The 54,979-nt window shown below is 48.0% G+C and carries 71 protein-coding genes, 1 rRNA gene and 1 other annotated feature (2 of these 73 cut by a window edge); of the genes, 3 read left to right on the forward strand and 69 right to left on the reverse strand.

What is annotated here, in order from left to right:
• From MKX98_RS30610 to MKX98_RS30620, 3 genes are all read right to left on the reverse strand, one after another.
• Positions 1 to 488 (reverse strand): 16S ribosomal RNA (locus MKX98_RS30610); it reaches 1,068 nt to the left of the window's first position.
• A 367-nt stretch (positions 489 to 855) separates the two neighbouring features.
• Positions 856 to 1,086, reverse strand: coding sequence for a hypothetical protein (locus tag MKX98_RS30615; RefSeq protein ID WP_009592811.1), 231 nt, complete (start codon positions 1,084 to 1,086; stop codon positions 856 to 858).
• Between the two features lie 211 nt (positions 1,087 to 1,297).
• On the reverse strand, positions 1,298 to 1,906 hold the full coding sequence (locus tag MKX98_RS30620; protein WP_194544692.1) for a stage II sporulation protein M: 609 nt from the start codon (positions 1,904 to 1,906) through the stop codon (positions 1,298 to 1,300).
• 94 nt (positions 1,907 to 2,000) lie between these two features.
• On the opposite strand from MKX98_RS30620, the gene pdaB reads away from it, so the two are divergent.
• Positions 2,001 to 2,804 carry a polysaccharide deacetylase family sporulation protein PdaB gene (gene pdaB, locus MKX98_RS30625; RefSeq protein WP_071221000.1) on the forward strand — a complete coding sequence of 268 codons (804 nt, stop codon included), beginning with the start codon at positions 2,001 to 2,003 and terminating at the stop codon, positions 2,802 to 2,804.
• Between the two features lie 68 nt (positions 2,805 to 2,872).
• Here the strand turns inward: pdaB and MKX98_RS30630 are convergent, their stop codons facing one another.
• Positions 2,873 to 3,466 carry a KinB-signaling pathway activation protein gene (locus tag MKX98_RS30630; RefSeq protein WP_076326206.1) on the reverse strand — a complete coding sequence of 198 codons (594 nt, stop codon included), beginning with the start codon at positions 3,464 to 3,466 and terminating at the stop codon, positions 2,873 to 2,875.
• 238 nt (positions 3,467 to 3,704) lie between these two features.
• Between MKX98_RS30630 and gerD the strand changes: the two genes are divergently transcribed.
• Positions 3,705 to 4,421, forward strand: coding sequence for a spore germination lipoprotein GerD (gene gerD / locus MKX98_RS30635; RefSeq protein ID WP_339220137.1), 717 nt, complete (start codon positions 3,705 to 3,707; stop codon positions 4,419 to 4,421).
• Positions 4,422 to 4,502: 81 nt separating this feature from the next.
• Here gerD and MKX98_RS30640 read toward each other — a convergent pair whose 3' ends face one another.
• From MKX98_RS30640 to cysE, 61 genes are all read right to left on the reverse strand, one after another.
• Entirely contained in the window at positions 4,503 to 5,597 is a 1,095-nt protein-coding gene (locus tag MKX98_RS30640; protein WP_339220139.1) for an Mrp/NBP35 family ATP-binding protein, read from the reverse strand.
• A gap of 63 nt (positions 5,598 to 5,660) precedes the next feature.
• Positions 5,661 to 6,434 carry an N-acetylmuramoyl-L-alanine amidase CwlD gene (cwlD, locus tag MKX98_RS30645; RefSeq protein ID WP_194544695.1) on the reverse strand — a complete coding sequence of 258 codons (774 nt, stop codon included), beginning with the start codon at positions 6,432 to 6,434 and terminating at the stop codon, positions 5,661 to 5,663.
• Positions 6,435 to 6,504: 70 nt separating this feature from the next.
• On the reverse strand, positions 6,505 to 7,674 hold the full coding sequence (gene sat, locus MKX98_RS30650; protein WP_220683769.1) for a sulfate adenylyltransferase: 1,170 nt from the start codon (positions 7,672 to 7,674) through the stop codon (positions 6,505 to 6,507).
• A 57-nt stretch (positions 7,675 to 7,731) separates the two neighbouring features.
• Positions 7,732 to 8,424, reverse strand: coding sequence for a phosphoadenylyl-sulfate reductase (locus tag MKX98_RS30655; protein WP_194544697.1), 693 nt, complete (start codon positions 8,422 to 8,424; stop codon positions 7,732 to 7,734).
• 189 nt (positions 8,425 to 8,613) lie between these two features.
• Positions 8,614 to 10,263 (reverse strand): MDR family MFS transporter, encoded by a 1,650-nt coding sequence (locus MKX98_RS30660; RefSeq protein WP_339220143.1) that lies wholly within the window; start codon positions 10,261 to 10,263, stop codon positions 8,614 to 8,616.
• A 9-nt stretch (positions 10,264 to 10,272) separates the two neighbouring features.
• The gene (locus MKX98_RS30665; protein ID WP_071221008.1) at positions 10,273 to 10,725 is read right to left on the reverse strand and encodes a MarR family transcriptional regulator; all 453 of its coding nucleotides are present in this window, start codon (positions 10,723 to 10,725) and stop codon (positions 10,273 to 10,275) included.
• 321 nt (positions 10,726 to 11,046) lie between these two features.
• Complete coding sequence (gene rpsI / locus MKX98_RS30670; RefSeq protein WP_006212891.1) at positions 11,047 to 11,439, reverse strand: 30S ribosomal protein S9; 393 nt, start codon at positions 11,437 to 11,439, stop codon at positions 11,047 to 11,049.
• 20 nt (positions 11,440 to 11,459) lie between these two features.
• Positions 11,460 to 11,897: a 50S ribosomal protein L13 gene (gene rplM, locus MKX98_RS30675; protein ID WP_071221009.1), complete on the reverse strand. Its 438-nt coding sequence runs from the start codon at positions 11,895 to 11,897 to the stop codon at positions 11,460 to 11,462.
• Positions 11,898 to 12,205: 308 nt separating this feature from the next.
• On the reverse strand, positions 12,206 to 12,988 hold the full coding sequence (gene truA / locus MKX98_RS30680; protein WP_194544699.1) for a tRNA pseudouridine(38-40) synthase TruA: 783 nt from the start codon (positions 12,986 to 12,988) through the stop codon (positions 12,206 to 12,208).
• A gap of 312 nt (positions 12,989 to 13,300) precedes the next feature.
• Positions 13,301 to 13,666 carry a 50S ribosomal protein L17 gene (gene rplQ, locus MKX98_RS30685; protein WP_071221011.1) on the reverse strand — a complete coding sequence of 122 codons (366 nt, stop codon included), beginning with the start codon at positions 13,664 to 13,666 and terminating at the stop codon, positions 13,301 to 13,303.
• A 39-nt stretch (positions 13,667 to 13,705) separates the two neighbouring features.
• Complete coding sequence (locus tag MKX98_RS30690) at positions 13,706 to 14,650, reverse strand: DNA-directed RNA polymerase subunit alpha (RefSeq protein WP_071221012.1); 945 nt, start codon at positions 14,648 to 14,650, stop codon at positions 13,706 to 13,708.
• 134 nt (positions 14,651 to 14,784) lie between these two features.
• Positions 14,785 to 15,180, reverse strand: a complete 396-nt coding sequence (gene rpsK / locus MKX98_RS30695; protein WP_009589209.1) for a 30S ribosomal protein S11 — start codon at positions 15,178 to 15,180, stop codon at positions 14,785 to 14,787.
• Between the two features lie 19 nt (positions 15,181 to 15,199).
• Entirely contained in the window at positions 15,200 to 15,568 is a 369-nt protein-coding gene (gene rpsM / locus MKX98_RS30700) for a 30S ribosomal protein S13 (RefSeq protein ID WP_006212897.1), read from the reverse strand.
• Between the two features lie 20 nt (positions 15,569 to 15,588).
• Complete coding sequence (gene rpmJ / locus MKX98_RS30705) at positions 15,589 to 15,702, reverse strand: 50S ribosomal protein L36 (RefSeq protein ID WP_003333770.1); 114 nt, start codon at positions 15,700 to 15,702, stop codon at positions 15,589 to 15,591.
• Positions 15,703 to 15,833: 131 nt separating this feature from the next.
• Positions 15,834 to 16,049, reverse strand: coding sequence for a translation initiation factor IF-1 (infA, locus tag MKX98_RS30710; RefSeq protein ID WP_006212898.1), 216 nt, complete (start codon positions 16,047 to 16,049; stop codon positions 15,834 to 15,836).
• Between the two features lie 2 nt (positions 16,050 to 16,051).
• On the reverse strand, positions 16,052 to 16,357 hold the full coding sequence (locus MKX98_RS30715; protein ID WP_194544701.1) for a KOW domain-containing RNA-binding protein: 306 nt from the start codon (positions 16,355 to 16,357) through the stop codon (positions 16,052 to 16,054).
• A gap of 9 nt (positions 16,358 to 16,366) precedes the next feature.
• On the reverse strand, positions 16,367 to 17,119 hold the full coding sequence (gene map, locus MKX98_RS30720) for a type I methionyl aminopeptidase (RefSeq protein WP_006212900.1): 753 nt from the start codon (positions 17,117 to 17,119) through the stop codon (positions 16,367 to 16,369).
• 5 nt (positions 17,120 to 17,124) lie between these two features.
• Entirely contained in the window at positions 17,125 to 17,769 is a 645-nt protein-coding gene (locus MKX98_RS30725) for an adenylate kinase (RefSeq protein ID WP_339220148.1), read from the reverse strand.
• An 89-nt stretch (positions 17,770 to 17,858) separates the two neighbouring features.
• Complete coding sequence (gene secY / locus MKX98_RS30730; RefSeq protein ID WP_194544703.1) at positions 17,859 to 19,157, reverse strand: preprotein translocase subunit SecY; 1,299 nt, start codon at positions 19,155 to 19,157, stop codon at positions 17,859 to 17,861.
• Positions 19,157 to 19,597 (reverse strand): 50S ribosomal protein L15, encoded by a 441-nt coding sequence (gene rplO / locus MKX98_RS30735; RefSeq protein WP_006212903.1) that lies wholly within the window; start codon positions 19,595 to 19,597, stop codon positions 19,157 to 19,159. Before rplO ends, secY begins: the two co-directional genes overlap by 1 nt.
• Positions 19,598 to 19,643: 46 nt before the next feature.
• Complete coding sequence (gene rpmD / locus MKX98_RS30740) at positions 19,644 to 19,829, reverse strand: 50S ribosomal protein L30 (RefSeq protein ID WP_006212904.1); 186 nt, start codon at positions 19,827 to 19,829, stop codon at positions 19,644 to 19,646.
• 12 nt (positions 19,830 to 19,841) lie between these two features.
• Complete coding sequence (gene rpsE / locus MKX98_RS30745; RefSeq protein WP_009589212.1) at positions 19,842 to 20,339, reverse strand: 30S ribosomal protein S5; 498 nt, start codon at positions 20,337 to 20,339, stop codon at positions 19,842 to 19,844.
• 26 nt (positions 20,340 to 20,365) lie between these two features.
• Entirely contained in the window at positions 20,366 to 20,734 is a 369-nt protein-coding gene (rplR, locus tag MKX98_RS30750; RefSeq protein ID WP_071221017.1) for a 50S ribosomal protein L18, read from the reverse strand.
• A gap of 111 nt (positions 20,735 to 20,845) precedes the next feature.
• Positions 20,846 to 21,388 carry a 50S ribosomal protein L6 gene (gene rplF / locus MKX98_RS30755; protein ID WP_071221018.1) on the reverse strand — a complete coding sequence of 181 codons (543 nt, stop codon included), beginning with the start codon at positions 21,386 to 21,388 and terminating at the stop codon, positions 20,846 to 20,848.
• A gap of 29 nt (positions 21,389 to 21,417) precedes the next feature.
• Positions 21,418 to 21,816 carry a 30S ribosomal protein S8 gene (gene rpsH, locus MKX98_RS30760; protein WP_006212908.1) on the reverse strand — a complete coding sequence of 133 codons (399 nt, stop codon included), beginning with the start codon at positions 21,814 to 21,816 and terminating at the stop codon, positions 21,418 to 21,420.
• A gap of 33 nt (positions 21,817 to 21,849) precedes the next feature.
• On the reverse strand, positions 21,850 to 22,035 hold the full coding sequence (locus MKX98_RS30765) for a type Z 30S ribosomal protein S14 (RefSeq protein ID WP_074961883.1): 186 nt from the start codon (positions 22,033 to 22,035) through the stop codon (positions 21,850 to 21,852).
• A 46-nt stretch (positions 22,036 to 22,081) separates the two neighbouring features.
• Positions 22,082 to 22,624, reverse strand: coding sequence for a 50S ribosomal protein L5 (rplE, locus tag MKX98_RS30770; protein WP_007132558.1), 543 nt, complete (start codon positions 22,622 to 22,624; stop codon positions 22,082 to 22,084).
• 28 nt (positions 22,625 to 22,652) lie between these two features.
• Entirely contained in the window at positions 22,653 to 23,009 is a 357-nt protein-coding gene (gene rplX / locus MKX98_RS30775) for a 50S ribosomal protein L24 (RefSeq protein ID WP_006212910.1), read from the reverse strand.
• A 77-nt stretch (positions 23,010 to 23,086) separates the two neighbouring features.
• On the reverse strand, positions 23,087 to 23,455 hold the full coding sequence (gene rplN / locus MKX98_RS30780; protein WP_006212911.1) for a 50S ribosomal protein L14: 369 nt from the start codon (positions 23,453 to 23,455) through the stop codon (positions 23,087 to 23,089).
• Between the two features lie 36 nt (positions 23,456 to 23,491).
• The gene (gene rpsQ / locus MKX98_RS30785) at positions 23,492 to 23,758 is read right to left on the reverse strand and encodes a 30S ribosomal protein S17 (protein ID WP_009589223.1); all 267 of its coding nucleotides are present in this window, start codon (positions 23,756 to 23,758) and stop codon (positions 23,492 to 23,494) included.
• A gap of 45 nt (positions 23,759 to 23,803) precedes the next feature.
• Complete coding sequence (rpmC, locus tag MKX98_RS30790; protein ID WP_007132561.1) at positions 23,804 to 24,001, reverse strand: 50S ribosomal protein L29; 198 nt, start codon at positions 23,999 to 24,001, stop codon at positions 23,804 to 23,806.
• Positions 23,991 to 24,425, reverse strand: a complete 435-nt coding sequence (gene rplP / locus MKX98_RS30795) for a 50S ribosomal protein L16 (protein WP_009589221.1) — start codon at positions 24,423 to 24,425, stop codon at positions 23,991 to 23,993. The genes rpmC and rplP overlap by 11 nt, the downstream gene beginning before the upstream one ends.
• 2 nt (positions 24,426 to 24,427) lie before the next feature.
• A complete protein-coding gene (gene rpsC / locus MKX98_RS30800) occupies positions 24,428 to 25,093 on the reverse strand; it encodes a 30S ribosomal protein S3 (RefSeq protein WP_006212915.1) in 666 nt (221 codons plus the stop codon).
• A gap of 13 nt (positions 25,094 to 25,106) precedes the next feature.
• The gene (gene rplV, locus MKX98_RS30805) at positions 25,107 to 25,439 is read right to left on the reverse strand and encodes a 50S ribosomal protein L22 (protein WP_015737624.1); all 333 of its coding nucleotides are present in this window, start codon (positions 25,437 to 25,439) and stop codon (positions 25,107 to 25,109) included.
• Between the two features lie 36 nt (positions 25,440 to 25,475).
• Entirely contained in the window at positions 25,476 to 25,751 is a 276-nt protein-coding gene (gene rpsS, locus MKX98_RS30810; RefSeq protein ID WP_006212917.1) for a 30S ribosomal protein S19, read from the reverse strand.
• Between the two features lie 71 nt (positions 25,752 to 25,822).
• The gene (rplB, locus tag MKX98_RS30815; protein ID WP_076326223.1) at positions 25,823 to 26,653 is read right to left on the reverse strand and encodes a 50S ribosomal protein L2; all 831 of its coding nucleotides are present in this window, start codon (positions 26,651 to 26,653) and stop codon (positions 25,823 to 25,825) included.
• A 29-nt stretch (positions 26,654 to 26,682) separates the two neighbouring features.
• The gene (gene rplW / locus MKX98_RS30820; protein WP_006212919.1) at positions 26,683 to 26,976 is read right to left on the reverse strand and encodes a 50S ribosomal protein L23; all 294 of its coding nucleotides are present in this window, start codon (positions 26,974 to 26,976) and stop codon (positions 26,683 to 26,685) included.
• Positions 26,976 to 27,599: a 50S ribosomal protein L4 gene (gene rplD, locus MKX98_RS30825; protein ID WP_071221019.1), complete on the reverse strand. Its 624-nt coding sequence runs from the start codon at positions 27,597 to 27,599 to the stop codon at positions 26,976 to 26,978. Before rplD ends, rplW begins: the two co-directional genes overlap by 1 nt.
• A 26-nt stretch (positions 27,600 to 27,625) precedes the next feature.
• Positions 27,626 to 28,249 (reverse strand): 50S ribosomal protein L3, encoded by a 624-nt coding sequence (gene rplC, locus MKX98_RS30830; RefSeq protein ID WP_009589211.1) that lies wholly within the window; start codon positions 28,247 to 28,249, stop codon positions 27,626 to 27,628.
• A 41-nt stretch (positions 28,250 to 28,290) separates the two neighbouring features.
• Complete coding sequence (rpsJ, locus tag MKX98_RS30835; protein WP_009589214.1) at positions 28,291 to 28,599, reverse strand: 30S ribosomal protein S10; 309 nt, start codon at positions 28,597 to 28,599, stop codon at positions 28,291 to 28,293.
• Positions 28,600 to 29,055: 456 nt separating this feature from the next.
• Positions 29,056 to 30,246: an elongation factor Tu gene (tuf, locus tag MKX98_RS30840; RefSeq protein WP_194544704.1), complete on the reverse strand. Its 1,191-nt coding sequence runs from the start codon at positions 30,244 to 30,246 to the stop codon at positions 29,056 to 29,058.
• Positions 30,247 to 30,341: 95 nt separating this feature from the next.
• A complete protein-coding gene (gene fusA / locus MKX98_RS30845; protein WP_090914106.1) occupies positions 30,342 to 32,423 on the reverse strand; it encodes an elongation factor G in 2,082 nt (693 codons plus the stop codon).
• Positions 32,424 to 32,471: 48 nt separating this feature from the next.
• Entirely contained in the window at positions 32,472 to 32,942 is a 471-nt protein-coding gene (gene rpsG, locus MKX98_RS30850; RefSeq protein ID WP_006212929.1) for a 30S ribosomal protein S7, read from the reverse strand.
• Positions 32,943 to 32,995: 53 nt separating this feature from the next.
• A complete protein-coding gene (gene rpsL / locus MKX98_RS30855; RefSeq protein ID WP_006212930.1) occupies positions 32,996 to 33,415 on the reverse strand; it encodes a 30S ribosomal protein S12 in 420 nt (139 codons plus the stop codon).
• A 140-nt stretch (positions 33,416 to 33,555) separates the two neighbouring features.
• On the reverse strand, positions 33,556 to 33,807 hold the full coding sequence (locus MKX98_RS30860; protein WP_015737626.1) for a ribosomal L7Ae/L30e/S12e/Gadd45 family protein: 252 nt from the start codon (positions 33,805 to 33,807) through the stop codon (positions 33,556 to 33,558).
• Positions 33,808 to 33,978: 171 nt separating this feature from the next.
• Complete coding sequence (gene rpoC, locus MKX98_RS30865) at positions 33,979 to 37,593, reverse strand: DNA-directed RNA polymerase subunit beta' (RefSeq protein WP_194544705.1); 3,615 nt, start codon at positions 37,591 to 37,593, stop codon at positions 33,979 to 33,981.
• A 93-nt stretch (positions 37,594 to 37,686) separates the two neighbouring features.
• Complete coding sequence (gene rpoB, locus MKX98_RS30870) at positions 37,687 to 41,232, reverse strand: DNA-directed RNA polymerase subunit beta (protein WP_071221023.1); 3,546 nt, start codon at positions 41,230 to 41,232, stop codon at positions 37,687 to 37,689.
• Positions 41,233 to 41,580: 348 nt separating this feature from the next.
• Entirely contained in the window at positions 41,581 to 42,186 is a 606-nt protein-coding gene (locus tag MKX98_RS30875) for a class I SAM-dependent methyltransferase (RefSeq protein WP_339224615.1), read from the reverse strand.
• 183 nt (positions 42,187 to 42,369) lie between these two features.
• Complete coding sequence (gene rplL, locus MKX98_RS30880) at positions 42,370 to 42,732, reverse strand: 50S ribosomal protein L7/L12 (protein WP_076326231.1); 363 nt, start codon at positions 42,730 to 42,732, stop codon at positions 42,370 to 42,372.
• Positions 42,733 to 42,800: 68 nt separating this feature from the next.
• On the reverse strand, positions 42,801 to 43,304 hold the full coding sequence (gene rplJ, locus MKX98_RS30885) for a 50S ribosomal protein L10 (protein ID WP_009591975.1): 504 nt from the start codon (positions 43,302 to 43,304) through the stop codon (positions 42,801 to 42,803).
• Positions 43,305 to 43,362: 58 nt separating this feature from the next.
• Positions 43,363 to 43,521: a sequence feature (ribosomal protein L10 leader region), on the reverse strand.
• A gap of 69 nt (positions 43,522 to 43,590) precedes the next feature.
• Positions 43,591 to 44,283, reverse strand: coding sequence for a 50S ribosomal protein L1 (gene rplA / locus MKX98_RS30890; RefSeq protein ID WP_009591966.1), 693 nt, complete (start codon positions 44,281 to 44,283; stop codon positions 43,591 to 43,593).
• A gap of 80 nt (positions 44,284 to 44,363) precedes the next feature.
• On the reverse strand, positions 44,364 to 44,789 hold the full coding sequence (gene rplK / locus MKX98_RS30895) for a 50S ribosomal protein L11 (protein ID WP_076326233.1): 426 nt from the start codon (positions 44,787 to 44,789) through the stop codon (positions 44,364 to 44,366).
• A 71-nt stretch (positions 44,790 to 44,860) separates the two neighbouring features.
• A complete protein-coding gene (gene nusG, locus MKX98_RS30900; RefSeq protein WP_006212939.1) occupies positions 44,861 to 45,394 on the reverse strand; it encodes a transcription termination/antitermination protein NusG in 534 nt (177 codons plus the stop codon).
• Positions 45,395 to 45,415: 21 nt separating this feature from the next.
• On the reverse strand, positions 45,416 to 45,607 hold the full coding sequence (gene secE, locus MKX98_RS30905) for a preprotein translocase subunit SecE (protein WP_006212940.1): 192 nt from the start codon (positions 45,605 to 45,607) through the stop codon (positions 45,416 to 45,418).
• A 24-nt stretch (positions 45,608 to 45,631) separates the two neighbouring features.
• Positions 45,632 to 45,781, reverse strand: a complete 150-nt coding sequence (gene rpmG, locus MKX98_RS30910) for a 50S ribosomal protein L33 (RefSeq protein ID WP_006212941.1) — start codon at positions 45,779 to 45,781, stop codon at positions 45,632 to 45,634.
• A gap of 575 nt (positions 45,782 to 46,356) precedes the next feature.
• On the reverse strand, positions 46,357 to 47,001 hold the full coding sequence (sigH, locus tag MKX98_RS30915) for an RNA polymerase sporulation sigma factor SigH (RefSeq protein ID WP_194544959.1): 645 nt from the start codon (positions 46,999 to 47,001) through the stop codon (positions 46,357 to 46,359).
• 205 nt (positions 47,002 to 47,206) lie between these two features.
• On the reverse strand, positions 47,207 to 47,725 hold the full coding sequence (locus MKX98_RS30920; RefSeq protein ID WP_071221026.1) for an NYN domain-containing protein: 519 nt from the start codon (positions 47,723 to 47,725) through the stop codon (positions 47,207 to 47,209).
• Between the two features lie 5 nt (positions 47,726 to 47,730).
• Positions 47,731 to 48,483 carry a 23S rRNA (guanosine(2251)-2'-O)-methyltransferase RlmB gene (gene rlmB / locus MKX98_RS30925; RefSeq protein ID WP_113061177.1) on the reverse strand — a complete coding sequence of 251 codons (753 nt, stop codon included), beginning with the start codon at positions 48,481 to 48,483 and terminating at the stop codon, positions 47,731 to 47,733.
• 87 nt (positions 48,484 to 48,570) lie between these two features.
• Positions 48,571 to 49,014 (reverse strand): Mini-ribonuclease 3, encoded by a 444-nt coding sequence (locus MKX98_RS30930; protein ID WP_339220160.1) that lies wholly within the window; start codon positions 49,012 to 49,014, stop codon positions 48,571 to 48,573.
• Positions 49,011 to 50,417: a cysteine--tRNA ligase gene (gene cysS / locus MKX98_RS30935; protein ID WP_339220162.1), complete on the reverse strand. Its 1,407-nt coding sequence runs from the start codon at positions 50,415 to 50,417 to the stop codon at positions 49,011 to 49,013. Before cysS ends, MKX98_RS30930 begins: the two co-directional genes overlap by 4 nt.
• A 58-nt stretch (positions 50,418 to 50,475) precedes the next feature.
• The gene (cysE, locus tag MKX98_RS30940; RefSeq protein ID WP_194544960.1) at positions 50,476 to 51,165 is read right to left on the reverse strand and encodes a serine O-acetyltransferase; all 690 of its coding nucleotides are present in this window, start codon (positions 51,163 to 51,165) and stop codon (positions 50,476 to 50,478) included.
• A gap of 181 nt (positions 51,166 to 51,346) precedes the next feature.
• On the opposite strand from cysE, the gene MKX98_RS30945 reads away from it, so the two are divergent.
• Positions 51,347 to 51,526, forward strand: a complete 180-nt coding sequence (locus MKX98_RS30945; protein WP_339220164.1) for a hypothetical protein — start codon at positions 51,347 to 51,349, stop codon at positions 51,524 to 51,526.
• Between the two features lie 296 nt (positions 51,527 to 51,822).
• On the opposite strand, the gene gltX is transcribed toward MKX98_RS30945, so the two are convergent.
• From gltX to MKX98_RS30965, 4 genes are all read right to left on the reverse strand, one after another.
• The gene (gene gltX / locus MKX98_RS30950; protein ID WP_339220166.1) at positions 51,823 to 53,286 is read right to left on the reverse strand and encodes a glutamate--tRNA ligase; all 1,464 of its coding nucleotides are present in this window, start codon (positions 53,284 to 53,286) and stop codon (positions 51,823 to 51,825) included.
• Between the two features lie 70 nt (positions 53,287 to 53,356).
• Entirely contained in the window at positions 53,357 to 53,845 is a 489-nt protein-coding gene (gene ispF / locus MKX98_RS30955; RefSeq protein WP_071221032.1) for a 2-C-methyl-D-erythritol 2,4-cyclodiphosphate synthase, read from the reverse strand.
• Positions 53,842 to 54,537: a 2-C-methyl-D-erythritol 4-phosphate cytidylyltransferase gene (gene ispD, locus MKX98_RS30960; RefSeq protein WP_339220168.1), complete on the reverse strand. Its 696-nt coding sequence runs from the start codon at positions 54,535 to 54,537 to the stop codon at positions 53,842 to 53,844. Before ispD ends, ispF begins: the two co-directional genes overlap by 4 nt.
• 77 nt (positions 54,538 to 54,614) lie before the next feature.
• Positions 54,615 to 54,979 carry the final stretch of a PIN/TRAM domain-containing protein gene (locus MKX98_RS30965; RefSeq protein ID WP_071221034.1) on the reverse strand. It continues 724 nt past the right edge of the window, so only the last 365 of its 1,089 coding nucleotides appear in the window; the start codon falls outside the window, past its right edge; it ends in the stop codon at positions 54,615 to 54,617.

Raw genomic sequence — 54,979 nt, forward strand, 5'->3', positions numbered from 1 at the left:
TCTCCTAGCAGTTACTCTAGAAGACGTTCTTCCTTGGCAACAGAGCTTTACGATCCGAAAACCTTCATCACTCACGCGGCGTTGCTCCGTCAGGCTTTCGCCCATTGCGGAAGATTCCCTACTGCTGCCTCCCGTAGGAGTCTGGGCCGTGTCTCAGTCCCAGTGTGGCCGTTCACCCTCTCAGGTCGGCTACGCATCGTCGCCTTGGTGGGCCGTTACCCCACCAACTAGCTAATGCGCCGCAGGCCCATCCCCAAGTGACAGATTGCTCCGTCTTTCATTATTCCACAATGCTGTGAAATAAATTATCCGGTATTAGCTACCGTTTCCGGTAGTTATCCCAGTCTTGAGGGCAGGTTGCCTACGTGTTACTCACCCGTCCGCCGCTAACCATCAGGAGTGCAAGCACTCCATCAAGTCCGCTCGACTTGCATGTATTAGGCACGCCGCCAGCGTTCGTCCTGAGCCAGGATCAAACTCTCCAATAAGGATCGGAAGGAATCTCATACCCGAAGGTGATGAGGTGTTCCATCCTATGTTTGACTTGCTCATTTCTTAACTGACGAGAATTTGTTCAATTCTCTATTTCAACGTCCCACCAAAGTGGTTCGTTTTACTCACTCGTTGTTCAGTTTTCAAAGATCAATCTGTGTTTCTTGTTTGTCATCCGCATCTCAGCGGCGACTTTTATAATATATCATACTTCCTATCAACTTTGCAAGTACTTTTTTTAAAAAGTTTTTTGAAGTTGGTTTTGAAGTTTGATGGCCGCCGGTTGGCGGCATCACCTTCGAAAAGGAAGCGAAAATTAATTTACCATATACTTAGCCGGTTAGTCAACACTTTTTCGTAAAATTAATGTTTGATTTGCGGAAACTTCCCGTTACGTGCATATTTGGAGAGTTCCTTCTGCGGTGCAAACCGGGCATACATGCGGAACACCGTTTTATATCGGTTAGCAATAGCCTGCCTGATGTTTTGGTCCAATCGTTGGTCGCTCAAATCCAGCAGCATCTCATCCAGTTCTTTTCGCAGTACATAATCAAGCTCTTTGCACTCTTTTTCATTGAATAGCATTCCCAGCATGATAGGACCTCCTTGTATAGTTAAGTGAACATGTAACGTCACTTCAATCGGATTAAAGCTGCTCTTGCCTATGTATTGGTGATTAACCGTATTGGCGGAATCTCTAAACCGAATGAATGCTGTCTGCACATTATGATGAACGTCCTGTCCACGCAGCTCTCTCTTTACTCTGCTAAGCTGCTTTATTAGGTATGCACAATTTCAGGGAAAATTATGACATCAGCCACAACGTAATTGTACTTTCGATCACTGCCGCAATGAGCAGCAGCACGACAACCCATAAGGATGCAGTACCCAGCTTGCGCCAAAACCCGCGCCACTCCGCGCCTATCCCGCTTCTGCGCTCCCCTGTTGCCACAATACTTCTCAATACCAGCCCGCCAAAAGCCAGGCCATACCCGCAGGCAATCACAATGACCGGTATCTCAATGATCCCATGTGGCAGCAGCCCTTTCACAATCAGATCAAACAGACTCTCTCCGCTCTCCCCCACAACCTTCAGCAAGAAACCTATCACCATGCCATTAATGACCAGGAAGAAGAACGGTATTACGCCGAGCAGCAAGCCTGAGAACATGACCAGCACGCTCTTAATGCTGTTGTTAAGAAAGATAAAGACAAAGAAATTCCATTCGGGATGATCGGAGGAACCGAGCTGCTGGCTAATCTCCCCTAATCCTTGAAGCTGACCTAGAAGGAATTGCTCGAACCCCTCTGAACTTGCTCCCGCCACGATTCCGGCGATAAATAAGACCGCTGCCAAGAGCAATGCCTTCCGGATCGATCTTAAATCTCTGAGAAAAATGCTAAAACGTAACATTCGCTACCTCCTAAATTGGTATAACTCGCAAGTACGAGCATATGTTGAAAGTAAACAAGCTATTGCACACTGAAGGGAGAGGGGCGCACGTATTATGAATTCTTTTTATGTATTCAACGGCAGAAAGATTAAGCGGTTTTTCTTCGTCCTTGCCGCGGCGATCTTTGCAATCGGCGTTATTTATGTGGAGAGTGACAACATCTCGGTCTTCTCCGAGAACAACCCGTCAGCGATTTACAGCGTGTCTACGGATAAGAAACAGATCGCTTTAACGTTTGACATCAGCTGGGGCGAAAAACGCGCAGAGCCTATTTTACAGGCCTTAAAAGACAATGGAGTTCAAAAAGCAACCTTCTTCCTGTCTGCGCCATGGAGCAAAACACATCCCGATATCGTGAATGCCATTAAGGAAAGCGGATATGAAATCGGGAGCCACGGCTTCAAGCACGATAATTACAGCACGCTCACCGATGAGGAAATACGCAAGCAGATTTCTTCGGCACATACTATTTTAACCGCAATGACCGGACAAGAACCCAAATTAATACGAATGCCTAACGGGGATTTTGACAAAAGAGTGCTCGGCATAGCCCAGAGCCTTAACTACACGGTGATCCAGTGGGATACCGACTCCAGGGACTGGAAGAATATCGGCGTCGACAAAATTGTGGACCGCGTCGTCTCCAAAGCACATCCGGGAGACATCGTGCTGATGCATGCCAGCGACTCCGTGAAGCAAACACATGAAGCTCTCCCTCTCATCATCAAGGAACTGCGTAATAAAGGCTACGAGTTCGTTACGGTAACCGATCTGCTTCAACAGGGCAGCGCCCAAGGCACCGAGGTTCGTGATCACGCTTCATTGCAGAAGAGCATCGAGGATGCAGGCGGACTTTAAACGCTCGAGAGGACCCTGTAATTGAATCCTGTAATTGAATAATGTTTAACAAAAAAAGAGCTAAGGTGTTAGCTCTTTTTTTCGTCTTGTGTAACTTTATGAAGCGTCAGAATTTGGTATGCATTACAGATTAGCAATGGTACCACCATAAAGATCGTGGCGTTGCTGACTCCAATTTGCAGTACACCGATAATCTCCACAATGGAAATCGCCATCATGAAGAAGAGGGTCGGAATCCATGCATTAGCATTTGTGCTCTTCACTTTGAGATAAGCAACAACAACGGCAATAACCAAAATGGAAATACCTAAAATCAAATCCTGCTGCAGGCTAGTGGATCCGCCGACAAAGGTACGGAAGAACATTAGCTCCAGCAATGCTAGAACAGCCAACACAATCTGAATGTACTGCCAAGTCTTTCGGCGGAATATGCCTATCCCCATATAATTTAAAGTCAGGTACGCAAAAAAGCCCATCTGGGAGTATACGCTCACCAGTGCCCCCGAGCCCAACAAAATCAGCGGGTATATCAATAAATCGGCCATTCCCGTAAATTCGATCGCGCCATTAAACAACTGCAGGATCAAACCTACAATTAATGCCGCCACTGCCCCGACGAGCAGCGTTTTCAAAAACAATTTAGACCACTTTCGTAAGCTCAACTAACTTCCACCCCCACAGATCATTATTTTACCAACGTTCACAATAAAAAACCATTCTGAATCCGACATATTTCTGCAAATCCATCACATACTATGCGAAGAACCGTAAGAAAAACATCGATCGAGCGTACTTCACCAGAGGACCTACCTATAATGCTGCGGATGTTTTTCTTGCGATTATCGAATTTGTTCGGCTTCGCTTATAAATTCAATGATCTTAAAAAGGAGGACAACGGTAATGAAGTGGCCGTTATTTCGTTTATGTATTATCGTCTTCGTTGCTGCCGTGGTGCTTACCGCTTGTGGTGCAGAACAAAGCTCGTCCCCGCAGCTCGGATATAAAGAAATCAAGTCCATGGTGGTCGACATTCTGAAAACCGACGAAGGTAAAAAAGCGGTAGAGGAAGCGCTGGGCGGTGGATCTGGCGGTTCCTCCGGAAGCGGCGGATCCATGGGGATGCGGATGATGTCCGCCCAGTCCGGGGATCAAATTCGCATGGCCGTTAAGGATACACTGGTATCGGAGGAATATAAGAAGGAAATTGAGAAGATTATGACCGATCCGCAATTCGCGGGTGATTTTGCCAAAGCCATCAATTCCGAGAGCAAGCAGCTGCATATGCAGCTCATCAAAGACCCAACCTATCAAAAAGCGATTCAAGATATGTTAAAATCTCCGGACGTGATGAAATCGTTTCTTGAACTGACCAATACCCCGGATTATCGCAAACAGTCCATGACCGTGATGCAGGAAGCTATGCAGAACCCGCTGTTCCGCATGGAGGTGCTGGAACTGCTTAAAACGGTTGTAAAAGACGAACTTCAGCCTAAAGTGGAGAAGAAAAAAGAAGGACAAGGACAAGAAGAGCAAGGCGGCGGCGGCGGCGGTGGTGAAGGTGGCGGTGAAGGCGGCGGCGAAGGAGAAGAAGGCGGCGGTGAAGGCGGCGGCAGTTAAGCAGCACTTCCCCATCTCTCCCATAAACATTAACAGGCTCCCTAACTAGGGAGCCTGTTTCATTATATGCTTATTGACCATCTAGATGAATTCCTCAAGCTTGCCTGCAATCCTTGCGGCGATTTCATCGTAGATCCCTGCGCTCTCGGTACCTGCCTTATACACCGACGGGGAGAAGTCCGGCTCTGAAGGGTGGTTATCAGGCGCTCCCAACGGAAGCTGCGCGAGCAGCTCGGTATGAAGCGTTTCGGCAAGCTTCCCTCCGCCTCCACGACCAAATACATAATCCTTCTCCCCGCCATGGGAGCAGACATAATAAGACATGTTCTCGACGACGCCTAAGATTTCATGATCGGTCTGCAGGGCCATGGCACCCGCTCTGGCAGCTACAAACGCCGCCGTAGCATGCGGGGTGGTTACGATGATCTCTTTGCTCTGCGGAATCATCTGATGCACGTCCAGCGCCACGTCCCCTGTCCCTGGCGGCAGGTCCAGCAGCATGTAGTCCAAATCCCCCCAAGCGACATCCGTGAAAAATTGACGCAGCATTTTGCCAAGCATCGGTCCGCGCCAAATCACCGGACTATTCTCGCGGATGAAGAAGCCCATGGACATCACCTTGACACCAAAACGCTCAACCGGATGGATGACACCCTCCTCAGTTACGGACGGCCCCTCTTCAATGCCCATCATATCCGGTACGCTGAAGCCATAAATATCGGCATCAATCAAGCCTACCTTCTTGCCTTGCCGAGCCAAAGCTGCAGCTAAATTCACCGTAACGGTGGATTTACCCACGCCGCCTTTGCCGCTTGCAATCGCAATGAAATGAACGCCGGATTGCTCGCTAAGAAGCATATTCTGCTCCATGCCGGCGGCATGTCCTTTTGTCAGCTTCTCGCGATCGTTATCTTCCTCCCGGGCTGCTCCGCTAACGGCATTGTCCAGAGGGCGCATGCGGATATGTATATCCTCTGCCCCCATAGCTTCAAGAATTTCTCTGATCTGCGCCTCCAAGGAAGCGCGTACATCTTCACTGCTGTAAGTCACGGATAATCGGACCGTGCGTTCCTTCACAACAATATCTCGAATACGCTGGAGCTCCATTAGGCTCTTCCCGGTTTCGGGATCGCGTAAAGGCTGGAGTATCTCCTGTACCGTTTCTCTAGTCAGCATATAAGCACCTCTGCTCTATGTAATGGAATAGACAATGTTTCGATATTCCTGTCCATTATACCATTACTCTGCAGCTTGTGACGACTCGCTGGCGGACTCTCCGGACGTATATCGCAAAATGCCATTATACACAGAGGCTGCGACCTTTCTCTGGTATTTCTCATCACGCAGCAATTCGGATTCCTCCGGATGGGACAAGAAACCGACCTCTACCAAGGCAGAAGGCATGCGCAGAGCTTGAAGCAAAAATATCTTATCATCCGTTTTGGCCAAACGCTGCGTATTCTCCAGGTTATGCCGTATTTCTGCCTGAATCAATTCAGCGAGTTTTTGACTTTCCCCGTTATTTGGAGGGAAAAAGGTCTGCGCCCCTCTCCACCGATTGGACGGAATGCTGTTCAGATGCATGCTGATAAACAGATCCGCCTTACTCTCCTCGATCATCCGAACGCGTTGCTTGAGGTCTTCCGTTTTACGCTTGGAATACCCCTTTGTGCTTTCTGCAGCCAGGTCATAGTCTCCTTCTCTTGTCATAATGACGAGTGCGCCTGCCTGCTGTAAATAATCACGCAAATACAAGGTGATGGCCAGGTTTACATCCTTCTCGATGACGCCTTGTCGGCTTACCGCCCCCCCATCTGGCCCGCCATGTCCTGCATCAAGGGCAATGACTTTGCCGGCAAGCGGCAAACTCCAGGTATTCGACGTTTTGGCAGAGGGGATTTCGTATGTTACAACGACAATGAGCAGTGCCAGCAGCGCAGCTCCAATCAGGGTTTGCTTGACTCTCTTTAGCGATATCCATACCGTAACCTTGTCCGATCTCCGCCTGGACATAACAAAACCACCTCGTCCCATGAGTTGTTCTACTCCATCATATGGGACAAGGTGGCTATTTATGCCTTGGTTAGACCGTAATCTGCTCTTTCATGCCTTCGATTAACACTTGCGCGACTTCAGGGCGCGTAAATTCCGGTGGCGGGCACTGTCCTTCGCGAAGCAAGCCACGAACCTTCGTTCCCGACAAGGTCAGATGAGCCTCCTTAGGATGAGGGCATGTTTTGCTTGAAGCCATGTTTCCGCAGGTGGTGCAGAAGAAGCTGTGCTCAAAGAACAGCGGGGTAATACCCAACTCTTCTGCAGTGAAATTCTTGAAAATTTCCTGAGCCTCATACGTGCCGTAATAGTCACCGACTCCTGCGTGATCCCGGCCAACGATAAAATGGGTACAGCCATAGTTTTTACGGACCATTGCATGGAATATAGCTTCTCTAGGCCCCGCATAACGCATGGCAGCCGGAAATACGCCCAGGAAGGTGCGATCCGCTGGATAGTAGTTCTCCAGCAAGGTCAGATAGCTCTTCATTCGCACATTGGCAGGAACGTCATCCGATTTGGTCTCTCCTACAAGCGGATTGAGGAATAGTGCGTCTACGATTTCCATGGCACTCTTCTGAATGTATTCATGTGCACGGTGAACCGGATTACGTGTCTGAAAGCCTACAACTGTATTCCAGCCCTTCGCTTTGAACTGTTCCCGGGTCTCTGCCGGATCAAAATAAAACTCGCCAAACCGTTCCGGCTGCGGACGATTCAGCACTTGGATCGGCCCGCCTACATAGATTGAAGGACGTTCGAAAAGTTTCTTCACGCCGGGATGCTCCGGATCATCCGTCTTAAATACTTGAACAGCCTCAGCTTGCTGATCCACCTGATAGACGCTCTCTACATCGATAACGCCGTAGACGACCCCATCTTCTTCGCCTACAAGGGCCGCCTTCTCGCCGACGGCAAGTTTAGCCGCTGTATGCTCATCAACAGCCAGGGTAACCGGTATGCTCCAGACCGTACCGTCCGCTAAACGCATAGAGGAAACCACAGACTTGTAATCCTGCTCGTTCAAAAATCCTTGCAGTGGCGAAAATGCCCCGACCCCGATCAAATCCAGATCCGAGATGCTCCAAGCGTTTACGGGGATCTTATGAAGAGTGTCGACCTGTTTCAATAAATCTTCACGCTCTGCTCCTTGGGCTACCCGCTGTACCAGCGTACCGCCATGAGGGAGTATGGCTGTCATGAATAATTCCTCCTTCTTATGCTGTAACTGTACGATCCTAAGTACATCATGAGTCGTTTATTTATGAAGTCCGCATTCCGTCTTCTCATGACCTGACCAGCGTCCAGCACGTGGGTCTTCTCCTGGCATGACCTGTCGTGTGCAATATTCGCAGCCAATGCTCGGATAATTCTGATCATGCAGCGGGTTGTAGATGATCTCATTAGTTCGGATATAGTTCCACACATCCTCGCTAGTCCATGCCGCGATCGGATTGAACTTCACCAAACCGAACTTGGTATCATATTCAATCTTCTTCGAATTCGCCCGGGTAGGGGCTTGATCTCTTCGTATCCCTGTAATCCAAGCCTCATACTGAGACAGAATCCGGGTCAATGGCTCTACCTTTCGGATGTTGCAGCACTCATTCGGGCTGACGCTCCATAATGCTTCACCATACTGTGCCGCTTGCTCTTCCGGCGTAATGAGCGGAGAGACCCGCACGAATTCCAGGCCATAACGTTCGGCCATACGATCCCGCGTTTCGTACGTTTCCTTGAAGTGAAAATCGGTATCCAGATAAAAAATATCCGTCGACGGGCTAATCTTTTGAATCATGTCCACCAATACCACATCTTCTGCTCCAAAGCTGCAAGCAAACGTTATATTGGGAAATGTCTTGATCGCATATGCGATGACTTCCTCAGCCGATGCATGCTCAAGCTCTTCTGCTTGCACTCGAATCAAATCCTCTTTCTCCAGCAAATTCATGATTGGATGCCTCCCCCAATATTAATCCCGATAATCCTACTGAAATAATATGAATTAAGTACAGTATAAAACATTCCTAATAAATGTCAACATCAAATCGTTACCATGATAAACGAAAAAACCCTTCCTGCATAAGCAGAAAGGGTCTCCTTTCTCTTCGATTTCCAAACATTTTGACAAATACCAATCTTAGTCTGTTGTTGCCACCGATACCTCTTTAGCTCTAGTACCTGCGCCGGCACTCTTCCCTTCCGAGTCGTCGGATTTGGGAGCGGATGCCTGATTCGTCGTTCGCAGCGGAATCTCCTTTAAGAAGAACACAAGCAGCAGCGCGACTACGAGGACTAACGTACCTGTGAGGAACACCATGGACAATGTATTTCCAAGTGCATCGCGGATACTGTCGATCATTTGCGCGAACAAAGGCTGTACATCGGCAGGAAGACTTGCCTGCGTTTGTTCGATCAGCGGTTTATTCATCAGTGTCTGCGGATTAGCGAAGGACAACATCTGCTGTGCCAGCTGTGGATCCACCGTGCTAAAATCCGGTGCATTCGTCGACTGAAGTGCTTCCTTCAAATTCTTCGTCAGATTATTCGACATAACCGTTCCCATAACCGCGATCCCGATTGTGCCGCCGAGATTACGGAACAACTGGGATGATGCCGTTGCTACACCGAGTTCATTGTGGGGTACCGCATTCTGCGTAGCCAGCGAGAATACCGGCATACCCAAACCAAGACCGATACCAAAAATAATGGTACTAACTACCGTAAGCCAAATGTTGTCCATGAACACCATAATGCCCATACCGACCATCATAATGGGAACTCCAAGAAGTGCGTACCGTTTGTACTTACCGCTTTTAGCAATGAGTTGACCTGCTATAGCACTCGTACCCATCATGAAAATCGACATCGGGATGGTTACATAACCGGCATAGGTTGGTGAGATGCCAAGCACACCTTGAACATAGAAGGAAATATAAATCATGGCACCCATCAGACCAAAGTTCATAAAAAATCCAATCAGATTAGAAACCGTAACGACACTATTTTTGAACAAACTAAGTGGCAATACCGGCTCCTTCGCCTTCATCTCTACCAAGATAAAGATAAAAGCCGATACGACTGAAGCTGCGATGAGACCAATAATCTGCGGTGATCCCCAAGCATATTCCGTACCAGCCCAAGAAAAGGCCAGCAGTAAAGGAACGATGGACGTTGTAAGGAATAAGGAACCCAAATAGTCAATGGACTGGCCAGGCTTGCGTTCAACCTTCGGAAACAACGTCCAAATCATGATAAAGGCTACTACACCCAGCGGCAGGAAGATCCAGAATAACCAACGCCATTCGATGTTATCGACCAGATATCCGCCAAGCGTAGGGCCAAGTACACTGGAAAAACCGAATACCGCGGTCATCAGACCCATCCATTTGCCACGTTCGCGCGGTGGAAATAAGTCCCCGACCGACATAAATGCGGTTGATTGAATAATACCGGCACCTATACCTTGAATACCGCGATAAATAATGAATTGATACACGTCTGTTGATGTACCCGTCAGGAAAGCCCCTAACATAAAAAATAATATACCTATCAAAATAAACGGCTTACGCCCGAACATGTCGGACAGCTTACCTACCAATATCGTTGCGATCGTTGATGTTAACAAATAAATATTGATGGTCCATGTATAATAATCCATGCCATCAAGAATGGCGATAATCCGCGGCATTGCGGTGCTCGTTATCGTCTGGTTAATGGCTGCGAAGAACATCGCAGCCATGATCGCAATCATAATTGAAACTTTACGTTTAAGCGTTAAATGCTCCATGCTCCACCTCTACCCGTTGTTGTGATTGTCTTTATCTATGTTTGACAGCATCAAGGAGAAGATTCTTCTCAAATGCTGAATGTCTTCCTCAGAGAGAAAATTGAAAAACCCCTGAATCATTTCCTTCTGATCCTTCTTCACTTTCCTAATTACATCTAGACCCGGTTCCAAGAGTGTGATGTTGACAACTCTCCGGTCATCCTCTGCACGCTCTTTTTGCAAGTATCCTTCCGCAACCAATTTATCCGTTAGACCGGTTATAGCCGGCGGTGTTAAAGACAAAGCTTCGGCAAGCTCCGATACCTTCAGTGGCCCTCGCAGCTTTAATACATACAGCACCTGAAATTGTGGAAAGCTTAAGTTGTACTTCCCGGCGCTCGACTTGTTCCATTCCTGATGAATGTTCTTCAGCAGTGCCCGGAACATCGACGACACCTTGAAAATCTCTTCATTGCGATCCAACCATATCCCCCCCTTCTCTGGTCCGAAAATTACTTATTTAATTAATGATTAAATATTAATTATTTAAGTGCTTAATTAATTCGCAATTAATAATATATCTCTATTTACATATCAAGTCAAGTGGTTAACGATGTAAGATCATCCCTATCTACATCCATCTATTCGCAGGTTGTGCACATCATGTGAACAACCGGTTCTAGATTTGGCCAACGAAATCGGAGTGAATTGTCCATCCTGTGAATATCTTTGTGGACAACCGCTTTCTCTAAACATAAAAAAGCCCTTGACCATAATGGCCAAGGGCTTGGTAAGTCGCAAATATTAACGTTTGGAGAACTGAGGCGCGCGACGAGCTGCTTTAAGACCGTATTTCTTACGCTCTTTCATACGAGGGTCGCGAGTCAGGAATCCAGCTCTTTTCAGAGAAGGACGGAATTCTGGATCTGCTTTCAGAAGAGCACGGGAGATACCGTGACGGATTGCTCCAGCTTGACCGGAGATGCCGCCACCGTGAGCGATGACAAGCACGTCATATTTGCCCAGTGTTTCTGTCAGATTCAAAGGTTGTTTAACGATCAGCTTGAGTGTTTCCAAACCGAAGTATTCATTAATATCACGTTTATTGATGACAATGCGTCCTTCACCCGGTACGAGGCGTACACGTGCTACCGAGTGTTTACGACGACCTGTCCCATAGTATTGTACTTGTGCCATGAAACTGTCCTCCTTTATAATTAACCGCGAAGTTCGTAAGCTTCTGGTTTTTGTGCTTCATGTGGATGTGCTGTGCCTGCATATGCTTTCAGTCTCAGCTTCATTTTCTCGCCCATGCGAGTTTTAGGAAGCATGCCGTGAACCGCGCTTTCGATTACACGCTCTGGGTATTTCGCAATCAGGTCTTGAGCTGTAGTTACTTTCAATCCACCTGGATGCAGGGAGTGACGATAGTATTTTTTGTTCTCCATCTTTTTGCCAGTGAGGTGGATTTTCTCGGCGTTGATAACAACCACGAAATCCCCTGTGTCAACATGTGGAGTGAATTGAGGCTTATGTTTGCCGCGGATCAGAGCCGCAACTTCACTTGCCAAACGGCCAAGCGTCTTGCCTTCGGCATCAACGATGTACCATTTGCGCTCAACTTCATTTGGCTTCGCCATATAGGTGGTACGCATGTATAGTTCCTCCTTGTATTCGTCCGAAAATCATCATTAATTTTCATTATTTATCTTCATTCATGTTTAAAGCATTGTCATGGTGTTGCAGTTTTGCATTCGGCATTTTCTTAACCGGGGCTGTGGGAGAGCCGTTAAGAAAACACAACTTATATAATACAGGATTACGCCCACTTCCGCAAGTGTTTTTTGGTTTTCCACCTTACACCATGCGTGTAATTCAAACAAGTCGCCCATCGCATCCAGAAGCGATTTCTTCTTCTTTATGTGATCGCCTTATCCGTGGTCTGATATCAACGGGCATTGGGTTAGTCCTTTCCGGCGATATCATACTCCACTTCCCATAACATCAGGCCCTTGCCCATGGCTGTCGGGCCGGCTGCTGCCCGGTTTTTGGCTTCCAGTATGACCAACATGTCATCCGGATGGCGCTTGCCTTCTCCTACCTCAATCAACGTCCCCATAATGATCCGAACCATATGCTGCAGAAACCCGTTCCCGGATACGTACGTATGAATGACTCCTTGATCTCTCGTGCCGGGACGGCACATAGACGTATCCTTCTCGATCCAGGCATCAAAAATAGTACGAACGTGAGACGGCTTCGTTGACTTCCGTGACGCAAACGTTGTATAGTCATGCGTTCCGATCAGATGAGAAAGTCCCTGCTCCATGGCTGCGATATCCAGTTTCCCATGATGATGGATCTGGTACCGCCGATTGAATAGATCCGGATATTGGTTAGCATTGATGGTAAAACGATAGGTTTTGCGTTTCGCTGCGTGCCGGGAATGGAATTCCATGGGTACCTCCATCGCATCCGAAACCACGATATCTTCCGGCAGCCAGGTGTTTAATGCCATACACCAACGCTCAACGGGAATTGGAGAAGCTGTGTAGAAATTGAATACTTGGGCACGAGCATGCACCCCAGCATCTGTCCGGCCTGAAGCCGTAATCTTGAGCTGTTCACCAGACAAACGGCGGATCGCTTCCTCCAAATAGTCCTGAATCGTGTGGCCACCGGGCTGGGTCTGAAAGCCGTTATAATCGGTACCATCGTAACTGACCTTCATCAGAAGATTACGCATTGCTGACCTCCTGAGTATAGCGGAAGTTTCTTTCGCTTATAGAATGTCATCAGCTTCGCTGATAACTTATACATTCTACATCCATCAAAAAAAGAGCCCCATAGGAGCTCCTTTTCATCATGTTAAGCCGAACCCTTCGAGTCAGCCACATGACTAGAAGGTCCCCGTTATTGTTGCCCATGGAGTAGTCGAGACGAGTCGAACCAGATGATCGACTATATCTCGCACCACTTCCCGTTCATGGCTCCAAGAATAAACATCTACAGAGCCGGGCATACATAACTACAGTCACTTCAATGGAACAAAGCTATATTACGCGCGATCTACCAGTTCCAAGTAAACCATTGGAGCTGCGTCACCACGACGAGGTCCCAGTTTCAGGATACGAGTGTATCCGCCTGGACGCTCGGAGTAACGAGGAGCGATTTCGGAGAACAATTTTTGGATTGCATCTTGTTCACCGTCTACTGTTTCACGACGCACGAATGCAGCTACTTGACGACGAGCGTGAAGATCACCTTTTTTTGCTTTTGTGATCAACTTCTCAGCGATCGAACGAACTTCTTTCGCTTTGGCTTCAGTCGTTTGAATGCGCTCATATAAGAAAAGGTCGGTTACCAGGTCACGGAACAACGCTTTACGCGCACTGGAATCGCGGCCCAACTTTTGGTATGCCATGTGTTTTTCCCTCCTTTGCTAAGCTAAGCCGAATCTATGCTATTCTTCCGTACGAAGTCCCAGGCCCAACTCCTCAAGCTTCTCTTGTACTTCCTCCAAGGATTTGCGTCCGAGGTTCCGGACTTTCATCATATCCTCTTCGGTTTTCGTGGTCAGCTCTTGTACCGTATTAATGCCGGCACGTTTCAAGCAGTTGTAGGAACGAACGGAAAGATCCAGCTCTTCGATCGTCATTTCAAGCACTTTTTCTTTCTTGTCTTCTTCTTTCTCAACCATGATCTCAGCATCCTTCGCTTCGTCGGTCAGACCTACGAAGAGGAACAGATGCTCAGTCAAGATTTTCGCGCCGAGACTAACAGCTTCTTCCGGGCGGATGCTGCCATCCGTCCAAATTTCAAGCGTCAGTTTATCGTAGTTGGTTACTTGACCAACACGCGTATTTTCCACACCGTAGTTAACACGGCTAATCGGAGTATAGATCGAATCGACGGGAATGACGCCGATAGGCTGGTCATCGCGTTTGTTCCGATCCGCCTGGACATAGCCACGACCGCGACTGGCAAAAATACGCATATGAAGTCTTGCACCAGGGCCGAGCGTTGCAATATGAAGATCTGGGTTCAGAATCTCCACATCACTATCCGCACGGATGTCACCAGCAGTAACAACCCCTTCACCCTCCGCATCAATCTCGAACACTTTCTCTTCATCGGAATGAATTTTCAGAGACAAAGCTTTCAGGTTCAGGATGACCTCGGTCACGTCTTCCATGACACCCGGAATCGTGGAAAATTCATGCAGCACGCCATCGATTTGAATCGATGTGACTGCAGCTCCCGGTAGTGAGGATAACAAGATGCGGCGAAGCGAGTTCCCCAGCGTCGTGCCATACCCTCTCTCCAGAGGCTCAACTACGAATTTCCCATAGGTTCCATCTTCATTGACATCAACGGTCTCAATTTTCGGCTTTTCGATTTCAATCACGCAAGTACCCCTCCTTCAAACGTCGCTCCTATATGAAACTGTCATCTTATCCAGTAATCCATGTAGTAGTATGCCTAAACAACCATTATTAGCAGATTGCAACGGATTTATACCACATTAACAGGATGACTTCATTATACGCGACGACGTTTTGGTGGGCGGCATCCGTTATGTGGAATTGGTGTAACGTCTTTGATCAGGTTGACTTCGAGACCTGCTGCTTGCAGAGAACGAATTGCTGCTTCACGACCAGCACCAGGACCTTTAACCATTACTTCCACCGCTTTCATACCGTGTTCCATAGCCGCTTTGGCAGCTGTTTCAGCAGCCATTTGCGCAGCGAACGGGGTCGACTTACGGGAACCTTTAAATCCAAGGCCGCCGGAGCTTGCCCAAGAAATCGCGTTTCCGTGAGGATCCGTAATCGTTACGATTGTATTGTTGAATGTGGAGCGGATATGAGCCACGCCACTTTCAATATTTTTGCGGTCACGACGTTTAGTACGTACGACTTTTTTTGGTTTAGCCATTGTCTATTATCCCCCTTTCTTATTTCTTCTTGTTCGCTACGGTACGACGAGGACCTTTACGTGTACGAGCATTCGTTTTAGTACGTTGACCACGAACAGGCAATCCACGACGGTGACGAATACCGCGGTAGCAGCCGATCTCCGTGAGACGTTTAATATTTAAGGAAATTTCACGACGCAGGTCACCTTCTACCTTAACCATACCATCGATCGTTTCGCGCAATTTGCTGACTTCATCTTCTGTCAAATCACGGACACGAGTGTCTGCATTGATTCCAGTTTCTTTCAGTACTTTCTGGGAAGTCGTTTTACCGATTCCGAAAATGTAAGTCAAGGCGATCTCAACGCGTTTGTCACGTGGCAAATCCACACCAGCTATACGAGCCATTTTACGCTACACCCCCTTCTTTAACCTTGTTTTTGTTTGTGTTTCGGATTTTCACAGATAACCATTACGTTCCCTTTGCGGCGAATGACTTTGCATTTTTCGCAAATAGGCTTTACAGAAGGTCTTACCTTCATGCTAATTACCTCCTCCAAGTTTTACGTTGTAAAACCAGCTTCGAAACTAAAGTAGTTTGTTACCGCTGCTGAGTTTTACGTCAGTAAAACCGCTTCGCAGCTTTCCTTAATTCCCCAGGGGAACCTTGAATCTATTTACGGTACGTGATACGACCTTTGGTTAAATCATACGGCGAGAGTTGAACAACCACTTTGTCTCCTGTAAGGATACGGATAAAGTGCATCCGCAGCTTTCCGGAAACATGAGCGAGAATTTGATGACCATTCTCCAGCTCGACTTTAAAGGTAGCATTCGGCAACGGCTCAATGACCGTTCCTTCGACTTCAATGACATCTTCTTTAGCCACAGTTAGTCTCCTTTCTGATCTGCCTTGGATTTATCGGATACAAACCGGTCCAGTGCGAAACGCAGTTTACCGTTTGTAACCCGACCGCTTTCTTGCAAACTGTTTACCACTTCACTGCTAATGTAGGATTGAGGTTCAAGATGAAGAACATTCTTCTTCTTGGCCCCGTCAAACTTGCGTTTGTCCCCATCCGCGATCCACACGAACCTGCTGTCCTCAATCGAAACGATAACGGCATACTGTCCGGCATCTCTGCCTTTTAGTATCTTAACAATCTGACCGGGCTGAAGCGTGATTTCATTATTCATGTTATCACCCTATTCCGGCAGCTTCGTCAAAATTTCCATGCCATCCGGCGTGACTGCTACCGTATGCTCGAAGTGAGCACATAGTGAGCCGTCTACCGTTACAACCGTCCAGTTGTCTTCCAGCGTCTTGACGTTCCGCTTACCCGCATTGACCATCGGCTCAATCGCGAGCACCATGCCCGGTTTGAGTCTTGGTCCGCGATCAGGGATGCCATAGTTCGGAATTTGCGGATCCTCATGCAGATCGGTACCCACACCATGACCAACGTATTCCCGGACGACAGAGAAACCTGCATCCTCGATATGACGCTGTATAGCATGAGAGATTGTAAACAAGCGGACATCGGGTTTGATTAGCGCAAGTCCAGCATAGAGCGATCCTTCCGTTACGTCCAGCAGACGCTGGGCCTCTTCGGAAATCTCTCCTACAGCGTAGGTCCATGCCGAGTCACCATGGTAACCCTGGTACTGTGCACCGATATCAAACGTAACGATATCGCCCTCGATTAATTTGCGTTTGCCTGGAAATCCATGCACCAATTCTTCGTTGACTGATGCGCAAATGCTGGAAGGAAATCCGTTGTAGCCTTTAAAAGATGGCACAGCGCCTTGGCTTCGAATGAACTTGTCGGCCATAAGGTCAAGTTCCCCGGTCGTAATGCCCGGTTCTACATGAGCGGCAAGGAGTTTGTGGCATTCCGCCACGATCCTTCCTGCTTCTCTCATCAAGCTCAGTTCCGTTTCGGATTTACAAATGATCATTATACTTAACCTCTCAGTATAGACGCAATTTGTGTTGAAACCGCGTCGATTTCCTGATCACCATCGATTTGACGCAAAAGACCTTTGTTCTCATAAAACGTGAGGAGTGGTGCTGTTTTGTTGATATATTCGTCTAAACGAATGCCGACGCTCTCTTCGTTATCATCGGAGCGCTGGTACAATTCGCCGCCGCATTTATCACAAATGCCTTCCTGTTTAGGAGGATTAAAGATCACATGATAAGTCGAACCACAGTTTTTGCAAATCCGGCGGCCGGTAAGGCGAGCCAGAAGCTTTTCCCGATCAACTTTCAGGTTGATGACGTGATCGAGACCAGTATTCAAGCGGGCGAGAATGTCATTCAGCGCTTCCGCTTGCGAAAGGGTTCTTGGAAAACCGTCCAATAAAAAACCTTTTTCGCAATCGGACTGCTGCAGACGCTCTTCCACAATACCAATCGTTACGTCATCCGGTACCAGCAGACCCTGATCCATGAATTCCTTCGCTTTAATCCCGATGGGAGTTCCTTGTTTAATCGCGAGACGAAATGCATCGCCTGTTGAAATATGAGGAATACCGAATTCATTCACGATGTTTTCTGCTTGCGTCCCTTTTCCTGCCCCAGGAGGACCCATGAATAAGATGTTCACCTTACGTCACTCCCTCCCCTTGATTGACTAGCAAGAACAACACAATAGGCGCCGGGAAGCGATACAGACCACTCGCCGGAACCTATCGCCTATTTATTGATAAAACCTTTGTAATGACGTTTGATCAGTTGGCTTTCGATCTGCTTCATCGTATCCAGTGCAACACCGACCACGATCAAGAGGGACGTACCACCAATCTGAACCGTACGCGGAAGACCTGCAAGTGATCCAAAGAACACCGGAAGTACGGAGATCACGGCCAGGAACAGAGCTCCTGTCATGGTCAGACGGGTCATAACCCGGGTCAGATACTTCTCGGTAGCTTTACCAGGACGAATGCCCGGTACATAGCCGCCGTTCTTCTTCATATTATCAGCCATTTGGTTCGGATTCATCTGCACGAAAGTGTAGAAGAACGTGAAACCAATGATCATGAGTACATACAGTACCATTCCAAGCGGGCTGTCATAAGCCAGATTCGCCGTAACCCATTTCGCCCAATTCTGGTGTCCCCAGAAGCTAGCGAGGATAACCGGGAACTGCAGCAGTGACATCGCAAAGATTACCGGAATAACGCCTGCTCCGTTAATCTTGAGTGGAATGTGTGTATTCTGTCCGCCGTACATTTTGTTTCCTACAACACGCTTCGCGTATTGAACCGGAATTTTACGGATACCTTGCTGAATGAATACAACACCGGTAATGATCAGAACCAAAATCAGTAGGATGATGACACCCTTCAGAATGTTCATGAACACTTGACCATCCTGAATGAAGTTCGATTCGATCGTAGTCCGAATGTGCATCGGGATACCAGCAGCGATACCTGCAAAGATAATGATCGAAATACCGTTACCGATTCCGCGTTCCGTAATCTGTTCGCCGAGCCACATCAGGAATGATGTACCTGCGGTAAGCACGATCGCAATAACAACAAAATCGATAAACGTTGCTCCAGGAACCATATCCATGCCATACATACGGTTAAACCCGATGGACATTGCGAATGCCTGGATCAAACCCAATATTACCGTACCATAACGAGTAATTTGAGCCAACTGTTTCTTCCCGTGTTCCCCTTGTTTGTTCCATTCCGCAAACTTTGGAATGACGTCCATCGACAACAACTGTACGATAATGGACGCAGTAATATATGGAAATATCGAAAGGGCGAAGATCGAAAACTGCGATAGTGCGCCCCCCGAGAACGTGTTAAGAAGACCGAACAACTCATTGCCTGCCTGATTCGTCTGGGTAAAAACATCTTTGTTAACACCGGGAACCGGAACAAAGGATCCAATACGGAAGATGATCAGAACGAATAAGGTGAACAAAATACGCTTGCGAAGGTCATCCACACGCCATATATTTTTCAGGGTCTTAAACATTAGATCACCTCGGTTTTACCGCCGGCAGCCTCGATCTTCTCTACCGCAGATTGAGAAAACTTATTAGCTTTTACAGTCAAAGAAACGGTAACTTCACCGTTGCCAAGAATTTTGATTCCGCTCTTTGTATTGTTAACAATACCGCTCTCAACCAAAACTTCTGGAGTCACTTCAGTACCTGCTGCAAAGCTGTTAAGTTCTTCGATGTTCACAATCGCGTACTCTTTCCGAGTTGGGTTTACGAAACCGCGCTTCGGAAGACGACGATACAATGGGTTCTGTCCACCTTCGAAGCCTGGACGTACACCACCGCCGGAACGAGAGTTTTGTCCTTTGTGACCGCGACCCGACGTTTTACCCGTACCGCTACTAGTACCGCGTCCAACGCGCTTGCGCTCTTTGCGGGATCCAGGTGCTGGGCTCAGCTCATGTAACTTCATCGTTCGTTGCACCTCCTTAATATGTCCGGGAATAAACTGCCCGGGATTAACCTTCGATTTCTTTAACAGAAACCAGGTGATTTACTTTCTTAATCATTCCGCGAATTGCAGCATTGTCGCTTTGAACCACGGAATGGTTGATTTTGCGAAGTCCGAGTGTTTTCACGGTTGCACGCTGATCCTCTGGACGACCAATCACGCTGCGTACGAGGGTGATTTCAAGTTTAGCCATGAGATTCCCTCCTTAACCCAACAGCTCTTCGACGGATTTGCCGCGAAGCTTGGCAACATCTTCAACACGCTTCAGGCGGGACAACCCTTCCAAAGTCGCATTGACCATGTTCATGGAGTTCGAAGAACCTAGAGATTTTGTCAAAATGTCGCCTACGCCAGCCAGTTCAAGTACTGCACGAACCGGTCCGCCAGCGATAACCCCAGTACCTTCAGATGCCGGCTTCAACAATACTCGGCCTGCTCCGAAGTGACCTGTTACGAGGTGAGGAATAGTTGTTCCAACAAGTGGAATGTGAATCAGGTTTTTCTTAGCATCTTCAATACCTTTGCGGATTGCATCCGGTACTTCGCCTGCTTTACCGATACCTGCTCCTACCCAACCTTTGCCATCACCGACAACTACCAGTGCACTAAAGCTAAAGCGACGTCCGCCTTTTACAACTTTAGCAACGCGGTTAATGTTTACTACTCTTTCAGTCAGTTCTAAAGTGTTAGGATCTACACGCAAGTCGTTTACCTCCTTTTGAAAATATCTTAGAATTCAAGGCCTGCCTCGCGAGCTGCCTCTGCAAGTGCTTGAATACGTCCATGATACAAGTATCCACCACGATCGAATACGATCACTTTGTAACCTTTGTCTGCAGCACGTTTTGCAACGAGTTCGCCGACTTTACGAGCGGATTCAACGCTTCCGCCGTTCTTGATGTCGTTAGCCAGTTCTTTATCCAGCGTAGAAGCTGATGCCAAAGTCACGCCAGCCACGTCGTCGATCAATTGAGCATAGATGTGTTTCGAAGAACGGAACACGTTCAGACGTGGACGTTCTGCTGTGCCTTGGATTTTCTTACGGACACGCAGGTGTCTTTTCAGACGAGCTTTGTTCTTGTCTTGTTTCGTGATCATGCTTCCATTTCCTCCCTTCAGTTTTGCCTTAAGAGCTTCACTTTTAGACGCATCGGGTAAGTATGGGAGAAGAAGTAAGTTATCCACCAGGTGAATCCCCGGTCAGCTAACTTATTTCTTCTTACCAGCTTTACCTTCCTTACGGATAATGCGTTCACCTTCGTATTTAATACCTTTACCTTTGTATGGCTCAGGCTCACGTACGGAACGAATCTTAGCAGCGTATGCACCTACGCGCTCTTTATCGATACCTCGAACCGTGATTTTTGTGTTTGCCGGTACGTCGAACTCGATACCTGGCTCCGGTGTAATTTCAACTGGGTGGGAGTAACCCACGTTCAGAACGATTTTATCTCCGGATTTGCTTGCACGGTATCCGACACCTACCAACTCAAGGTTTTTCGAGAATCCTTCAGTTACACCGTTGACCATATTCGAGACAACGCTGCGGGTCGTGCCGTGAAGAGAGCGATGTGTTTTGTTGTCGGAAGGACGAACAACATTGATCTCGTTGTTTTCTACTGTAATTTGCATGTCTTTATGCAGTTCACGAGTCAAGGTACCTTTAGGTCCTTTAACAGTGATTACAGTGTTATCCAGTGTGACTTCCACACCGTTTGGAATAGCAATTGGTTTACGACCAATACGGGACATTCATTACACCTCCTATCTTGTGACGTTGATTACCATACGTAGCAGAGAACTTCTCCGCCAGCTTTGGATTGACGAGCTTCTTTGTCGGTCATAACTCCCTTAGACGTGGAGATGATCGCAATACCCAAACCACCAAGTACGCGAGGTACTTCGTTGCTCTTCGTGTAAACGCGAAGACCTGGTTTGCTGATTCTTTTCAGACCTGTGATTACACGTTCGTTGTTGGAACCATATTTCAGGAATACACGAATGATCCCTTGTTTATTGTCTTCCACAAACTCTGCATCACGGATGAAGCCTTCACGCTTCAAAATGTCAGCGATTTGTTTTTTAATCGTCGAAGCAGGCATTTCTACTGTTTCGTGGCGAACCGTGTTCGCGTTACGAATACGAGTTAGCATATCTGCAATTGGATCGGACATAGTCATGTAGGATAAACCTCCTTCCCGTTTATAAACTTCTTACCAGCTTGCTTTTTTCACGCCAGGAATCTGGCCTTTATAAGCTAATTCACGGAAACAAATTCTGCAAATTTTAAACTTCTGCAGTACCGAATGTGGGCGACCACAACGTTCACAACGGGTATATGCCCGTACTTTGTATTTCGGTGTACGTTGTTGTTTAACTTTCATCGAAGTTTTTGCCACTTAGCCTGACACCTCCTAAATAGTTTCGGAGAAAAGGACAACCGTCTTATTTCGCGAAAGGCATGCCCAGTTGAGCAAGCAGTTCACGGGATTCTTCGTCGGTTTTAGCAGTCGTTACGATAACGATGTCCATACCGCGAACTTTATCCACTTTGTCATACTCAATTTCAGGGAAAATGAGTTGCTCTTTCAGACCGAGCGTATAGTTACCGCGTCCGTCAAATGCTTTGGTGGACACGCCTTGAAAGTCACGTACACGTGGAAGTGTAACGTTGAACAGCTTGTCGAGGAAGTAGTACATACGCTCACCGCGCAGTGTTACCTTCACACCGATAGGCATATTCTCACGCAGTTTGAATCCCGCGATGGATTTCTTCGCACGGGTGATAACCGGTTTTTGACCAGCAATCAGCTGCATGTCGTTCACAGCGGAATCAAGCACCTTCGAGTTAGCTACAGCGTCACCTACACCCATGTTGATGACAACCTTCTCGATTTTTGGTACCTGCATTACTGTCTTATAGCTAAACTTCTGCATCAGAGCAGGAGTTACTTCGTTCAAAAAACGTTCTTTCATTCTTGCTGCCATGATTCAAGGACCTCCTTTCTAAACCGTCTTATTTATCGATAACTTCTCCGGATCTTTTAGCTACGCGAACTTTTTTACCGTTGTCCAGTACTTTGTAACCGATACGGGTTACTTTTCCGCTCTTCGGATCAACGTGCATAACGTTCGATACATGGATCGGAGCTTCCTTCTCGATGATACCGCCTTGTGGGTTCATTTGGTTTGGCTTCTGGTGCTTCTTAATCATGTTCACACCTTCAACCAAAACACGATTTTCACGAGGGTACGCTGCGATGACACGGCCTTTTTTGCCTTTGTCTTTACCGCTGATGACGATAACTGTATCATCTTTTTTCACGTGCAGTTTGTTGCTATGGGATTCCAGAACTTTTTTCACTTTAGGCATTCGTTACACCTCCTATGACTAGCCAGTTCAACTATTTATCGGGTTCCCGAAAAGTTACGTCACTTTTTGGGGTGTTATTAGATTACTTCCGGAGCCAAGGAAACGATTTTCATGTAGTCTCTTTCGCGAAGTTCGCGAGCAACTGGTCCGAAAATACGAGTTCCGCGTGGGCTTCTGTCGTCTTTAACAACAACAGCTGCATTCTCGTCAAATGAGATGTAAGATCCGTCTTTACGACGTACAGAACGTTTCGTGCGAACGACTACCGCTCTTACTACATCACCCTTTTTGACAACGCCGCCTGGTGTTGCTTGTTTGACGGAACATACGATCAAATCACCGATTTGAGCTGTACGACGACCAGTACCACCCAATACGCGGATACACATCAGTTCCTTCGCACCGGAGTTGTCAGCAACAGCTAAACGTGTAAATGGTTGAATCATTTAAATTTCCTCCTTCCATCAAAAACTGATCATATCTTAGATGATTACCGCTTTTTCAACCACTTCTACCAATCTCCAGCGCTTGTCTTTGGAGAGAGGGCGAGTTTCCATGATTTTAACGGTATCTCCGATTTGAGCTTGATTGTTCTCATCATGCGCTTTAAATTTTTTCGTGTATTTAATGCGTTTGTGATACAAGTCATGCTTCTTATAAGTTTCAACAGCTACAACAATGGTTTTATCCATTTTATCGCTGACAACTTTACCAATTTGCACTTTACGAGCATTGCGTTCTTCGCTCATTTGTTAGCCTCCTTCCTGAATACAGAACGTCGAGTTTCTGCTTCATTAACTAATCCCAAGTTCTCTTTCACGGATAACGGTTTTAGCACGAGCTATTTCTTTGCGAACGTCACGGATCCGAGTCGGGTTGTCAAGCTGGCCTGTGGCCAATTGAAAACGGAGGTTAAAGAGTTCCTCTTTAAATCCGGCGATTTTTTGCTCGATTTCTGCAGTGGTTAAGTTGCGCAGTTCATTAGCTTTCATTTGCTTCACCACCCACTTCTTCTCGTTTCACAAACTTCGTTTTAACAGGCAGCTTGTGAGCGGCGAGACGCATCGCTTCGCGGGCGATTTCCTCGGACACGCCTCCAAGTTCAAACATGATCTTGCCTGGTTTTACAACGGCAACCCATTTCTCAACGTTACCTTTACCGCTACCCATCCGCACTTCGAGAGGCTTTTGAGTAATCGGCTTATCTGGGAAAATCTTAATCCATACTTTACCGCCACGACGAATGTAACGAGTCATCGCGATACGAGCAGCCTCGATCTGACGGTTCGTGATCCAGCCTGGTTCTGTTGCTTGCAGACCGAATTCGCCGAAGTTCAGTTCAGTACCGCCTTTAGCTTGACCTCTCATATGGCCGCGCTGTTGTTTGCGGTGTTTTACACGTTTTGGTACCAACATGATTAGTTGCCTCCTTCCTGAGCAGCTTGTTTCTTAGCCGTAGGAAGAACCTCTCCACGATAGATCCATACTTTCACGCCGATACGGCCGTAAGTCGTATGCGCTTCTGCTGTACCATAGTCGATGTCTGCACGAAGCGTATGAAGTGGAACAGTTCCTTCACTGTAGCCTTCCGTACGAGCAATCTCGGCTCCGCCAAGACGTCCGCTGACCGATGTTTTAATCCCTTTTGCTCCAGAGCGCATAGTTCTTTGAATCGCTTGTTTCAGTGCACGACGGAAAGATACACGACGTTCCAGCTGTTGTGCAATGCTTTCAGCAACAAGAATAGCGTCCAGTTCAGGGTTTTTGATTTCAGAAATGTTGATGTGAACTTTTTTACCGCCGGCAATTTTAGTCACTTGTCCGCGCAGTACTTCTACTTCGGAACCACCTTTACCGATAACCATACCTGGCTTCGCAGTGTGGATCGTCACGTTCACACGATTAGCCGCTCTCTCGATTTCGATACGGGATACAGCGGAGTCTTTCAATTTATTTTTCAGGTATTCACGGATTTTCACGTCTTCCAGCAAAAGATCACCGAAGTCTTTGCCTGCATACCATTTGGATTCCCAATCACGGATAATACCGATACGGAGTCCTACTGGATTTACCTTTTGGCCCACACGTTTTCCCTCCTTATTTTTCAGCTACCACCAAAGTAATGTGGCTGGTGCGTTTATTGATCCGGCTTGCACGTCCCATCGCACGCGGGCGGAAACGTTTCATAGTCGGTCCCTGGTTGACATAAGCTTGCGTCACAACCAATTTAGTTACATCCAAAGAGTAGTTATGCTCAGCGTTAGCGATAGCCGAGTTCAAAAGCTTCTCAACAACCGGAGATGCAGCTTTCGGAGTGTGACGAAGAATTGCGATCGCTTCGCCGACTTGCTTACCGCGGATCAAGTCAACAACGAGTTGAGCTTTACGAGGAGCAATACGAATCGATCTAGCATGTGCTTTTGCTTCCATATGTTTAACCTCCTCTCAAACAAAGAGCTTCATTAATTATCTTCTTGTTTTCTTATCATCTTCATGACCTTTGTAAGTACGAGTTGGAGCGAACTCACCCAACTTGTGTCCTACCATGTCCTCTGTTACATATACAGGTACATGTTTACGGCCATCGTATACTCCGAACGTGTGACCGATAAATTGCGGGAAAATAGTGGAGCGGCGGGACCAGGTTTTGATCACAGCCTTTTTGCTTGCGGCGTTCATGTCCTCCACTTTTTTGAGCAGATATCCGTCAATAAAAGGTCCTTTTTTCAAACTACGGCTCATATTGAAATCCTCCCTTCACCAAATTGTCTCGTTACCTTCGAGCCTGTCACGAAGTTATGCACAATCGCGCATTACTTCGTGCGGCGGCGAACGATATATTTGTCAGAAGCTTTACCTTTTTTACGTGTTTTGTAACCAAGGGTTGGTTTACCCCATGGAGACATAGGCGATTTACGTCCGATTGGAGCGCGGCCTTCACCACCACCGTGAGGGTGATCGTTAGGGTTCATGACGACACCACGTACTTCAGGACGTTGTCCAAGCCAGCGGCTACGACCAGCTTTACCGATTTTGATCAACTCATGGTCTTGGTTACCCACAGAACCGATAGTTGCACGGCAAACTTTCAGGATGCGACGAACTTCACCGGAAGAAAGACGAACAGTTACGTACTTATCTTCTTTACCGAGAAGTTGAGCTTCTGTACCAGCAGCACGAACCAATTGTCCGCCTTTACCTGGTTTCAACTCGATGTTGTGGATAACGGTACCTACCGGAATGTTTTCCAGTGGAAGTGAGTTACCGATCTTGATGTCAGCACCTACTCCAGATACTACTTGGTCTCCAACTTTCAGACCTTTAGGAGCGATGATATAACGTTTTTCACCATCTACATAGTGAATCAGAGCGATGTTGGAAGTACGGTTCGGGTCGTATTCGATTGTAGCAACGCGACCTGGAATGCCGTCTTTATTCCGTTTGAAGTCGATGATACGGTATTTACGCTTGTGTCCGCCGCCATGGTGACGAACCGTAATTTTACCTTGGTTGTTACGGCCAGCTGTTTTGCTCAGCGGAGCCAACAACGATTTCTCCGGCTGATTCGTGGTGATTTCTTCGAAAGTCGACACGGACATGTTGCGTCGAGCCGGGGATGTCGGTTTATACTTTTTAATAGGCACTGAATTTTCCCTCCTTACTTAAGAAATTCTTATTCAACCGATTCAAAGAACTCGAGCGGTTTGCTGTCTGGAGCCAAAGTCACGATTGCCTTTTTCCATTCGGTTGTGTAACCGGAATAACGGCCATAACGCTTTGGTTTAGCAGGAACACGCATCGTATTCACGTTCGATACTTTAACTTTAAAAATAGATTCGACAGCTTGCTTGATCTCGGTCTTGTTAGCACGGATATCCACTTCAAAAGCATATTTCAGCTCTGCCATGTAGTCAGCCGTACGTTCCGTGATCACCGGGCGCTTGATTATATCGCGTGGGTCTTTCATTACGCGAGCACCTCCTCTACCTTCTGAACTGCTTCCTTCGTAATGATCAGTTGATCGTACGACAGTACGTCAAGAACATTAATGCCGTCAGCCGCTACGAATTTCACACCAGGAATATTACGAGCGGAAAGGGCTACATTATCATCATAGCTTGGAGCAACGATCAGAGCTTTACGGCCTACTTTCAGGTTGCTAAGAATGTTAGCAAACTCTTTCGTTTTCGGCGCATTCAGCGTCAATTGATCCAATACGATAATCGCGTTGTCAATCACTTTGGAAGACAATGCGGATTTGATAGCCAAACGACGAACTTTCTTAGGAAGTTTAAATGTGTAGCTGCGCGGAGTTGGTCCAAATACCACACCGCCGCCTTTCCATTGTGGAGAACGGATCGAACCTTGACGAGCACGGCCAGTACCTTTTTGTTTCCAAGGCTTACGTCCGCCGCCGCGTACTTCAGAACGTCCTTTTACTTTGTGGGTACCACGACGAAGCGAAGCGCGCTGCAACAATACTGCACTGTGCAATACGTGTGCGTTCGGCTCGATGCCGAATACAGCTTCATTCAATTCTACTTCGCCAACTTGGCTACCGCTGACATTATAAAGTGCTACTTTAGGCATTGTTTGTTCCTCCTTTCTTTAGGCGATTATTTCTTCACCGTTTCTTTGATTTGAACGAAACCTTTTTTAGGTCCAGGAATGGAACCTTTTACAAGGATTACGTTACGCTCTGCATCGACTTTAACAACTTCGAGCTTTTGAATCGTAACTGTCTCATTGCCCATGTGACCTGGCAGACGCTTTCCTTTAGGAACACGGTTTGCCTGGATCGAACCCATGGAACCTGGTCTACGGTGATAACGGGAACCGTGAGACATTGGTCCGCGGCTTTGGCCCCAACGCTTGATTACACCTTGGAAACCTTTACCTTTGGAAATACCCGTTACGTCAACAAATTCGCCTTCTGCGAAGACATCAGCCTTCAGCTCTTGTCCAACCTCGACACTCGCGAGGTCAACACCGCGAATTTCGCGAACGTAGCGCTTAGGCGCAGTGTTTGCTTTTTTCGCATGGCCTGCTTCTGGTTTGTTAGATCTGTTCTCTTTCTTATCAGAGAAACCGACTTGAATCGCTTCGTATCCGTCGTTTTCCAGATCTTTCTTTTGAAGAACAACACAAGGACCTGCTTCGATAACCGTTACAGGAATTACAACACCCTCAGGGGTAAACACTTGAGTCATTCCGAGCTTTCTACCTAAGATACCTTTCATGTTGACACCTCTTTTCTCTTCTCTAATTCATTATGCAATGCTTACAGTTTGATTTCGATATCTACACCGGACGGCAGGTCCAAGCGCATCAAGGCATCCACAGTTTGTGGAGTCGGGTTCACGATGTCGATCAAGCGTTTATGTGTACGCATTTCGAACTGTTCCCGAGAATCCTTATACTTGTGCACCGCACGGAGAATGGTAATTACTTGTTTCTCAGTTGGCAGCGGGATCGGACCAGATACACCAGCACCCGAACGTTTTGCTGTCTCAACAATTTTCTCAGCGGATTGATCAAGAACTCTGTGGTCGTATGCTTTCAAGCGAATACGAATTTTTTGCTTTGCCATTTTATTCCCTCCTTCTATCGCCCAATTTGGTATCGGACATACTCCGCGAAAATTTTCCAACCACCCACCTCATGGCAAAGGGGCCGGGTGTGTCGGTAACCTCTCACATCATCGCAACGTCGCAGAACAACATTCACTATTATATATAAAAGATAGGCGTATTGCAAGCACTAATTCATAATTAATATGTATTTGCATCATTAACCGAAAGTTGCAGGACTTGGTTAATAGACTTCATCGCTCACGCATATCATATTGTATGTGATCTCTTCTATATAATAGATAGTTTCGAATCTAAACCGCTAATATCCTTCGGAGCTTGTAATCAGGTTACTCGAACCGATCTCAAATAGGAAAAGAGCCTGATCCAAAGGATCAGACTCTTTTATCAGGACATCACATTGTTACTCGTTACAATACACTGTTGCTATATTCAAGACTGTTCGTAAGCCTTAATTATTTAATGATGCTTGCAACGGAACCAGCACCTACGGTACGGCCGCCTTCACGAATGGAGAACTTAGTTCCTTCTTCAATCGCGATTGGGTTGATCAGGCTAACCGTTACAGTGATGTTATCACCAGGCATAACCATTTCAGAACCCTCTGGCAAGTTGATCACGCCAGTTACGTCCGTAGTACGGAAGTAGAACTGTGGACGGTAGCCAGTGAAGAAAGGCTTATGACGTCCGCCTTCTTCTTTGCTCAGTACGTATACTTGAGCTGTGAACTCTGTGTGTGGTTTAACGGAAGCAGGCTTAGCAAGTACTTGACCGCGCTCGATTTGAGTACGCTCAACACCACGAAGCAATGCACCGATGTTGTCACCAGCTTGTGCGGAATCCAGCAATTTACGGAACATCTCAACGCCCGTAACAACGGATTTCTTAGTTTCTTCAGCGATACCAACGATTTCGATCTCGTCACCAACTTTGATCGTACCACGCTCTACACGACCTGTAGCAACGGTACCACGACCAGTGATGGAGAATACGTCCTCGACAGGCATCAAGAAAGGCTTGTCAGTGTCGCGCTCAGGCAATGGGATGTACTCGTCGATTGTTTTGAACATTTCAACGATTTTTTGTGCCCATTCGCCTTCTGGGTTTTGCAGAGCTTCACGAGCGGAACCACGAGTGATCGGAGTGTCGTCGCCTGGGAAGTCATACTCGCTCAGCAGGTCGCGAACTTCCATCTCAACCAATTCCAAGAGCTCTTCGTCTTCAACCATGTCGCATTTGTTCAAGAATACAACGATGTAAGGAACGCCTACTTGGCGGGACAACAGGATGTGCTCACGAGTTTGCGGCATTGGGCCGTCAGCTGCGGATACAACCAGGATTGCTCCGTCCATTTGAGCAGCACCAGTGATCATGTTTTTAACATAGTCAGCGTGACCTGGGCAGTCAACGTGTGCATAGTGACGAGTATCAGTTTCGTATTCAACGTGGGAAGTTGAAATTGTGATACCGCGCTCGCGCTCTTCTGGAGCCTTGTCGATTTGGTCGAAAGACATTGCAGCACCACCGTAAGTTTTGGACAATACAGATGTGATTGCAGCTGTCAAAGTTGTTTTACCATGGTCAACGTGACCGATAGTACCGATGTTAACATGGGGTTTCGTACGTTCGTATTTAGCCTTTGCCATTTGAACAATTCCTCCTTAAGGGGATATATATGTTAGGCCGGAAGCGGAGTTAACGGGATGTTGGTCCCGCCTCCTATCCAGCAGGTAAAACGTTATTACTCTCCGCCTTTGATCTTGGACACAATTTCATCGGAGATATTCTTAGGAACTTCTTCGTAGTGGGAGAGTTCCATGGAGAACACACCGCGTCCTTGTGTACCGGAGCGAAGGGTAGTGGAGTAACCGAACATTTCGGAAAGAGGTACTTTCGCACGGATAATTTGAGTACCACCACGGGAGTCCATACCTTCGATACGTCCACGGCGGGAGTTCAGCATACCCATTACGTCGCCCATGTATTCCTCAGGCACGGTAACTTCAACTTTCATGATTGGCTCAAGCAGGACAGGCTTACACTTGTCTTTAGCTGCTTTCAGAGCCATGGAACCGGCGATTTTAAACGCCATTTCATTGGAGTCAACATCATGGTAAGAACCGTCAACGATTGTTGCTTTAACGTCAACAAGCGGGAAGCCGGCGAGTACACCGTTCTTCATTTGCTCTTCAATACCTTGTTGTGCTGGACCAATGTATTCTCTTGGTACCGAACCACCGACAACTTTGCTGTCGAATTGGTTACCGCTACCTGGTTCCAGAGGTTCGAACTCAACCCATACGTGACCGTATTGTCCACGACCACCGGACTGACGAACGAATTTACCTTCAACGCGAGCTGGTGCACGGAATGTTTCGCGGTAAGCTACTTGTGGTTTACCCACGTTAGTTTCTACCTTGAACTCACGACGCATACGGTCGATGATGATGTCCAAGTGAAGCTCACCCATACCTGCCAGGATCGTTTGGCCTGTTTCTTCATCAGTATGTGCACGAAGAGTTGGATCCTCTTCCGTCAACTTACCGAGAGCCACACCCATTTTATCTTGGTCAGCTTTTGTCTTAGGTTCTACTGCGATTTCGATAACCGGATCAGGGAAGTTCATGGACTCCAGAATAACCGGGTTTTTCTCATCACATAGTGTATCACCTGTACCCGTATCTTTCAAACCTACGGCAGCTGCGATATCTCCGGCGAATACTTCGGAAATTTCTTGGCGGCTGTTCGCATGCATTTGAAGGATACGACCGATGCGCTCACGCTTACCTTTAGTTGCATTCAGTACGTAAGAGCCGGATTGCAGTACACCGGAGTATACGCGGAAGAATGTCAGCTTACCAACATAAGGGTCCGTAGCGATTTTGAATGCCAAAGCCGAGAACGGCTCTTCATCGGAAGAATGACGGATAGCTTCAGTTCCATCTTCAAGGGTACCCTTGATGTCTGGAACGTCAGTTGGAGCCGGCAAATAATCGATTACGGCATCAAGCATCAGCTGAACGCCTTTGTTACGGTAAGAAGATCCACAGATAACCGGGAAGATCTTAACTTCGACAACACCTTTACGCAGAGCAGCTTTCAACTCAGCGATGGTGATTTCTTCACCTTCAAGATATTTCATTGTCAAGTCTTCGTCAAGTTCTGCTACCTTCTCAACAAGCTCGTTGCGAAGCTCTTCCACTTGATCCTTGAATTCTGCTGGAATTTCGGTTTCTTCGATATTTTGACCGAGGTCATCCTTATACATATAAGCTTTTTCCTCGATAATATCGATGATGCCAATGAAATCATTCTCTGCACCGATCGGAAGCTGAATCGCTACCGCATTCGCTTGCAGACGCTCTCTCATATCTTTAACTACGTTCAAGTAGTCGGCACCGATAATATCCATTTTGTTTACGTATGCGATCCGCGGAACTCCATAACGGTCTGCTTGTCTCCAAACAGTCTCCGACTGAGGTTCAACGCCCTCTTTCGCACTGAATACACCTACTGCCCCATCCAATACACGAAGGGAACGTTCAACTTCTACTGTGAAGTCAACGTGCCCCGGGGTGTCGATAATATTAACGCGATGACCCTTCCAAGAAGCGGTAGTCGCAGCGGATGTAATCGTGATACCGCGCTCCTGCTCCTGCTCCATCCAGTCCATTGTAGCTGCACCCTCGTGAACTTCCCCGATTTTGTGCGTACGGCCTGTATAGAACAAAATCCGCTCTGTAGTGGTCGTTTTACCAGCGTCAATATGCGCCATGATCCCGATATTACGTGTATTTTTCAAGGAGAACTCTCTTGTCGCCATGCGAATAGTCTCCCTTCAAAATTAGAAGTATTAATTAGTTGCTGAATCCTACCAACGGTAGTGAGCAAACGCTTTGTTCGCTTCAGCCATTTTGTGTGTATCTTCGCGTTTCTTAACGGAAGCGCCTGTGTTGTTGGAAGCATCGATGATCTCAGCCGCCAAACGCTCTTCCATGGTTTTCTCGCCGCGGTTGCGGGAGTAGTTTACGAGCCAACGTAATCCAAGGGATGTACGTCTCTCTGGTTTAACTTCGATCGGAACCTGGTAGTTAGCACCGCCGACACGACGAGCTTTAACTTCCAATACTGGCATGATGTTCTTGATAGCTGCTTCAAACACTTCCATCGGATCATTACCAGTACGTTCCTTGATGATGTTGAACGAATTGTAAAGGATGCTTTGAGCAACACCTCTTTTACCATCCAACATGATGCGGTTGATCAGACGAGTTACCAGCTTGCTGTTATACACTGGATCTGGCAGCACGTCTCTTTTAGTTACTGGACCTTTGCGTGGCATGGATATCCCCCTTTCTTCAGTCATGAGTCATGTTACGAAAACATGAGCATCAATTAGCTTTTTGCTTTAGGACGCTTCGTGCCGTATTTGGAACGAGCTTGCATCCGGTTGTTTACACCAGCGGTATCAAGTGCGCCGCGAACGATATGGTAACGTACACCCGGAAGGTCTTTTACCCGTCCACCGCGAACCAATACAACACTGTGCTCTTGCAAGTTATGTCCGATACCCGGAATGTAAGCCGTCACCTCAATGCGGTTCGTCAAGCGAACACGAGCATATTTACGAAGTGCGGAGTTCGGTTTTTTCGGCGTCATTGTGCCTACACGAGTGCATACACCGCGTTTTTGCGGAGCGCTCAAGTCGGTCTCCTCACGTTTCAAAGCGTTAAAACCTTTTTGAAGAGCTGGAGATTTCGATTTGTAAACTTTAGCTTGACGGCCCTTGCGAACCAGTTGGTTAATTGTTGGCATGCTAGCCACCCCCTTCCCGTATTTATCATTCGATTACAAACCCCGTTTAAGTCCACAGACCCAGGCGGTTCATAAAAGAACAAATGAAAAGTTTTTGCCGAGAGAAGTAACGTCTTCTCCAACAAAAACGATTTCTCAAATCATGATTTCAAGACAGCTACCATAGCTGCACCAACTTCAATACCGCATGCTTCTCCAAGCTCTATCATCGTGGGTACATAGTTGATATGCACGCCATTCTTATCACACTCGGATACGACTTTTGAAATCAAACGTTGGTCGCAATCTTCAGCCACATAAACCTCTGTAGCCAAACCGGATTCAACGGCCTTCATCGTTTGTTTGGTGCCAATCTTGATGTGTGCATCCTGTAATCCTTTATCATTAGACATAAGTCATTCCTCCAAAAGAACAGGGAACAAAGAAACTATTCACGCACCTTTGCTATATTAGCATCTGCCCTAATCGATGTCAAGCTATTAAATCAGGAAAAAAGAAACTTTGGGACGAGGAGGTCTTCCGCATCTTAAGATACGGAAATCTCCTCATCACCTGACTGTTTCTTAATCTATAGAAGCTGTTTCGAGTTCCTGACTTTCGTCATTCACATCGTTTTGTCCCTCGAACTTCACGCTGCGATAACGGTTCATACCGGTACCTGCAGGGATCAGTTTACCAATGATAACATTCTCTTTCAGACCAAGCAGCTGATCGACTTTACCTTTAATGGCAGCGTCAGTCAACACGCGAGTCGTCTCCTGGAAGGAGGCTGCTGACAAGAACGAATCCGTTTCGAGAGACGCTTTTGTAATCCCGAGGAGAACTGGTTTAGCAACCGCTGGTTCTTTCCCGGAGAGAATAGCGTCTTTATTAGCTGTCTCGTATTCATGCATATCCACGAAGGAGCCTGGCAGCAGGGTCGTATCTCCCGCATCAACGATACGGAATTTACGCAGCATCTGTCTGATCATAACTTCAACGTGTTTATCATTAATTTCTACGCCTTGGTTACGGTATACGCGTTGAACTTCCTGAAGGATGTAGTTCTGCACGCCACGGATACCTTTGATACGAAGCATTTCCTTCGGATCAATGGAACCATCGGTCAGTTCATCCCCGGCTTCAATTTGCTTGCCTTCGCTTACGCGCAGACGGGAGCCATAGGTAACAGCGTAAACCTTAGTCTCAGCTTCACCTTGTACTTCGATTTCACGACGGTCCTTCGTTTCGCGGATCTCTTTAACCACACCGTCGATCTCACTAATGGTCGCTTGACCTTTAGGATTACGGGCTTCAAAGAGCTCCTGGATACGCGGAAGACCTTGTGTAATATCATCGCCGGCAACGCCGCCTGTGTGGAACGTACGCATCGTGAGCTGTGTTCCCGGTTCGCCGATGGATTGAGCTGCGATAATACCAACCGCTTCACCAATCTCAACATGCTTACCAGTAGCCAGGTTACGACCGTAACATTTTTTGCAGACGCCATAACGCGCACGGCAGCTCAAGATGGAACGAATTTGAAGCTTCTCAACGCCAGCTGCTACGATTTCCTCAGCTTTGTCGGAGTCAATCAATTCGTTACGGTTCACGATGATCTCTTTCGTTTCCGGATGACGGACAGTTTCAAATGCATAACGTCCCTCAATACGGTCGTAGAGATCCTCGATAACTTCTTTACCGTCCTGAATACGGCTAACGGTAAAGCCTTTATCCGTGCTGCACTCATCTTCGCGAACGATAACATCCTGGGCTACGTCAACAAGTCGACGAGTCAAGTAACCGGAGTCAGCGGTACGAAGCGCCGTATCGGCAAGACCTTTACGCGCACCGTGCGTGGACAGGAAGTACTCGAGTACCGTCAGTCCTTCACGGAAGTTCGATTTGATTGGGAGTTCGATGATACGACCCGACGGGTTCGCCATCAGACCCCGCATACCGCCGAGCTGAGTGATCTGCGATTTGTTACCCCGTGCTTTGGAATCTACCATGAGCATGATGGAGTTAAAGCGGTCCATCGATTTCATGAGTACATCCGTGATATCGTCCTTGGTCTTGGACCAGATATCGATAACACGATCATAACGTTCTTCATTCGTAATCAAGCCGCGGCGATATTGGTTCGTTACCACTTTAACCTTCTCATCGGACTCTTTCAAAATTTCATTTTTCTCGTCAGGGACGATAACGTCGGATACCGCAACCGTTACGCCTGCTCGAGTGGAGTAGGTGAAACCGAGCTGCTTGATTTTATCCAAAATCACAGAGGTTTCCGTTGTATGGTACGTTTCGAAGCAGCGTGCAATGATGGAACCCAGATATTCCTTACCAACAGCACCGCTGATTGGCAGTTCCTGAATCACTTTTTGAATATCTGCACCCTTCTCGTATACGAAATACTTCTCAGGCGTGCCTTGCAGAAGGTTCGTACGAGTCGCTTCATTGATGTACGGGAAGCTGGCAGGGAAAATCTCGTTAAAGATAATCCGGCCGATCGTCGTAATCAAAATCGCATCCTGCTGTTTTTCCGTAAAGCTGGTTTTGCCCAAGGCTTTAACCGGAATCGCTACGCGTGCATGCAGACCAGCTGCTTCACGCTGATAAGCGGAAACCGCTTCGTTCACGCTGCCCAGAATCATGCCGGTACCTTTTTCTTCCTTGTTATCCATAGTCAGATAGAAGGAACCCAGTACCATATCCTGAGAAGGCGTGACAACCGGCTTACCGTCTTTCGGGTTCAAAATGTTACCCGATGCCAGCATCAAAAGACGTGCTTCAGCTTGAGCTTCAGCTGACAAAGGAACGTGAACCGCCATTTGGTCACCGTCAAAGTCAGCGTTATACGCTGTACATACGAGCGGGTGAAGACGGATCGCATGGCCCTCAACCAGAATCGGTTCAAATGCTTGAATACCGAGTCTGTGAAGCGTCGGTGCACGGTTCAGAAGAACCGGATGCTCTTTAATAACCTCTTCGAGCACATCCCATACTTCTGGACTTACACGTTCTACTTTGCGCTTCGCACTCTTGATATTATGTGCAAGGCCTTTGTTGACCAGTTCTTTCATAACAAACGGCTTGAAGAGCTCAAGCGCCATTTTCTTAGGCAGACCGCATTGATACATTTTCAGGTAAGGACCTACAACGATAACGGAACGACCGGAATAGTCAACCCGTTTACCGAGCAAGTTCTGACGGAAACGTCCTTGTTTACCTTTCAGCATGTGGCTGAGGGATTTAAGCGGACGGTTACCAGGACCTGTGACCGGACGACCGCGGCGGCCGTTATCGATCAGTGCATCGACAGCTTCCTGCAGCATGCGCTTCTCGTTCTGAACGATAATATCCGGCGCGCCGAGATCCAGCAGTCTTTTCAGACGGTTGTTCCGGTTAATAACACGACGGTACAGATCGTTCAAGTCGGAGGTCGCAAAGCGTCCACCATCAAGTTGAACCATCGGGCGAAGCTCCGGCGGAATGACCGGCAGCACATCCATGATCATCCACTCCGGATTGTTGCCGGAGTTACGGAACGCCTCAATTACTTCCAGGCGTTTGATGGCCCGGTTGCGGCGCTGACCCTGTGCAGTGCGCAATTCTTCCTTAAGGAACTCAAGCTCTTTGTCAATGTCGATGTCTTGAAGAAGTTTCTTAACCGCTTCAGCACCCATGCCTGCTTGGAATCCGTAACCGTACTTCTCACGGTAGCTGCGATATTCCTTCTCGGACAACAGTTGCTTCTTCTCCAGCGGTGTATCTCCCGGATCGGTTACAACATAAGATGCGAAGTAAATGATCTCCTCCAGAGATCGTGGGGACATATCCAGAGCCAGACCCATACGGCTTGGAATGCCTTTGAAATACCAAATATGCGATACAGGAGCCGCAAGTTCGATATGACCCATCCGTTCACGACGGACTTTAGCGCGTGTTACTTCAACGCCACAGCGATCGCAGACTACTCCTTTATAACGGACACGCTTATACTTACCGCAGTGACATTCCCAGTCCTTCTGCGGACCGAAAATCCGCTCACAGAACAAGCCTTCTTTCTCCGGCTTCAATGTACGGTAGTTAATCGTTTCCGGCTTCTTCACCTCTCCGCGAGACCAAGAGCGAATTTTTTCCGGTGAAGCAAGACCGATTTTCATGTACTCAAAATTGTTAACGTCCAACAAGGAGCAACCCTCCTCAACCTAGTCCTATTTATGTGCTATACGACCATAACACCACCGCCGACTTATAAGCCGACGGGGGTGAATGATTGACCGTTATTCCACTCCGACTTCAGTGCCTTCCAAGTTAAGGCTCAGTTTATCACCTTGAGCATCGTCTTCGTCATCGAGTTCTTTCATCTCGATTTCCTCTTCATTCTCGCTCAGGATTTTGACATCCATACCGAGAGACTGAAGCTCTTTAATCAATACCTTGAACGATTCAGGAACACCCGGTTCCGGAACATTCTCGCCTTTGACGATGGATTCGTAGGTTTTCACCCGGCCGACCACGTCATCCGACTTGACGGTAAGAATTTCTTGCAGCGTATAAGCAGCACCGTAAGCTTCAAGTGCCCACACTTCCATCTCACCGAAGCGCTGTCCACCAAACTGAGCTTTACCACCCAGCGGCTGCTGCGTAACGAGAGAGTATGGTCCCGTAGAACGGGCGTGAATTTTATCATCAACCATGTGCGCGAGCTTGATCATGTGCATGACGCCGACGGTAACTTCACGTTCAAAACGTTCACCCGTCCGTCCGTCGTACAATACGGTCTTACCATTGCGCTGCATGCCTGCTTCTTCCATCGTATCAAACACGTCATACTCGCTTGCACCGTCAAATACCGGTGAAGCCACGTGAATGCCGAGCTGGAGCGCAGCCATACCCAAGTGAACCTCGAGCACCTGACCGATGTTCATCCGTGATGGAACCCCTAGAGGATTCAACACAACTTGAACCGGCGTGCCATCTGGCAGGAACGGCATATCTTCTTCAGGCAAAATACGGGCAACGACACCTTTGTTACCGTGACGTCCGGCCATTTTGTCACCTTCGGAGATTTTACGTTTCTGTGCGATGTAAACACGAACCAGTTGGTTAACGCCCGGCGGCAATTCGTCACCGTTCTCACGTGTAAACACCTTCACGTCTACGATGATTCCGTCACTACCGTGAGGAACGCGCAGCGAGGTATCGCGCACTTCGCGAGCCTTCTCACCGAAGATCGCATGCAGGAGACGCTCTTCAGCCGTCAGCTCGGTCACACCCTTAGGCGTTACCTTACCTACGAGAATATCTCCGGCGCTGATTTCGGCACCGATGCGGATAATTCCGCGCTCGTCAAGGTTCTTCAGTGCTTCTTCACCTACGTTAGGAATATCACGCGTAATTTCTTCCGGTCCGAGCTTCGTGTCACGAGCTTCGGATTCGTACTCCTCGATATGAATCGAAGTGTACACATCCTCTTTGACCAGTTTCTCGGAGAGAAGAATCGCATCCTCGTAGTTGTAACCTTCCCAAGTCATGAACGCAACAACGACGTTGCGGCCCAGTGCCAATTCGCCCATCTCCGTGGATGGACCGTCTGCGAGAATGTCACCTTTTTTGATGACATCGCCGCGTTTAACGATTGGACGCTGATTGATGCATGTTCCTTGGTTCGAGCGCATAAATTTGTGTAATTTATGTTTAATAAGATCGCCTTTGACTTCTTGTCCGTCGACATTTTCCACACGGCGGACCCAGATTTCATTAGCGGATGAACGTTCAATAATCCCGTCATGTTTGGATACAATACATACACCGGAGTCTTTCGCAGACTTGTGTTCCATTCCGGTTCCGACGAGCGGAGCTTTAGGAATAAGAAGCGGAACAGCCTGCCGCTGCATGTTGGATCCCATCAGCGCGCGGTTGGAGTCATCGTTCTCAAGGAACGGAATGAGCGCCGTCGCTACCGACACGACCTGCTTAGGCGATACGTCCATGTAGTCTACACGGTCGCTCGGCATAGGAAGGATGTTATCGGACTGCTTGTTATAACGGACGATAACCATTTCGTCAGCGAAGGTACCATCTTCGTTGAGCTCGGCGTTCGCCTGGGCAACGATGTAGTTATCCTCTTCGTCTGCAGTCAGGTAATCGATTTGGTCCGTTACTTTACCGGTCTTCGGATCCACCCAACGATACGGAGCTTCAATGAAGCCATATTCGTTGATGCGCGCAAACGTCGACAAGGAGTTGATCAGACCGATGTTCGGTCCCTCCGGGGTCTCGATCGGACACATACGGCCATAGTGACTGTGGTGAACGTCCCGCACTTCAAAGCCCGCACGCTCACGAGTCAAACCGCCGGGTCCGAGAGCAGACAGACGACGTTTATGCGTCAGTTCCGCAAGCGGGTTGGTCTGATCCATGAACTGCGACAGCTGGGAGCTTCCGAAGAACTCTTTAATCGATGCGATAACCGGACGTATGTTGATAAGCGCCTGCGGCGTAATCACGTTTGCATCCTGAATCGACATTCTTTCACGAACGACACGTTCCATCCGGGACAAACCGATACGGAACTGATTTTGAAGCAATTCGCCTACGGAACGCAGACGACGGTTACCCAGGTGGTCAATATCATCCGTATTGCCAATCCCATGCAGCAGGTTGATGAAATAGCTGATGGAAGAAATGATATCTGCCTGTGTAATATGCTTCACCGATTTATCAATGTTTGCGTTCGCTATGACCTTCACGACTTTGGCATCCTCAATCGGAGAGAATACATCGATCGTTTGCAGCGGGATATCCTCGCTGTCCATCACACCGCCGGTAACATGATAGTTCTTGAAGCCTACGCTCTTCTCAAGGTAAGGCATGATCTCGTCCAAAAGACGGCGGTCTACGGTTTGACCAGCTTCTGCAATGATCTCACCCGTATCGATGTCTATCAAACTCTCTGCCAAACGCTGATTAAAGAGGCGGTTCTTAATATGAAGCTTCTTGTTGATCTTGTAGCGACCAACGTTAGCCAAATCATAACGCTTCGGATCGAAGAAACGGGCAACGAGAAGGCTCTTCGCATTCTCCAGTGTTGGCGGCTCGCCCGGACGAAGACGTTCATAGATTTCGATGAGCGCTTTTTCCGTGGAGTCGGTGTTGTCTTTATCCAGCGTATTTTGAATATATTCATCATTGCCCAGAAGATCCAGAATCTCGGCATCTGTACCAAAACCAAGTGCACGTAAAAGTACCGTTACAGGGATTTTACGGGTACGGTCGATCCGGACATAGATAATGTCCTTCGCGTCCATCTCCAGTTCAAGCCAAGCGCCGCGGTTAGGGATAACTGTTGCAGTGTACGTCGTCTTACCGTTTTTATCCACTTTTGTGCTGAAATAGACGCTGGGAGAGCGAACCAACTGGCTGACAATAACCCGTTCGGCACCATTGATAATGAATGTTCCGGTTTCCGTCATTAACGGGAAGTCTCCCATGAACACTTCCTGCTCCTTGACCTCGCCGGTCTCCTTGTTAATGAGCCGGACTTTCACGCGGAGCGGCGCCGCATAAGTAACGTCGCGTTCTTTCGCGTCATCGACGGTGTATTTCGGTTCTCCAAGGCTGTAGTCAATGAACTCTAGCACCAAATTACCTGTGAAATCCTGAATCGGCGAGATGTCCTGGAACATTTCGCGGAGTCCTTCCTCCAAAAACCATTCATAAGATTTTTGTTGGATTTCAATCAGGTTCGGAACTTCGAGTACCTCGTTAATACGAGCATAACTTCGCCGAGTGCGTCGACCATATTGAACAAGATGTCCTGCCAACTTAAACTCACCCCTCATGTCTACTCACTTTAAAAATTTCATTGCGAACCTCTGTTTGTAACACTATAATGGAACATACAGAGGACACTCCCATAAATAGAGAAAAGCCCTTATCGAATACCTTTTCGAAAAAAGAGCAGCTTATCCATGGTTATGATAATCATCTCATATCCTGTAGATTTGCCCAAAATGTACATATTATACGTCAATATGATCGACTTTATGCATCTTTCCACACATTAAGTCTTGACATTTCAGCCAACTAAAGACAAAGAGACCATCCTAATACTGACATTTTATAATAATACCATACCAGCATACCCAAGTCAACAGCCTAGTCGAACTATTTTAAGAAGATTTCGTCGCTTTGAATATCCGGTATCCTTTATCCTTCGTTACTTCCTCGACCTGATGAAATAGACTCTCCAGCTTCGCTTTCGCTGAAGGCGCGCCTTGCTTCTTCTGAATCACAACCCACAGCTGCCCATCCTCACGCAGATGCTTCCACGCTTCTTCGAATATGGCATGAACCGTCTCTTTCCCGGCACGAATCGGCGGATTGGTGAGAACCACGTCGAATTGCTGACCCTGCACCGCAGCAAACAAATCACTCTCCAAGATGGTCACATTGGATATACCATTACGTTTCGCATTCTCCTTGGCTAATTCGACAGCACGGCTATTAATGTCGATCATCGTCACATGGCCCTGCGCAGCCATTTTTGCCGCTGACAGACCGATCGGACCATATCCGCAGCCTACATCCAATACTTCAGCATGCTGGTTAAAGTTCATAACCTCTATTAAAACCTTGCTGCCATAATCCACGCCGCTCTTAGAGAATACGCCCGCGTCACTGATAAAGTTGAAAGTCTGCCCCCGAAGCTCCGTCTTTAACTCCTTACGGTCATGAGCAATTTCCGGCTGATTCGAGTAATAATGTTGATTCGGCATCATTTCCTCCGTCTTGAATCAAAGTCTGCCCGCCTAAGATATTTCGCTCTTAAGCGCTCTTATCCCAGTATAACCTTTCTTGCGGAGAATCAGTACCATGTGATCTCCCCGCCACAATAACAAACCCCTTGAACAAATATTCAAGGGGTTTGATTCTTGCTGACGTGAATCTCAAGAAGTTAATTACTTAACTTCTACGGATGCGCCTGCTTCTTCCAATTTAGCTTTAACAGCTTCTGCTTCTTCTTTAGCCACTTTTTCTTTCAATGGTTTTGGAGCGTTGTCAACCAGTTCTTTTGCTTCTTTCAAGCCAAGACCTGTGATTTCGCGAACCACTTTGATTACGTTGATTTTGGACGCGCCTGCGCTAGTCAGGATTACGTCAAATTCGGATTGCTCAGCAGCTTCAGCTGCACCAGCGCCACCTACAACAGCTACTGGAGCTGCAGCAGTTACACCAAATTCTTCTTCGATTGCTTTTACGAGATCGTTCAGTTCCAGAACGGACATACCTTTAATTGCTTCCAAGATTTGCTCTTTGCTCATTTAAGTTGAACCTCCATTTATTATTAAGATTTTATAGTTGTTGTTACACAGCTTCAGCAAGACAAAGCTTATGCGCCTTGTTCTTCCTTCTCAGCAACAGCCTTAACTGCAAGCGCGAAGTTGCGCACTGGAGCTTGAAGCACGCTGAGGAGCATGGAGAGGAGACCTTCGCGGGACGGAAGTTCTGCCAGAGCTTTGATTTCGCTCTCTCCGATTACACGGCCTTCTACTACGCCGCCTTTCAATTTCAACGCGTCGTTTTTCTTAGCAAAATCGTTAAGGATTTTTGCTGGAGCGACAGCGTCATTGGTACCAAATGCAACAGCTGTTGGACCAGTCAAGACTTCGTCCAGATCAGTCAGCTCTGCTGCCGCAGTTGCACGGCGAAGCAGCGTGTTTTTCAGTACTTGGAACTCGACGCCAGCTTCACGAAGCTGTTTACGAAGTTCAGTTACTTGCGCAACGTTCAGTCCGCGATAGTCAGCAACTACTGTCGATACGCTCTCGCGCAGCTTAGCAGCAACGACATCAACCGCTTCTTGTTTCGCTTGAATCACTTTTGCGTTTGCCAATGATTACACCTCCTGGTTGTATTAGTAGCGTAAGAGCACCAAGCTCTCCGCTCTTCCTACGGGCACTAAAAAAGCCTCCGTAGAATCACGAAGGCCTGATGAATCATCATTTGGCCGGAGTAACCGGACAAATTGTTGACGTTCTATCATAACACCTCGGTAGGAAATTAAGCCTGCTTAGGGCACCTACTGTCTACGGTAAGCATATTCAACTTTAAGGGTCAGTCTCGAAGACTCACAACTGTTACATAATATCAAACCTCATTGACCAAAGTCAATGGTAATATTATCTGTAGACGGTTGTGTTCACGCGAGCGCTTGGTCCCATTGTCGAGGAAACAGCGATGCCTTTCAGGTATACACCTTTAGCAGCAGCTGGTTTCGCACGATTCAATGCATCGATGAGAGCTTTGAGGTTCTCATTCAATTGAGCTGCATCGAAAGACACTTTACCGATCGGCGCGTGAATTTGACCTGCTTTGTCCAGACGGTACTCGATTTTACCGGCTTTGATTTCTTGAACAGCCTTAGCAACATCGAATGTAACCGTACCAGCTTTAGGGTTAGGCATCAGGCCTTTACCACCGAGCAGACGGCCAAGTTTACCGACTTCACTCATCATATCAGGTGTAGCTACGCAGACATCGAACTCGAACCAGCCTTGTTGGATTTTGTTGATCATGTCCTGATCGCCAACAAAATCAGCGCCAGCAGCTTCTGCCTCTTTCGCTTTTTCACCTTTTGCAAATACCAGAACGCGTTGTGTTTTACCTGTGCCGTGAGGCAAGACAACAACACCACGAACAGCCTGGTCTTGTTTACGTGGGTCTACACCCAAACGTACAGCCGCTTCAACAGTTTCGTCGAATTTGGCAGTTGCAGCCTTCTTCACAAGCTCTACAGCTTCCAAAGGCTCATAAGTTGCTTCGCTGTCAATCAGCTTCGCAGCTTCAACGTATTTCTTACCGTGTTTAGCCATGTTTGTTTTCCTCCTTTGTGGTGTTAGCGGAAATTCCTCCCACATAATCCGAACCTAGTTCGGTTTCAATCAAAAGACAATTAGTCTTCGATTGTGATACCCATACTACGGGCAGTACCTTCTACCATCTTCATTGCAGCTTCAACAGATGCAGCGTTCAGGTCAGGCATTTTTGTTTCAGCGATTTGACGAACAGCGTCACGCTTAACAGTAGCAACTTTCTTCTTGTTAGGCTCGCCGGATCCTTTTTCGATCTTAGCAGCCACACGAAGCAGAACAGCAGCCGGTGGAGTTTTAGTGATGAACGTAAAGGAACGATCTTCAAACACCGAAATTTCAACCGGAATGATCAGACCAGCTTGATCAGCAGTACGTGCGTTGAACTCTTTACAGAATGCCATGATGTTGACACCCGCTTGACCCAATGCAGGACCTACTGGAGGAGCCGGATTCGCTTTACCTGCAGGAATTTGCAGTTTCACAATCTTGATAACTTTCTTAGCCATGGTTGACACCTCCTTGCATCAATAGTGGTAGCGGACGCTTTGACACGCCCTCCCACAAGAAACCTGAAGAATTAAATCTTCTCCACTTGAGTATAATCCAACTCCAGCGGGGTTTCCCGTCCAAACATGTTGACGTGAACTTTCAACTTGCTCTTTTCAGCCAAAATCTCTTCCACGGAGCCCACAAAATTCGCAAAAGGACCAACCTTGATACGAACGGATTCCTTGATGTCGAATTCGATCTTCGGTTTCGGTTCTTCCATGCCCATATGCTTCAGAATCTGTTCTACTTCTTCTGGAAGCAAAGGCGTCGGTTTAGAACCGGACCCTGTCGAACCAACAAAACCGGTCACTCCTGGTGTATTGCGGACAACATACCAAGAATCATCGGTCTGAATCATTTCGACCAAGACATATCCCGGGTAAACTTTACGCATGACGGTTTTTTTCTTGCCGTCTTTGTTTACGATTTCTTCTTCCATCGGAACAAGAACGCGGAATATTTTGTCCTCCATGCCCATGGACTCGACACGTTTTTCCAAATTGGCTTTGACTTTATTCTCATACCCAGAGTAGGTATGAACTACGTACCATCTTTTTTCCATATCAAGCCACCTGGGACCCTTCTAAATTATCGCTTCGATCACAGCGGAAATACCGATGTCTACAACCCAAAAATAAATCGTGACAAACACAATGGTGCCGAGAACAATTAAAGTATAGTTCGTCAGTTCTTTACGATTGGGCCAGCGAACTTTTTTAAGTTCCGCCCAGCTTTCAGAGAAAAAGGAAAACAGAGACTTGAAACCACGTTTCACGCCGACTACACCTCCAAAAGAAAACTATCTGGTTTCGCGATGAGGAGTTTGCTCGTTACAGAACTTGCAAAATTTCTTCATCTCCATGCGGTCGGGGTGATTTCGCTTGTTTTTGGTGGTTGTGTAGTTTCTTTGTTTGCAGCTTGTACAAGCCAAAGTGATAATTACCCGCATGATGTGCACCTCCCGAAGACGTCCTTCTTTGTCAGAAGAATCGATATTGATCCTAGTAGAAACAACCTTGTTCTCATCGAAACCCGGTTATTTCTGCGAGATGAATAAAACCGTTGTTCCAAAAGCTGTAACAACGATCCATTCATAAAACACGCGAATTTAGGCCTACCTAAAACACTTTATCACAAGGATAGCGCCATTTCAAGCCTTTTTCTCTCTGATTGCGGGCTGCAATAAATGCCATTGCCAGCTAAACCAGGGAATGAGTCCCCGGAATATTGTAAACATCTCGCTGTAAAAAACTGTGGCGTTTCACAGTCTTTGTCCATCCTGCATAGCATTTAGTCTATATCCAGTATGTTCAATCTTCCAAGAGATGAAACACCAAATATTACACATTTTGCGTTTTGCGAAAATGGACATCTTGGAATTTCGTCCTATCATATCTGCCAGCTAAAAATAAATGGCGACAAAGTATAAAAAAGATCCTTCGCCGGCCATCCTGATTCAATAACGATCAGGCAATTAAAAAAAGGCTCTGATTGAGCCTTCTGCTTCTTATCCGACACTTGCTATTAATTATCCCTGACTTCCAGATAACGTTCAAGCTTTCGCTTTACTCGCTGGAGTGCATTGTCAATCGATTTTACATGACGCCTTAAATCTACCGCAATCTCTTGATAGGATCGACCGTCCAAATAGAGCATCAGGACTTTCCGTTCCAGCTCGCTTAAGATCTCTGACATCTTGTCTTCCAGGCCGACAAATTCCTCTTGATTGATGATCAGTTCCTCCGGATCGCTTACCGCAGTACCGCAAATGACATCCAGCAGCGTACGGTCCGAATCCTCATCATAAATCGGCTTGTCCAATGAGACATACGAATTGAGCGGAATATGCTTCTGTCTCGTAGCGGTCTTAATTGCCGTAATGATCTGCCTGGTAATGCAGAGCTCGGCAAAGGCCTTGAACGAGGACAGCTTATCCCCTTTAAAATCACGAATTGCCTTGTACAGCCCGATCATGCCTTCCTGGACAATATCTTCCCGGTCAGCGCCAATCAGAAAATAGGAGCGGGCTTTAGCACGTACAAAATTCCGGTATTTATTGATCAAATACTCCAGCGCCCCGCTATCACCCTCGCGGACCGCCTCGACAATGTCTTCATCGCTTATCACATCATACCCTGACAACATGACTTCCTTGAGGTCCACACTCAATAGAATCCCTCCGGCCCGGAACGCACGGTAGCCCGTCACTCGCTTGAAATATATGACAAGTATATATGATGTCTACTAGACCGTCAACTACGTTCTACCTAAAATAGACCGATAATAACATTTAATGTAAACTTTTTCATAGATTCATATACCGTTTTCATTCTCCAAATGAGCCGACCTCTCGTCCCTATTGTGTAAAACAGTTCTATTCCCTTCGCCAGCGCTCGAACGCCTGTCTCACATCCGGCGGCAGCTTCCCGTCAAGTGTATTCCTGCTCTTGGTCTGCTCTTTCGTTATTTTTTGCTTCACTTCGCGCTCACTTTGCTCCACCTCGTTAAGCAATTCCCGGGCGGACAGCCGGAGTGCTCCCCGAGCAAAAATCACGTGCTGCTCAATTAAATCGCTGGTCGCCACATAAATTTTACGCCGACGGTGGCTAAACTCCCCGACTAGCCGTTCAATGCACTCATCGGCGGTTTCTTTCTCCTTCGTAAAAAACACCTGAACCTTGCCTTGCGTGTAGGATTTCCCCAGTCCAGGAACACGGTATGCGTCAAAAATCACCACGACTCTGAGGCCTGAGAACGCCTGGTAATCCGCTAATTTCTCCAGCAGCATGTCTCGCGCTTCATGCATGCTGCTATTGGCGAGCTTCGCAAGATATGGCCAGCCGCCGATCATATTATAACCGTCGACCAGCAGCACATCCCGCCAATCGGCCATCATTGCTAACCTTGAAGGCGGCGACGGCGAAGCACTTCGTACATAACGACACCTGCGGCTACCGAGGCATTAAGCGAGTTGATCTTTCCGGCCATCGGCAGTTTCACAAGCACATCGCATTTCTCACGGATCAGACGCCCCATCCCTTTATTCTCATTACCGATAACGATAGCAACCGGCCCGTCAAAAACCTCGGTGTCATACAATTCCTGAACGGCATCAACAACGGTCCCGACAACCCACACACCCATTTCCTTCAGCTGATCGATGGTTTGGCCCAGATTGGTCACCCTAGCTACGGGCACATACTCCACTGCGCCGGCGGATGTTTTGGATACCGTTGCCGTTACTTGGGCGGATCTGCGCTTAGGCAGTATGACGCCATGAGCACCCGTGCAGTCTGCCGTCCGGAGAATCGAGCCCAGATTGTGCGGATCCTCGATCTCGTCGAGAAGCAGCAAGAAAGGCGGTTCGCCTTTTTCCTCTGCAACTTTCAGCAAATCCTCCACTTCCACATAAGCATAGGGTGCCGCTTGGGCAACCACGCCTTGATGCTGAACTCCCGGAACCATCTGATCCAGCTTGCGTTTGTCCACATGCTGAATGACAATACCCAGTTTCTTCGCTTCCGCGATGATCGGCAGGGTCAGGTGCTTTTGCGCATTTTCGGCAATCCATATTTTGTTGATCGTACGTCCTGATTTGAGCGCTTCCGTTACGGAGTGCTTACCAGCTACTACTTCCTCTTCTTGCAACATGTAGTTCTCCTCCTGCATATCAGCCGGCGTCCCCTCGCGGAAACACCGGCTGTATCGTTTCAATGTGATGCGATATTGTCTAACGGTCTATTTAATAGACCCCTCAATATACTCGATGCTCTTCCCTATGAGCTCACGGAGCCGGTCCTGCTCACCCGTATAATATAAATACCCAACCAGCGTCTCAAATGCCGTTGCATGCCGGTATTCGAGGACGTCGGCATTTTTGGGGATGCTGCCAGATTTGGCGTTGCGTCCCTGACGCACAATATCGCGCTCTTCTTCCGTCAACTCCGGATCCAGATAAGCCAATATTCGGCTCTGTGCCTTCGCCGACACAAATCCTGTTGCCGAACGGTGCAAGTGATGGGGGCGGAGATTCGCTCTCGATATCAAAAACTGCCGCACCGCCACCTCATAAATGGCATCTCCGATATAGGCAAGCACGATGGGCGGGATTAACCGGGCCGGCTTCGACGGCGGAAAATCGAACCAGCCTACTGCGGGATCATGAAACTCAGGCCCGCTCATTTACGCCGCCAGCGCATACCCTGCGCCGTATCCTCAAGCACGATGCCTTCATCCGCCAGCTTGTCGCGGATTTCATCCGCTCGGGCCCAGTTTTTATTCTTCCGGGCTTCGACACGTTCGGTAATCAGAGCTTCAATCTCCTCATCCAGCAACTCATCCGTGCCTGTATTTACGATGCGCAGCACGCCGTTCATTTCGTTGAAAGCGCGCAGCACTTCATGCAGGTCCGCCGCAGGAATCGAGGCTTCCTTCAACAGCTGATTCGCCTCGCTGGCCCATTGGAACATGGCGGTGATGGCGTCCGGCGTGTTGAAATCATCCTGCATCTTCTGATGAAATTCGACAAGGACGGCCGATATTTTATCCGCAACTTCCTGGCTTACGGTATCGTCCTTCGAACCGATCGCGGTACTCAATCGATGCTCGATATTAGCCGCCGCATTCGCCAGACGTTCCACGCTGTTCTGCGCCTGCTCCATCACCTCATCGCTATAATTCAGCGGGTTGCGGTAATGGGTGGACAACATGAAATAGCGGATAGCTTCTTTTGTATATTGTTCACGAAGTTCCTTAACCAATACACCATTGCCTAACGATTTCGACATTTTCTCGTTATTGATGCGGATATATCCATTGTGCATCCAATAGTTCGCCAGCGGTTTGCCTGTCAGTGCCTCCGACTGCGCAACTTCGCATTCATGGTGCGGGAACTGCAGGTCCTGGCCGCCGCCATGGATATCCAGCGTATCCCCGAGATAACGACGGGCCATGGCGGAGCACTCAATATGCCAGCCTGGACGGCCGTCGCCCCAAGGACTGCTCCAGTAGATCTCTCCAGGCTTCGCGGCTTTCCATAGAACAAAGTCTTCCGGATTTTCTTTCCGCTTATCCACCTCAATCCGGATACCGAATTGCAGCTCATCGAGATTTTGCTGGGACAGCTTCCCGTAATCGTCAAACTTGCGGGTCCGGTAGAATACATCTCCTCCGTTCTCATAAGCAAAGTCGCGGTCAATGAGTTCCTGGATGAATTCGATAATGCTCTCCATATTGTCCGTTACCCGCGGATTCAATGTCGCTCTTGGTATGCCAAGACCGTCCAGATCCTCGTAATAGGCGTTAATAAACTTATCCGCGACCTCCGGAACGGTCGTCCCGGTTTGCTCCGCTTTCCGGATCATTTTGTCATCCACATCCGTAAAGTTCACCACGTAATTCACATCATTACCCTGGTTCTCAAAGTAAGCTCGAACCACGTCGAAAAAGATCATCGGCCGAGCATTCCCGATATGGATATAATCGTACACGGTAGGACCGCACACGTAGATCTTTACCTTCCCGGGTTCCTGAGCAACAAACGTTTCTTTCATGCGGGTTAGCGTGTTATAGATTTGCAGTGCCATAGGGTATCATCTCAATCCTTTCATTCCATCGCTTATTATTCCTTCACGGCTTACGGGCTTACTCTTCTTTGGCCGAAGTCACAACGGCCTCGGATACCATGCCTTGAGGCTGGTTTCGTTTGCTCTCATGAAGCTCCGCCCGGAGCTGATCGATCTCCTTCTGCATCGAGCGGAGCATATCAACAATCGGATCGGGCAGATTCGTGTGATCCAGCCGGTCGCGCACCCGCTCCCCGTTCTGTTTCACGATTTTTCCCGGATTGCCGACAACGGTGCTGTTTTGGGGAACAGGTCTTAAAACGACTGCATTGGAACCAATGTTACAGTTATCCCCAATCGTAAAGGAACCTAGCACTTTCGCCCCCGAACCGATGACCACGTTGTTGCCGATGGTCGGGTGCCGCTTGCCTTTTTCCTTACCGGTTCCACCAAGCGTAACCCCCTGGTAGATCACCACGTCATCCCCAATCTCACAGGTCTCTCCAATGACAACCCCCATCCCATGGTCAATGAACAGCCGCTGCCCGATACGGGCTCCCGGATGAATCTCGATCCCTGTCATAAACCGGCTGAACTGGGATATCAACCGGGCCAGCGTATACCATCGCCGCTTAAATAATGCATGAGCTACCCGGTGCGCCCATAATGCGTGAAGCCCCGAGTAGGTGAATACCACTTCAAAAAGTCCCCGGGCAGCCGGGTCATTCTCGAACACTGTCCGAATATCCGATTTCATCTGTTTAAACATGAACGCTCCCTCTTTCCCCTCTTCCAATCGCGCATGCAACTTGCTATCCATCGTTATTCCTGCAACTAAAAAACGCCCCTGCAGCTCATCGCTGCAGAGGCGCTAGACCGCGGTTCCACTCTGCTTAGAACCGGCACAAGTCTCCTCCCTTCGTCAGGGACGGATTCTACCGATTCTCTTCATGTCATTAACGGCAGACGACCGGCATGATCTAACGATTATGTTCGCTTCAACCATGCAGCTCACAGGTGCATTTCCGCTGCAGGCGACGGGACAACTCTCAGCCGGCAAATTCAAGTGGTCCTTGTCTTCTGCCGATTGTCCTCTCTGGAACGTGCCTGTTTACGCGTACTTCTCCTGATCGTAGCTTTTATACGTTTTATATTTGTTGATCTAAGTCAGTGATAATGACCGCTTCGTTTGCGGATCCTTCTTCCGATCGCTGTTGTCTTCCGAGTTTCTTTAACTATATTTTACTTAGGTTGAAATCGGAAGACAAAGGCGAACGCTTCGCTTCTCCAGAACGATTCCGCCTCCTCCGCTGGGCTTATAATCCTAAAAACCCTAGATCAAAGAGTACTTCACTTATAGTTTGGTGTAATTATAACTGATGAGATACGGGCTGACAAGGAACGTTTATCGAGGAAGCCGCCCGAATTATGCGCCTTTGATCTGAGAACGCAAACGGTCAAGCACGCGATCCCTGCCAAGCAGCCAGATTGTCTGGTTCAGGTCGCGGCCATGGGTTTGTCCCGTCAAGGCTACGCGGATCGGCATAAAGAGCTGTTTGCCCTTAAATCCGGTCTCCTTCTGAACTTCCTTGATCAGCGCCGCAATCTTCGGAGCGTTAAACTCATCACTCTGCTCGATCTTCGCAAGGAATGCCGACAATACGACTGGCACCTGCTCGCCGCCCATCACTTCAATCCCTTCGGCATCCAGCTCCAGATGCGTACGGAAGAACACTTCCGACAGATCCACGATATCCGCAGCAGCCGTCAGCTGCTCCTGGTAGAGCGCTACGAGCGCGCGTGCCCACTCCTCTTGCTCGGCCGTAAGCTCGGACGGCAAGCGGCTAGCTTTTTGCAGATGCGGAATGGCTAAATCGGCAATCCGATCCGGATCCGCGTTCTTGATATACGTGTTGTTCAGGTGAGCCAGCTTGTTCGTATCGAATACCGCCGGGCTCTTGGACAGACGATGCTCATCGAAGATCGAGATCAGCTGCTCTTGGGAGAACACTTCCTCTTCCCCTTCCGGAGACCAGCCAAGCAGCGAGATGAAGTTGAACAGCGCTTCTGGCAAATAGCCAAGCTGGTCATACTGCTCGATGAACTGGATGATCGATTCATTACGCTTGCTCAGCTTCTTATGATCCTCGCCCACGATCAGGGTCATATGTCCGAACTGAGGCGGCTCCCACCCGAAGGCTTCATAGATCATCAGCTGGCGCGGCGTATTGGAGATATGATCCTCTCCGCGGAGCACATGGCTGATCTTCATCAGATGATCGTCTAAGGCTACCGCGAAATTGTAGGTAGGAATGCCGTCTTTTTTGACGATAACGAAGTCGCCCGTCTCTTTGCTGTTAAACGAAATCGTACCCTTCACCATATCATCGAATGTGTAGATACGATCTTCCGGAACGCGGAAGCGGATGCTGGCCACACGGCCTTCAGCCTCAAACGCCTGCCGCTGCTCTTCCGTCAACTCCCGGTGCTTCCCGGAATAGCGCGGCGTCTCGCCGCGAGCCATCTGCTCTTCCCGCTCCTGCTCCAGCTCTTCTTCCGTGCAGTAGCAGCGGTAAGCAAGCCCGCGATCCAGAAGGTCCTGCCAATATTGTTTATAAATATCAAGACGCTCGGTCTGGCGGTAAGGCCCGTACTCGCCCCCGACATCCACGCTTTCATCCCAGTCCATGCCAAGCCACTTCAAGTATTTCAGCTGGCTTTGCTCTCCGCCTTCTACGTTGCGTTTTACATCCGTATCCTCGATACGGATAATGAATTTCCCGTTGTTCTTGCGGGCGAATAAATAATTGAATAATGCCGTTCTGGCATTGCCGATATGTAAATGTCCCGTTGGACTCGGTGCATAGCGCACGCGGACTTCTCCGGTCATTGTAAACCCCTCCGCTTCCCTATTCTTTCAAGATTCCTAGCTCAAAATATCCCCTTATTGAACACATACTTCAAGATGATAGCACACCTTTTACGAGGCAGACAACCGATTGCGCGGCGATTCCTTCGCCCCTGCCGGTAAACCCGAGCTGCTCGGTAGTGGTCGCCTTCACGTTCACCTGATCCACCTCAGCATCCAGCGCTTTGGCGATCACTTCCGCCATCTGCGGAATATAAGGCGCCATCTTTGGCTTCTGCGCAATAATCGTGGAATCGATATTACCAAGTGTATACCCGCGTTCCTTGGCCATGACCCATACCTGCTCCAAAAGCTTCAGACTGTCGGCGTCTTTAAAGGCAGGATCGTTATCGGGAAAGTGGCGCCCAATGTCGCCGAGCCCAAGCGCCCCCAGGATCGCGTCCGTTACGGCGTGCAGCAGCACGTCGGCGTCGGAGTGCCCGAGAAGCCCTTTCTCATAAGGAATCGTGACGCCTCCGATGATGCACGGCCTTCCTTCTACAAGCTGATGTACGTCAAACCCCTGTCCTACTCGAATCATTCCATGTCCTCTCCCTTACGTTTCTGTAAAAAAGCTGCATATTCCAGATCCTCCGGCGTGGTGATTTTAATATTGCTGTATTTCCCCTCCACCACGGTTACCGGATGTCCTGCCCGCTCCATCAGCATGGCATCGTCGGTGCCTGTAAACCCATCCTTCGCCGCTGCCTCATGGGCGGACAGCAGGTCGGAAAGACGAAAAGCCTGTGGGGTCTGAACGGCCCACAGACTTTGACGGTCCGGGGTGCCTGTAATCTGCCCCTTACCGTTCACCTGTTTAATTGTATCCTTCACGGGAACCCCAAGTACCGAGGCGCCCTCGAGGATTGCCGCATCGCGGCAGGCTTCAATCTCCTCTTGCGTTACAAACGGCCTTACGCCGTCATGTATCATTACCCATTCTGAAGAAATTTGCTTAATGCCTTGGTATACGGACTGCTGCCTCTCGCTTCCCCCCGGGATTACAGCGGACACCTTGTCCAAACCGTATTCCTGTATCCAGGATTCGCAGCGAGGGACATCCTCCATCCCCGTCACAAGCACAATTTCCTGCAGCCATGGTATCCGGCTGAATGCTTCAAGCGTATGAACGATAATGGGCTTTCCATTCAGAGCCAGGTACTGCTTGCTCTCCCGGGTGCCCATCCTCGTTCCTTTTCCCGCCGCTACAATGACAGCGCCGAAGTTACTCATCAAGCACCAAACTCCTGTCTCACCCAACACGCCCCAAAAGGACGAATAGCGGATATGTATATCCCCATCATACCCCTTTACTGGGCTTTTTCCAACAGTTTTGGTTTTGCGAAGATCATTCGGCCCGCCGAGGTTTGCAGTACGCTGGTAACGAGCACTTCCATCATCGTGCCGATGTACTCGCGGCCGCCCTCCACGACGATCATCGTGCCGTCATCCAGATACGCGACGCCTTGACCATGCTCCTTGCCGTCCTTGATAATCTGTACCAGTATTTCTTCCCCTGGCAGGACCACCGGTTTGACCGCGTTAGCGAGATCATTAATGTTCAGGACCGACACGCCCTGCAGCTCGCAAACCTTATTCAAGTTAAAATCATTGGTGACCACTTTGCCCTGAAGCACTTTGGCCAGCTTCACCAGCTTGCTGTCGACCTCGGATA

It is taken from the genome of Paenibacillus sp. FSL W7-1332, assembly GCF_037969785.1.
Lineage (GTDB): Bacteria > Bacillota > Bacilli > Paenibacillales > Paenibacillaceae > Paenibacillus_AQ.

Excerpts from the sequence above, each read along its gene's own strand:
- rplW (WP_006212919.1), bottom strand. The coding sequence starts at position 26,976 with ATGAAAGACCCACGCGATATAATCAAGCGCCCGGTGATCACGGAACGT.
- MKX98_RS30655 (WP_194544697.1), bottom strand. The coding sequence starts at position 8,424 with ATGAATTTGCTGGAGAAAGAGGATTTGATTCGAGTGCAAGCAGAAGAG.
- sat (WP_220683769.1), bottom strand. The coding sequence starts at position 7,674 with ATGACAGCCATACTCCCTCATGGCGGTACGCTGGTACAGCGGGTAGCC.
- rpmG (WP_006212941.1), bottom strand. The coding sequence starts at position 45,781 with ATGCGGGTAATTATCACTTTGGCTTGTACAAGCTGCAAACAAAGAAAC.
- MKX98_RS30930 (WP_339220160.1), bottom strand. The coding sequence starts at position 49,014 with ATGAGCGGGCCTGAGTTTCATGATCCCGCAGTAGGCTGGTTCGATTTT.
- rpsG (WP_006212929.1), bottom strand. The coding sequence starts at position 32,942 with ATGCCACGCAAAGGTCCAGTAACTAAAAGAGACGTGCTGCCAGATCCA.
- rplV (WP_015737624.1), bottom strand. The coding sequence starts at position 25,439 with ATGGAAGCAAAAGCACATGCTAGATCGATTCGTATTGCTCCTCGTAAA.
- rplA (WP_009591966.1), bottom strand. The coding sequence starts at position 44,283 with ATGGCTAAACACGGTAAGAAATACGTTGAAGCTGCGAAGCTGATTGAC.
- MKX98_RS30945 (WP_339220164.1), top strand. The coding sequence starts at position 51,347 with ATGTCATTAACGGCAGACGACCGGCATGATCTAACGATTATGTTCGCT.
- rpsQ (WP_009589223.1), bottom strand. The coding sequence starts at position 23,758 with ATGAGCGAAGAACGCAATGCTCGTAAAGTGCAAATTGGTAAAGTTGTC.
- rpmJ (WP_003333770.1), bottom strand. The coding sequence starts at position 15,702 with ATGAAGGTAAGACCTTCTGTAAAGCCTATTTGCGAAAAATGCAAAGTC.
- rpsL (WP_006212930.1), bottom strand. The coding sequence starts at position 33,415 with ATGCCAACAATTAACCAACTGGTTCGCAAGGGCCGTCAAGCTAAAGTT.
- rplK (WP_076326233.1), bottom strand. The coding sequence starts at position 44,789 with ATGGCTAAGAAAGTTATCAAGATTGTGAAACTGCAAATTCCTGCAGGT.
- rplL (WP_076326231.1), bottom strand. The coding sequence starts at position 42,732 with ATGAGCAAAGAGCAAATCTTGGAAGCAATTAAAGGTATGTCCGTTCTG.
- rplX (WP_006212910.1), bottom strand. The coding sequence starts at position 23,009 with ATGCCTAAAGTGAAAAAAGTTCTGGAATCCCATAGCAACAAACTGCAC.
- nusG (WP_006212939.1), bottom strand. The coding sequence starts at position 45,394 with ATGGAAAAAAGATGGTACGTAGTTCATACCTACTCTGGGTATGAGAAT.
- MKX98_RS30875 (WP_339224615.1), bottom strand. The coding sequence starts at position 42,186 with ATGCCGAATCAACATTATTACTCGAATCAGCCGGAAATTGCTCATGAC.
- MKX98_RS30860 (WP_015737626.1), bottom strand. The coding sequence starts at position 33,807 with ATGTCTAATGATAAAGGATTACAGGATGCACACATCAAGATTGGCACC.
- ispF (WP_071221032.1), bottom strand. The coding sequence starts at position 53,845 with ATGATTCGAGTAGGACAGGGGTTTGACGTACATCAGCTTGTAGAAGGA.
- MKX98_RS30640 (WP_339220139.1), bottom strand. The coding sequence starts at position 5,597 with ATGCTGACTAGAGAAACGGTACAGGAGATACTCCAGCCTTTACGCGAT.
- rpsK (WP_009589209.1), bottom strand. The coding sequence starts at position 15,180 with ATGGCTAAACCAAAAAAAGTCGTACGTACTAAACGTCGTGACCGCAAA.
- MKX98_RS30615 (WP_009592811.1), bottom strand. The coding sequence starts at position 1,086 with ATGCTGGGAATGCTATTCAATGAAAAAGAGTGCAAAGAGCTTGATTAT.
- MKX98_RS30660 (WP_339220143.1), bottom strand. The coding sequence starts at position 10,263 with ATGGAGCATTTAACGCTTAAACGTAAAGTTTCAATTATGATTGCGATC.
- gerD (WP_339220137.1), top strand. The coding sequence starts at position 3,705 with ATGAAGTGGCCGTTATTTCGTTTATGTATTATCGTCTTCGTTGCTGCC.
- rpsJ (WP_009589214.1), bottom strand. The coding sequence starts at position 28,599 with ATGGCAAAGCAAAAAATTCGTATTCGCTTGAAAGCATACGACCACAGA.
- cysE (WP_194544960.1), bottom strand. The coding sequence starts at position 51,165 with ATGTTTAAACAGATGAAATCGGATATTCGGACAGTGTTCGAGAATGAC.
- tuf (WP_194544704.1), bottom strand. The coding sequence starts at position 30,246 with ATGGCAAAGGCTAAATACGAACGTACGAAACCCCATGTTAACATCGGT.
- rpmC (WP_007132561.1), bottom strand. The coding sequence starts at position 24,001 with ATGAAAGCTAATGAACTGCGCAACTTAACCACTGCAGAAATCGAGCAA.
- rpsI (WP_006212891.1), bottom strand. The coding sequence starts at position 11,439 with ATGGCACAAGTACAATACTATGGGACAGGTCGTCGTAAACACTCGGTA.
- rplQ (WP_071221011.1), bottom strand. The coding sequence starts at position 13,666 with ATGGCATACCAAAAGTTGGGCCGCGATTCCAGTGCGCGTAAAGCGTTG.
- rplP (WP_009589221.1), bottom strand. The coding sequence starts at position 24,425 with ATGTTGGTACCAAAACGTGTAAAACACCGCAAACAACAGCGCGGCCAT.
- rpsM (WP_006212897.1), bottom strand. The coding sequence starts at position 15,568 with ATGGCTCGTATAGCTGGTGTGGATTTGCCACGTGACAAACGCGTTGAG.
- rplD (WP_071221019.1), bottom strand. The coding sequence starts at position 27,599 with ATGCCTAAAGTAGCACTTTATAATGTCAGCGGTAGCCAAGTTGGCGAA.
- rplR (WP_071221017.1), bottom strand. The coding sequence starts at position 20,734 with ATGATCACGAAACAAGACAAGAACAAAGCTCGTCTGAAAAGACACCTG.
- map (WP_006212900.1), bottom strand. The coding sequence starts at position 17,119 with ATGATCATTTGTAAATCCGAAACGGAACTGAGCTTGATGAGAGAAGCA.
- MKX98_RS30715 (WP_194544701.1), bottom strand. The coding sequence starts at position 16,357 with ATGAATAATGAAATCACGCTTCAGCCCGGTCAGATTGTTAAGATACTA.
- secY (WP_194544703.1), bottom strand. The coding sequence starts at position 19,157 with ATGTTTAAGACCCTGAAAAATATATGGCGTGTGGATGACCTTCGCAAG.
- cysS (WP_339220162.1), bottom strand. The coding sequence starts at position 50,417 with ATGGCACTGCAAATCTATAACACGCTAACCCGCATGAAAGAAACGTTT.
- rplE (WP_007132558.1), bottom strand. The coding sequence starts at position 22,624 with ATGGCAGCAAGAATGAAAGAACGTTTTTTGAACGAAGTAACTCCTGCT.
- ispD (WP_339220168.1), bottom strand. The coding sequence starts at position 54,537 with ATGAGTAACTTCGGCGCTGTCATTGTAGCGGCGGGAAAAGGAACGAGG.
- rplM (WP_071221009.1), bottom strand. The coding sequence starts at position 11,897 with ATGCGTACCACCTATATGGCGAAGCCAAATGAAGTTGAGCGCAAATGG.
- rpmD (WP_006212904.1), bottom strand. The coding sequence starts at position 19,829 with ATGGCTAAACTTGAAATCACCCTCGTACGCAGCGTGATTGGTCGTCCA.
- rplF (WP_071221018.1), bottom strand. The coding sequence starts at position 21,388 with ATGTCCCGTATTGGTCGTAAACCAATTGCTATTCCAAACGGTGTGGAA.
- gltX (WP_339220166.1), bottom strand. The coding sequence starts at position 53,286 with ATGACCGGAGAAGTCCGCGTGCGCTATGCACCGAGTCCAACGGGACAT.
- rplC (WP_009589211.1), bottom strand. The coding sequence starts at position 28,249 with ATGAAAGGTATCTTAGGTAGAAAGCTCGGAATGACTCAAGTGTTTACC.
- pdaB (WP_071221000.1), top strand. The coding sequence starts at position 2,001 with ATGAATTCTTTTTATGTATTCAACGGCAGAAAGATTAAGCGGTTTTTC.
- rpsH (WP_006212908.1), bottom strand. The coding sequence starts at position 21,816 with ATGACTATGTCCGATCCAATTGCAGATATGCTAACTCGTATTCGTAAC.
- MKX98_RS30620 (WP_194544692.1), bottom strand. The coding sequence starts at position 1,906 with ATGTTACGTTTTAGCATTTTTCTCAGAGATTTAAGATCGATCCGGAAG.
- truA (WP_194544699.1), bottom strand. The coding sequence starts at position 12,988 with ATGCGTAATCTTCTGATGAAGGTCAGTTACGATGGTACCGATTATAAC.
- rplO (WP_006212903.1), bottom strand. The coding sequence starts at position 19,597 with ATGAAGTTACATGAGCTGAGCCCAGCACCTGGATCCCGCAAAGAGCGC.
- rpsS (WP_006212917.1), bottom strand. The coding sequence starts at position 25,751 with ATGAGCCGTAGTTTGAAAAAAGGACCTTTTATTGACGGATATCTGCTC.
- rplN (WP_006212911.1), bottom strand. The coding sequence starts at position 23,455 with ATGATTCAACCATTTACACGTTTAGCTGTTGCTGACAACTCCGGTGCG.
- fusA (WP_090914106.1), bottom strand. The coding sequence starts at position 32,423 with ATGGCGACAAGAGAGTTCTCCTTGAAAAATACACGTAATATCGGGATC.
- cwlD (WP_194544695.1), bottom strand. The coding sequence starts at position 6,434 with ATGTCCAGGCGGAGATCGGACAAGGTTACGGTATGGATATCGCTAAAG.
- rlmB (WP_113061177.1), bottom strand. The coding sequence starts at position 48,483 with ATGTTGCAAGAAGAGGAAGTAGTAGCTGGTAAGCACTCCGTAACGGAA.
- MKX98_RS30920 (WP_071221026.1), bottom strand. The coding sequence starts at position 47,725 with ATGGCCGATTGGCGGGATGTGCTGCTGGTCGACGGTTATAATATGATC.